The organism is Carboxydocella sp. ULO1 (assembly GCF_002049255.1).
Classification (GTDB): Bacteria; Bacillota.
On the sequence record NZ_BDLQ01000007.1, the window covers coordinates 112,097 to 167,072 of the forward strand.

Sequence of the window (54,976 nt, forward strand, 5' to 3'; positions counted from 1 at the left end):
AGGGAAGAGCTAATATCCGAGGCAAAACCATTTATGGGTTCAATTTTAAAAATCCGCCCGCCCATGGTGCGGATTATTTTTTTCCCCCCTGTAGCGGTACCCAGGGCCAGGGCACTGGCGCAGGCAACTACTACCCAGAAGGGAACATGAAAAGTATCAATCATACCGGCGCTGACGAGAGCCATAGTGATCAGGCCCATGGACTTCTGGGCATCATTGGAGCCATGGGAATAGGCAGTCAGCGCTGCTGAAAGGATCTGTAAGCGACGAAAAACATTATTGGTCTGATGGGGATGAGAAAAGCGGAAGAGCCAGAAAAAACCCACCATTACCAGATAGCCCACCACCAGACCCAGAATAGGGGATAAGATCAGGGACAGGATGATTTTACTCAGGCCTGTCCACTTGATGAGCGCAAAACCGTGCTGGGCAGCGGCAGCTCCTACCAGGCCGCCGATGAGGGCATGGGAAGAACTGCTGGGAATGCCATAGTACCAGGTAAACAGGTTCCAGAAAATAGCAGCTGAGAGGGCGCCGATTAAAACCGTCTGGGTTATGGCTGCTGGGTCCACAATTCCTTTTCCGATGGTAGCTGCCACAGCGGTATGGGTTACCGCTCCTAGAAAATCAAAAGCGGCAGCCAGGAGAATTGCCTGCCGGGGGCTGAGGGCCCGGGTGGCAATGGAAGTGGCAACAGCATTGGCGGTATCATGGAAGCCATTTAAGTAGTCAAACAACAAAGCAAGGATAACAACGATAATGACCAAAGCGGTGAGACTAAGCATATTTTAGCACTACTCCCTCTAATAAATCTGCCATATCATCACAGAAGTCCAGCATTTCTTCCATATATTCATACAGGTCTTTCCACTTGATGATTTCCAACGGACTGCAATCCAGGGCAAAAAGCTGGGCCAGGCCGGTGCGGTAGATATTATCTCCCTGGCTTTCCAGCTCATTGATAGTCTGACAGAGCTTCTGGATTGCTTCCGGCCGGGAAGTCAGTTCCGGCAAGAGCTTTATGGCTTTGGCTAGAGCCAGACTGGCTTCAAAGGCAACCCCGGCCAGCTCCTGACCGGTCCGGGTAGTCTGTTCCACTTTATAGAGTCCCAGTTTTACGCAGGTGCCGTGCAGGTAATCGACCACGTGCTCTAACCCCTGGGTGAGCCGGAAAAGCTCATCCCGGTCGATGGGAGTAATAAAAGTACGATTGATTTCTTTCTTTAATTCTTTGGCAATCTGATCGCTTTTTTCTTCAACTTGATCCAGCTGCCGCATTAGCTGCTCAGAGTGTTGCTGTTCTTGCATGATGGCGCGAAAATGACGGGCAGCTTCTTCCAGGCACTGGGCCAGCTCACCTAACAAGCGGTAGAAAATATCATTTTTTGGTTTTATACTAAACATCTCGGGGCCTCCTTTAACTGTACTAATAAAGATTGTAACTGTCCCCATCTGCTGCGTCAACAAGACTCGACAAAATAACAGTTGCTTACCCGGGGGCAGTATGCTATACTAATTGGTAGCGAATGCAAGAGAAAGTAGGTGCAAAAACATGCGGGAGAAACTGGCCAGTCTTGGAGCAGTTATCACCGGCTTTCTGGCCTGTATCGCCTGACTGGGTCCGGCAGTTTTTGCCGCCCTCGGTCTGGGGGGATTGGGCTTTGCCGCTGTTGGTTCGGTATCGAAATATAGCAATATATTTTACGGTATTACCATAGTTCTGCTGGGTTTTGCCCACTGGATGGGAACCAAAAATCACAAAAAAAGCAATCAGGTTATACTCTGGACATCTACTGTTCTGGTGCTGGCGATGTTTATCTACACCAAACGGGGCTGGTTCCTGGGATGGTTTAACTAAAGGGGGAGAAGGAAGTGAAAAAATGGTTGTTAATCACTCTGCTGAGTGGTCTTCTGATCGTTACCGGCTGTGCTAAACAGGAAACTACCCAATCCGGGGGAGAAACAGCAACCCAGCAGCAGGCCCAGGCTACTTATCAGGACATCAGTGGTGAAGAATTGCAGGCCATGCTGGCTAAAGGCGAAAAGGTAACGGTTATCGATGTGCGGGAACCCTTTGAGTATGAAGCCGGGCATATTAAAGAGGCTCGCCTCATTCCCATGGGGGAAATCCCTGGTAAACTGGGGGAACTGGATAAAAACCAGACTATCGTAGTGGTTTGCGCTTCTGGCAGCCGCAGTGCCCAGGTGGCCCAGTATCTGGTGGAACAGGGCTTCACCCGGGTCAAAAACCTGGCAGGAGGCATGATGGCCTGGCCGGGAGAAGTGGTGAAATAACAGGATTAGGTAATTTCTTAAAACCTCTGCTTGTGTTACAATGATACACAGGTGGAGGTTTTTGCATTTGGAGGTTTATTTATGTGGGAGGACTTGCTGGAACTCAATCAGGAGCTGCTCAGGCGTATGCAAAAGACACCTGACCGGGCCGCAGGCCGCCAGCTGCTGGCTGATAGCTTTGGTGAATTCAAACCCATTCCAGTTTTCCAGGACAAACCCTGGCAGGGCTGGCAGGTAGTAGGGATAGATGGCTCCCAGCAAACTATTGGGGCTAACTATCCTTACCAGCTGGCTTTATTACAGGCTCTGGCTCTGGCCAGCCAGGGCGGGGAACAACTGAAACAGCGGGTAATAACCCCCCTCCTGGCTGAGGGGGAAGAAGAAGTCAGGCAGCTGGTAAGGGAAAAAGGTTTGAGCCAGGAACTGGCATTTAGTCGCCTGCGGGACCGGCATCTGGCCCAACTGGAGCTGGAAACCTTGCTGGAACTCATCTTTCGACAAAAACCCCAAGCCATCATGCTGGATGGCGGTTTTTTACGGCTGGAGCAAGCCTGGGCAGAAGGCTGGCAGCAGCTCTATTCCTTTTGTCTGGAGGAGAATATTTTACTGATAGGTGTAATCGAGGAAGTAGGGACCAATGCCATTGCCCAGGAACTGGGGGAAAAGGCCCCCCCTCTCTGGCAAAGGGCTTATGACCGGGAGATTCTCTATGACTTGCTGCAGGAAGGAGAACTGCTGTTGCCCTATCGTCCCTTGGCTGTAAAAGACCGCTATTATACGGTTTTTTTGCGCCCGGGTACCTATCCGCAGGCCATTGCCCTGGATTTGCTGGCTGAACAGAAAAATAAGGCCCAGCTGGCAGCGGCTCTCGTAATTTCCCTTTGTCCTGCTGGTGGCCGGGGCATTCCCTGGTTGCTGGATCTAATCGATCAAAAGGTGAAATTAACCCGACAACAAACTGATGCTTTGCTGGACTATGTCCTGGATTTACAGGTTCGGGAAAAATTTTTGCGCTCCATGCGGGAGAGGAGGTAAAAGGGTGCAGGTAATCGGAACAACTACCCCTCAGGAGGTCTGGGTACTGGATCAGACCCGACCTTTTCGCACCAATGAGCTGTTGATTATTGAGGACCCACAGCTGGGTCTGTTAACCGGTGAGGTGGTGGAGTGCCAGTCCCACCATCCCCTCTTATCGGGAAGCAAAGGAGAAGGGGCGGTGCTGGATCGGCAGCTGTTGTCCAATCTATTGACCATTGGGCTGGACCCACGCCGGGAAGTAGTGCATCTGGCCCGGGTACGGCTGCTTACCGAGGCTCGCTGGCCGGTGGCTTTTGCTGCACCAGTACGCTTGCCCCGATTTGAGGAAGTTGCACCCCTGTTGTTAAAAACCGGCCCGGATACGGGGCTGACCCTGGGGGTAATCGCTGGAACGGAGGAACTGGGACAGGAGCTGCCAGCGGGTTTGCGAGAGATAGCGCCCCTGTGGAATGGCGAGGGTTTACAGGCTCAGGAAGGGGTGCCCTTTATTTTCAATTACCAGGCCATGAACCAGTATCCCCATTTAGGGATTTTCGGGGGCTCTGGTTCGGGTAAGTCCTTTGGTACCCGGGTGGTGCTGGAAGAGCTGATGCAGCAGGGGATTCCCACCATCGTGCTAGACCCGCACTGGGAAATGAGTTTTGAACAACAGGTAGCAGGCTGGCCACCAGGATTACAGCGGGAATGGACTCGTCGTGCTGTACTCTTTGCCATCGGCCAGGAAGTAGGGGTTAATTTCAGTGAATTGAATGGGGCTGAAGTAGCCAATCTGCTGGCAGCCGCCGGAGGCAGTTTAAGTGAGGCTATGGAAAATGCCGTCATCACTTTGCACCAGAGGCGGGATAGCCTTCAGACCTTTAAAACCCGCCTGGAAGAACTGCGCTGGGCCCTGGAGAATGAGAGCAAACTCAGGAAAAGCCCTGATCTCTTTACCCCGGAGAAAGTGCGCCAGGCTCAGGAGCTGCTGGAGGAATACAAGGACCGAATCAGCGGGCCGGGCACTCTGGCCGGTATTCAATGGCGGCTCAACCGTCTGGAACAGACCGGTATCTTTCACCGGGATATCCGTCCGGTAGAGGAGGAGCTTATCAAACGCAAACTGGTAATAATCCGCGGCACCGTTACTACCCTGAACATTTTTGCAGCTTATGTGCTGAAAAAATTCTATGATAAACGGCGGCAATACAGGGATTCCCTGCAACGGGGAGAGCGGTCGGGAGAGCCTTTCCCGCCTTTTGTTATCGTGGCTGATGAGGCTCATAATTTTGCCCCGGTTTCACCGGTGATTCCTGCCCCGGCTCGCTCCATTCTCAAGGAAATCGCCCAGGAGGGACGGAAATACGGAGTGTTTCTGATTCTGGCTACCCAGCGGCCGGCGTTGCTGGATGAAACCATTAATGCCCAGCTCAATACCAAATTCATATTCCGGACTACCCGCTCCCAGGATATTGACCTGATTCAGCGGGAATCAGACCTATCCCGGGAAGAAACCCGCCGGTTACCCTATTTACCGTCCGGGACCTGTTTTGTCTCATCGGCAATTTACGGGCGCTCCCTGCTGGTGCGCATTCGGGCAGCCAAAACTTGCAGTCCCCATAGCCATAACCCATTTACTGAGCTCAGCCGGGACTTTGCCAGTGAGGAAGATAAAATGAGTGAGATTTTACTGGGACTTTTACCACTAAATGAAGCCAGCCTGTTGTCCTATTTGCCGGAAATCGGGCAAAGGCTGGGCAGAGCAGTCACAATCGAGGAAGTGAAGGCGGCTCTGGCCGATCTGGCCTGTCAGGGACGTTGTCGGGAAATCTCAACACCTTTTGGCAAAAAATATGAGGTGATGCCATGAAACTGCTGTTTTTAACCGATACCCATATCCGGGGCACCAGTCCCGTTAACCGCCTGGATAATTTTCCTCAGACCCTTTTGGCCAAGTTAAAGGAAGTGGTGGAACTGGCCCATGACCTGGGAGTCAGTGCGGTCCTCCATGGTGGGGACCTCTTTGACCTGCCCAGTCCGGCCTTAGGGGTAGCCGGTGAATTCCTGGCGGTATTCCAGCAATTAAGGGTCCCGTTCTATGGCATTGCCGGCAATCACGATCTTTTCGGTCACAACCTGGCCACCCTGGATCGAACCATGCTGGGCCTGGCGGCCCGGCTGGGGCTGGTGCGACTGCTGGCCCCTGGTGAACGGGTCTATTTGCAGGATAAGGGGATCCGTTTACAGCTGACCGGTACCGGCTATCACGTGGACCTGGACCGGCGGGATCCCCGGCTGGACTATTGTGTCACTAAAGAAGAATGCGATGTGGCTGTGCACCTGGTCCATGGTATGTTGCTGGAGAAGCGCTGGATTGAAGGGATGGCCCATACCCTGGTGGACCAGATCACCAGCACAGAAGCGGATTTCACCCTCTGTGGCCATAATCATCTGGGAATAAAGGATATGCAAGCGGAGGGCAAATGGTTCCTCAATCCCGGCTCTCTGGTCCGTCTCAGCAATCACCCCCGGGAAATGGAGCGGCAGCCTCAGGTGCTTTTGCTGGATTTCAGTGGTGGTGCTCCCACTTACCGCAAAATTCCCCTGCAGACTGCCCGACCCGGTAGCGAGGTGCTGGACCGCAGCAAAGCAGAGGCCCAAGCGGTACGTGAAGCCAAACTGGCCGCTTTTGTCAGCGAAGTGCGGCAGGCAGGCCAGGTCAAGGCCTATGGCTTGCAGGAAATTGTTGAGGAAATCGCCCGCCGGGATGGCATACCGGAAAGAGTACGCCATTTGGCCCTGGCTAAACTGGCGGAGGCACAAAAGCGATTGGGGGCGGTGGAATGAGATATTTACGGGAAGTGATGATCGAAAATTTTCAGTCCCACCAGTATACCCGTCTGGAGCTCAGCCCGGAACTGAATGTTATCGTTGGGCCTTCTGACCAGGGAAAATCTGCTATTATGCGGGCTATCCGCTGGGTATTGTTTAATGAGCCCAGGGGCACTGATTTTATCCGGGTCGGGACCCAGGAGGCCAGAGTAACCTTAATCTGGTCAGATGGCAGCCGGGTCACCCGGGAACGTAGCCTGAGACGCAACCGCTATATTATCGAAAAAACAGGAGAAGAGCCGGTGATTCTGGAAGGCTTCGGGCAGGAGGTTCCGGTTGAAGTGCGGCAATTGTCCGGGGTTGAGCCCCTGCAAATAGATGAAAATACCTGCCTGTATTTGCATCTGGGCCAGCAATTGGAAGGCCCCTTCCTGCTGGAAGGCAGTGGCATAGGGCAGTTGCGGGCCAAAGCCATTGGCCGGCTCTCCGGAGTACATTTGCTGGATGCGGCTCAGCGCAGTCTGGTTTCAGATGTCAACCGCCTGCAGCAAACGGAACGGCGTCTGGGGGAGGAAAAAGAGCGGCTGGAAGAGCAATTACAGAGTTACTCCCATTTACCGGACCTGCTGGCCCGGTTGCAGGAGACTCAGACTCAGGCTTCCCGTTTGGATGAAATGGAAAAAGACAGAACCTATCTGGAACAATTAATAACAGAATTGCAGGATGTAGAACAGCGCCTGGCTACCGGGCGTACCTATATTGAGCAGATTAGCGCCGGGATAGATGCTAAGCCTCTGCTGGTAGAAGCAGAAAAGAAGGCGGAGGAATACCAGCGAGTAAGTCTCTTGCAACGGGAATGGGAAAGATTGCGGCAGGAACTGGCCGGACAGGAAAAGATCCTGCAGTCAACAGCTAAAACCGGTCAGCTCTTATCCCTCTGGGATCAGGGAATTAACTTGCAAAGTCAGTACCAGGAATTGCATCGGGTCTGGGAGGAATGGCAACGCCTGCAGGGAGCTCTGGGCCGCCTGGAAGGGGAATTGCGTCCCCTCAGCCAGGTAGAGGAGGCCCGGGCTCTATGGTCAGAGTTGCAACAAAAACAGGAGCGGGCCCGATTGCTGGAGGAATTACTCACCCACTGGCAGGAGCTGGTTCGACAGGAACAAACCCTGCTGACTGAGCTGAAACAGCAACAGGAAAAAATACAGAGTCTGGTGGGAGAATATGTTGCGAATCTAAAGAAACTGGGCAGCTGCCCCACCTGTTTACAGCCCTTGCCAGAGGCAGTTATGGAAAGCATTGCCGCTGAACTGAGTCGGGAGAAGGAGGTTATTTAAATGGAGGATTTAAAGAAACTAAAGGAAGCCATTGATAAATGTCAGAGTTTACGACAAATGGCTCTGGGGCGCAAAGCCGAGCTGGAAAAAAGACAGGAAGAGCTAAAAACCCGCTTTGCGGAACTGGGTTTAACTCCCGAAGCAGCTCCGGCACGCTTAGCGGAACTGCAGGAGGAAATTGCGGCTTTGACCCGGGAAATTGAAAGCAAAATCCCCTGGGAGCTGTTGAAAGGGCGGGGTTAAAATGTCCGACTGGCGGCAAGGATTAAAGGAGTGGGAGAGCTATTGCCAGAGCCGGCAGGCGGAATACAGGATGCTGGAGCGCCAGCTTCAGGAAGTTAAAGAAGAACTGGCTCAAACGGTGGTGGCTCTGGATGATGCCACGCAAGCCCGCCTTTTGCTGCAGGAGGTGGCGGAATTTGCCCGGGAACAGGCCCGCCAGCAGATTGAATCCCTGGTGACCAATGCCCTGCAATTTATTTTCGGGGGGGATACCCAGTTCCGGGTGGAGATCGAGGAAAAACACAAGCAGCCCAGCGCTGAATTTTACCTGACCTCTACCTATGAAGGGGGTTATCGGGTGGAAACCCGGCCCCAGGAGGCGCGGGGTGGAGGAGTGGTGGATGTAGTTTCTCTGGCCTTGCGCGTCGCTTTACTGGAAGCCTGTGGGCTGGAGGGTCCATTGCTTTTAGATGAACCGGGCAAACATGTTTCGGAAGAATATAGCCTGCAGGTAGCTACTTTTTTAAAACAATTGAGCCAGAGCTTTGGGCGTCAGGTAATCCTGGTCACCCATAATCAGCATCTGGCTCAAAGTGGAGACAAAGCTTTTCTGGTGGAACTGCAACAGGGGGTTTCCCGGGTAAGAGAATTATAGTCCGTTTCAGATTTCCGGACGATGGGCCTGGGCTTCAGCTTTTTCTATCCGCTGCTGTGCATTGCTGGCAGCGGTCTTTTCTTTAGCAGTTTTTTTCTTGTCCTTTTTCGCCATACTTTTCACCCTTTCCCGTTAGTTTGCTTTATCTTTCCCTGAATATGTCTTCTTATACAACAATTTGACGAAAGTTTTTGGTTGACTTGAGAACCTATGTTCTGCTATGCTGTTTTTGCGAACATATTTTCTGTTAGGGGGAAGGGCTATGGTGATGATGGAAGAGCTCAAAAAGGAAATGATGGTGTTGGGGGAAAAGCTGGTTGAAGTGGGAAAAAACCTGGAACAGCGTCTGGAACGGCTGGAATCCCGGTTCGACCTGGTGGAAGAGGGACTGGATGATGTTGAAGACTTTTTGCATTGTCTGGAAGAGCGCATAATGGAAATGGATGATCATACCATAGATTTACAGGAACAACTGGAACGCATTGAGAATAACTTCTGTAGCAAAATAGCTGAAATTCAGGACAGTATGGTGCAATTCGAGGAGAACTTTAGAGCGATGTTGTGTATTTGTGCTGATCAGGGACTAAAATTAGAAAAACTGGAGTACAAAGTCAAACTCAAGGATCTTACCCACCCAAAAAGCAGTTAACAGCTCTATTAGCTTAATGTTATAATATATGCAGGAGTGTGAGATAATTATGGAGGCGGCATTAAACCTTATTTTAGGTGAATTAAAACAGACTAATCTGTGGCTTGAAAAAATCCAGGAGCGCATGGATGTTATGGAAAAACGCATGGATAATCTGGAACAGCAAATTGAACAAAGACTGGACCGAATTGAACAAAGAGTGGATGCAATTGAGCAACGTCTGGACAAGCTGGAGACGAAAACTGATGCTATTATGATTCAGACTGCCGGTTTACTTGAGTTCAGAACTGAAACCGAACAGAAATGGAAGAAGCTAAGCCAGGCTTTAACATCCTGAATGACAAAAGGCGATGAAGTATGGTCTGCTTTCTATTTCATCGCCCTTTTTCTTATCCTAGTTTGTCTGGTTGGCAGCTATTAATAGCGGATCCCAGACTGGCCATTGTAAAGACTGTAATATACAGTTACACAGTCTCCGGCAGCATAAATAAAGGGTAGATTGGTGCGTTGCTGTTCATTGTGAGGATGGCTTGTTTTGGCCATAGATTAATGCCAGCAGTTTCTGCTATTTCGGAGTTGGGAGTAACACCGATAGCCAGTAAAACCAGATCAGCAGGTAAAGGGCCCTGGCGGTAATCACCGCGGTTACTCTCTCATTTCCTTCAAAACCAAGAACCTTTTGGCCAGTTCGGACCTCGACACCATGCTGGGTTAGTTCTTGTTCGATGATTTGTGCCAGCTCAGGATCCAGATTGGTGGTAATTTGTGGAGCCAGTTCGATGATAGTGGTTTTTAGTCCGAGCTGAATAAAGGCTTCTGCTACCTCTAAACCGACATAACCGATGCGGTGATCTTTAGCCGCTGCGCTCATGCCGGCGGCTACACCGCCTAAAATTACGCTACGTTTTTGCATTTTTACAGGTAAAGCTAATACAAACAGCTATCCTTTATCAGCAGTAGCACGGGCCGCAGACATCACCGGGGTAGAAAAAGTTATTGACGCCTATTGTGGTGTGGGAACTATTTCTTTGCTAATGGTAAGACAGGCTGCTGAGGTGCGAGAAGTGGAAATGGTGGCGGAAGCCATTAATGCGGCCCGGGTTAATGCCAGAATCAATGGTTTACTAACACTAGGTTCAGGGCATGGCTAGCAGCGAAGGTTTTGCCTGAGTGGGAGAGGGAGGGGGCCAGGTGGATTTTTTGTTCCCTACCTTTACCTTACTATTTCTGGAAAACTAAGCGATAAACTCTGGGGGGTCTTTGTCACTTTCCGTAATTGCCTATGATAACGTTGGTTGTATATATAATTCTCTGGATCTCATAGGGATACTTGAAGCAAGCAGAATGGCTTAAATCCCTTCCACTATCTTAGCTATCTCTTCGAAAAACTTCCTAACCTGGATACAAAAGACGAGAACGTCTTGGATAAGCTGCTTCCTGGACCGATTCGATACATTTTGTCTGCCGAGTCACAAAATAAACATACCAGTCTTTCTTAATCTTCTTCCATTCCTGGGGGAATTTACGTCGGAACGTTTCGCCGAAACCGAAGGCGTCGGAGCCCAATTCCTGTGCTTTGTTAATGGCAGCCATTACTTCATTACCGATAGCCGCGGCGTGCAAAGGTTCCAGTTCTTTAATTACTTCTGGTTTAGAGACATCAATGGGTCCTTTTACTTCAACAAGGTTACCTTCTTCCCGGATTTTTACCCAGACAAGCCTTGATGTAAAAAACAGGCGATGAAGTTATTGTTTACTTCATCGCCTCTCTCGCTTAATCAGCTTGATTAGCGGCGATTAAAAGGGGGTCCCAGACCGGGGCAAAAGGCGGGGCATAGGCTAAATCCAGCTGCCGGAATTCATCAACGGACATACCGGCACTGATCGCTGTAGCAATAACATCGATTCTTTTACCTGAGCCAGGGCCTCCGACAATTTGTCCCCCTATAAGACGCCTGTTTTCCTCTTGCCAGAGCAATTTAATGGTAATCGGGGTTGATTCCGGGTAGTAGGCAGCCCTTGTTCGCGATTTAATTACAGTTGTGTTAAAATCTAAGTTGAGCTGAGTAGCTTCGCGGGTGGAAAGACCGGTACGGGCTACTTCCAGGTTGAGGATTTTGGCAATGCCTGTCCCCAGTACACCGACGAATTGCAGTTGTCCGCCAGCCGCGTTGGTGCCAGCTACCCGGCCCTGTTTATTAGCGGTAGTACCTAATGGTATGTAAGCTGGTCCTTGATAGAGGCGATGATAAACAGTGGCACAGTCTCCCGCCGCAAAAATATAAGGTAAATTAGTACGCTGCTGGTTATCAGTGAGGATAGCCTGCTTAGGGCCAAGCTTAATTCCGGCCGTTTCGGCAATTTCTGAGTTAGGGGTCACGCCAATGGCTAGGAGGACCAAATCAGCGGGTAGAGGGCCCTGGTCGGTAATTACTCTGGTTACTCTTTCCTCTCCTTCGAAAGCTAGAACCTTATGGCCGGTTTTGACTTCAACACCATGTTGTAAAAGCTCTTGTTCGATTAGTTGAGCCAGGTCGGCATCCAGATTGGGAGCAACCTGGGGAGCCAGTTCAATGATGGTGGTTTTCAACCCCAGCTGAATAAAGGCTTCTGCTACCTCTAACCCGATATAGCCTCCCCCGACGATCACTGCATTCCTGGGCTGAAAGCGCCGAATATAATCTTTGATGCGCAGAGCATCAGGGATAGTTTTCAATGTAAAAATATTGGCTGCTTCAATGCCAGGGAGCGGGGGGATAATAGGACGGGCACCGGTAGCGATGACGAGAGCATCGAAGGATACTTTTTTTTCCAGGTTAGATTCATGATCGAGAACCTGTAAGGTTAGTTCCTGTGAGTTTATCGCCAGGCCCTTATGGTTCAAAAAAACTTGGATATTTTGCTGGGCAAAGAAGGGCGGGGTACGGGCGATCAGTTTTTCGTAAGAAGGGATAACCCCTGAGAGAAAGTAAGGGAGTCCACAGGCACCGTATGAAATAAATTCTTCGCTGGTGTACACTTCAATAATAGCATCAGAATCGGTACGCCGTGCTTTTGCCGCTGCGCTCATACCAGCGGCTACACCACCTAAAATGACGATCCGTTTTTTCATTATATCCCCTCCTTGGGAGATTTTACTTTTATTATAACAATTTTTTTATAGAAGCAGGTGAAAAAATTGACTGTTCTCGGATTAATTCCAGCGCGAGGAGGCTCTAAACGTTTACCCGGGAAAAATATAAAAAAGTTTGGCGATAAACCATTGATAGCCCATACTATTTGTGCCGGCCTGGCTTGTAAGGAAATTAGCCGGTTAATTGTTTCTACCGAAGATGAAGAAATAGCTGCTGTTGCGAGGGCCTGGGGGGCAGAGGTGCCATTTATCAGGCCGCCTCAGCTGGCAACAGATGAAGCCAGTTCTTTGGAAGTGGTTAAACATGCGCTTGAGTTCGTTGAGCAGGAACGTTTTTTTCCCGAGTACATAGTTTTATTGCAGCCAACCTCCCCTTTAAGGGAATCAGAGGATATCAGCCTGGCATTACAGGAAATGCGAAAAGGACAATGGGACCTGGTAATAAGCCTCTGTGCCTCAAATATCCATCCCTACTGGTACAAAACCATTGCTGTTACCGGGGAAGTAAAGCCTTTTTTTGATTACCAGGGCTCATTGCGCAGTCAGGATTTAGCCCCGGCTTTTCGTCCCAATGGAGCAATCTATATTTATCGCAGTGAATTTATCCGTCGAGGAAAAAGTCCGGTTCGGATAGGGGCATACATAATGGAGGATTGGAAGTCTATCGACATTGATACAGCCCTGGACTTTTTCCTGGCAGAAAAAATTTGGGAGCATAGAGGTATTTTTAAAGGCATGTCTAAGTCAGGAGGATAAAATGAAACTGATTATTACTGATATTAACCATCAAGGCGAAGGAGTAGGACGCCTGGCAGGCAAGGTTTATTTTGTACCAGGAGCCCTGCCAGGAGAGGAAGTAGAAATTGAAGTAACAGAAGAAAAAAAGAGCTGGGCCCGGGCTCGCATAATAAATCTTCATGTACCATCGGCTGAACGCTGCCAGCCCCATTGCCCTTACTTTGAACAGTGCGGGGGTTGTCAGTTGCAGCAACTGGCTTATTCAGCTCAGCTGGCAGTAAAAAGAGAACTGGTACAGAATACCCTGAAACGGATTGGTAAATTAGATCTGGGAAAAGTTGAGGTCAGGTCAGTACTGGGCATGGTAGAGCCCTGGCAGTATCGCAATAAGGTTGTCTGGCATGTAACTAAAGTAAATCGCAGGTTAAGGCTGGGTTTTTTCCAGCGCGGGGGCCAGCAAATAATTCCCATTGATTACTGTCTGCTATTACCACTCCGACTAAATCAGCTTAAGAATAAAATAGAGCATCTCCTGAATGAGATTAATATCCTGCCTTATGATTGGCGTAACCATACCGGGCAGCTGAGACATATTATTTTACGGCAAACAGTTACAGGGCAGGTTATGGTGGGCCTGGTAACTGTTCTTGAGGTTAGCTTGAAGCGAAGATTAATGGAACTGGCCTCCAAATTACTAGGGGAGGAGGGTGTCACTACTGTTGTTTGGAACATTAATCAGCAAAAAACGCGCGAGATATTAGGCAGAGAAAACCAAACACTGGCAGGACCTGGCTTTATTGAGGAAGAGATACTGGGTTTAAAATTTCAGGTTTCCCTAGCAGCTTTCCTGCAGGTAAACCCACGGCAGACAGAGGTCCTTTATCAGCACGCAGCCGGGGCAGCAGCTCTCAGCGGAGGAGAAAAAGTTATTGATGCTTATTGCGGTGTGGGATCTATTGCTCTGCTAATGGCCCGGCAGGCTGCCGAGGTTCGCGGAGTAGAGGTAGTGGCTGAAGCCATTGCTGCCGCCCGGGTGAATGCGACCATTAACAGGATAACCAATGCCAGTTTTAGAGTGGGACTGGCAGAGAAGATTTTACCGGAATGGGAGCGGGAAGGTTACAGGGCCCAGGTGATTGTGGTGGACCCCCCACGAGCCGGGGTGGAGCTTCCTGCTCTACAAGCCATGGCGGGTATGAAACCGGAAAGAATTGTTTATGTAGCCTGTGATGTGGCTACCCTGGCCCGGGATTTGGCCCGATTACAGGAACTGGGTTATGAACCGAAGTGGGTCCAACCAGTGGATATGTTTCCTCATACTGCACACATCGAGTGCGTAGTATCGCTCAAAAGGAAACACAGCCCATAAAGCCTTGCACAGCAAGGCTTTATGGGCTTTTGTTTTGGGCGGGCATTATCAAAATCCGCCTGAGAGATGGGGAGGCTGAAGAGTATGGAGCGGCCTATTTTTCAAAAGCAGCCAAAGAAGTGACCAGTGTTGAATTCGCTTTGGTGAAGTAAGTGATCCGTAAAACTTCGTTGATTTGCTCATCTGTCACACCCATTTGTCTCAATACATTGGCAATAGCCTTAACCCCGTCATTAGCTCCGACAGCGGCGTCGACGGCCAGGGAAATCATCATCTTGGTTTTTGCGTCCAGGCTGCTTTCCCCGTACACCAGTTCCTGCAGGTCCTTCATCAGTTTATAAAATTTTTCGTCTCTCGCCCTGATGGCTTCAATAAACGGCAGTGCACTCATAATCTCCCCCCTTTCTATAGGCTGCCGCGGTTGGCCTGGATAATATTGTGGGCCATCTGTTGCATCAGCCTTTTAATTAACACCTTTTCTTCCGGGGACATGCCCTCCAGGAGAATTTCCTGCACCTCTTTCACAATAGCCTCCAGCTCTGGTCTTACAGCTTTCCCCTTCTTCGTAAGAAAAATCCTGAATGAACGTTTGTCCTGCTCATCCGGCCTTCTTTCCACATAACCGGCAGCTTCCAGCTTTTTAATAGCCCGGACAGTTGCTGCCTTATCCACCAGCAACCGGTCGCTTAAAGCCTGCTGGGACTGGCCGTCCTTAAAGTATAAAGAAAAAAGGTAGGCATACTGGCCGGCGCCGATGTGCAGGGGCTCCATTTTCCTGGCCATAAAGGAAATCATGTTGCGCCAGGTAAATGATACATACTTGCCTACGTTATCATTCAAATCAATCATGTACTTCACCCCGGTCCACTTTTGCATTATAGTCTTTTAATGCATAGAGGGAAAAATACGCCAGGGGCACGAAAAGAATGAATGCGCTAAAAAAATACATGGTTCCGATGGAAGTCCGGTTAGCCAGCCAACCCAAAAAGATGGAACCTAAGCCGATACCCAGGTCCAACGCCGAGAAATAAGTCGAATTAGCCACGCCCCGGCGCTGGGGTTTGACCATGTTGATAACCATAGTCTGAATGCTGGGCCAGACCATCCCGTTGCCTGCCCCTATAATTACAGCGGCTGCCAGAAAACCGGTTAATTCCCTACTTAAGGAAAGAAGGATAAACCCGGCAGCCGTGCATAAGAAGCCGACAGTTATTACAGGAGCTGGTCCCCGGCGGTCCAATAGCTTCCCGGATGTAGGCCGGACCAGACTTAAAGCGGCGGCGTAGGCGAGAAAGAAGGTACCGCCGTTTTTGATGCCGATTTCCTTGCTGAAAAGAGTGATAAAGGATACTATCCCGCCGTATACCAGGGCTGAAAAAAACATCACCGTCGAAACCGGCAAAACCTTCTTTTCTATAAAGGCATCCCAGGATATAGAGCGTCTTGTCAAAGGCAGTTGGGGATACCTGATAAAATTAGCTATAATAAAAGCCAAAACCACTAGGCCCATAGCTGTAAAAAACAGCCTGCCGTATTGGTTTGTTTCCCCCATCAACTGCAGCCCGATAACCGGGCCTAAGGCCATGGCCAGGGTCATGGTCAGCCCGAAGTAGCCGATCCCTTCGCCCCTACGCTGCGGTGGCAGGATATCAGCCGCGATGGTGCTCCCGCCGACGGTAGTCACCCCCCAGCAAAAACCGTGCAGCAGGCGTAGCAGGAGGAGAAAAACCAGATTGGTGGCAAAATAATAGCTTCCCATAAAGAGGGCGAATAATGCCAATGCCCAAAGGAAGACCTTCCTCCGGCCCACGGAGTCCAGGGCATATCCACCAAAAGGCCTTATCGCCACAGCAGACAAAGTATATACTCCAATGACAAAACCCACCTGACTTTCATTGGCTCCCATAACTTTCATCGCATATACAGGCATGGTGGGAAGTAGAAAATAAAAACCCGCAGCCATCAGGAAGTTTGCTATCCATAGCAGCGTAAAATCCTTTGACCAGACTGTTTCATGGTGTTCTGCCATGTTCTCAGTCCCCTTTTGATTTTGGTTGACTCATCAACTAATTATACAATTGTATAATAATACATTTCAGATTAAATATCAACTCAATTTTCGCAGCTTATTGTGCTGTTGCGCTTATAATGGCTCTCGATAGAGCAGTTAGGCATCAGAAAAGAGGGTCTGTGTATGACAACAGAGGGATTCTTGTGCTATAGAATTTTTATTTGTTAATTTCCTCTATTTTTCGAACAACTCTCATAGTAGCATTTCCAACATATTTGTAAACAGTGGCTGATGTTACAAATTCAGCAGAGCAGGATTTTGGCATGTCTTTTTGCGTTTTGAGGGCTTCAGGTATAAATATTCTAAGTCCCTTCAACGTTGCTGTTATATTTTACGAAGAATATTGCTATAATAATAACAGCAAAAGGGAAAGGAGATTTATTATGCCTAACATTAAGCCGATTTCCGATTTAAGGAATTACAATGAAGTGTTGTGCAGCATAGAGGAGGGTTCACCAGTCTTTTTAACAAAAAATGGTCGTGGCCGCTATGTGGTTATGGATATGCAGGAATATGAAAAAATGCAGGCAAAATTAAAATTGCTTACTGAACTTGCTAAAGGTGAAAAGGCAGGGCAGGAAAATGGATGGCTAACCATTGATGAACTAGAAGCATCCCTGGGGGTAACGAATGGTTAAGCTTAAAATCTCGCCCAAAGCGCAAAAGGATATGCTGGAGATAAAAGAATATATCTCCGAGGAATTAGGTAATCCTACAGCAGCAACGAATGTGCTGGCCAAAATCACCAAACGATTCAGAGATCTTATGGAATTCCCGTTGATTGGAGCGCCCTTGTCCTCTGTTATTAAAATTGAAACAAGCTATCGTTACCTTGTGTGTGGGCTATACAGCTTTTTACCGTTATGAAAATGATACTGTATATGTGGACAGAGTGCTATATGGCAGACGAGATTTTATGCGAATCCTTTTTGGGGATGTTGCAGAGGAAGAAGACAACTGATTATCAAATATAAGATTTTGATTGGTAAGAGCATCGCTTAGACGGTGCTTTTTTTATGTCTTTTTTCAGGAGGAAGATCATCCGGGATGAGAAAACCAAGCAGCTGGTTTACAGGCATACAGAAGGTATGAAAACCACTGAGTACAAGCCTGAACAAATATTCCATATTCCGGGTTTAGGCTTTGACGGGGTGAAAGGTTTATCTCCAATTGCTATGGCGAGAGAAGCCATCGGGCTTGCGCTGGCGACTGAAGAATTCGGCGCGAGGTTTTTTGGCAACGGGGCGCGCCCGGGAGGAATCCTTGAGCATCCAGGGGTGGTAAAGGACCCGGAGAAGCTGAGAAAATCCTGGGAGGAGGTATATAAAGGGCTTCAGAACTCCCACAAGATAGCAGTGCTTGAGGAGGGCATGAAATACCATGAAATCGGCATACCGCCGGAGGATGCGCAGTTTTTGGAGATCAGGCAGTTCCAGCTAAACGAAATCTGCCGCATTTTCCGCGTTCCTCCGCACCTGGTGGGCGACTTGACCAGGGCGACCTTCTCCAACATAGAGCACCAATCAATAGAATTTGTCGTCCACACCATACGCCCCTGGCTGGTCCGCTGGGAGCAGGCCATAACAAAGTGCCTTTTTAGGGAAGGGGAGTTTGATGAGGATTTATTTACAGCACTGGTGGAGGAGATACGGGTAAAGTAGCTGGTGGAGGTGGTTTTTGTTTTGAAGGCGGGGGTTGAGGTTAGGGAGATACTATAATAACTCAAATTGCATGAAAAATATGGTATAATTTAGGTAGTGATACTAACCAATATTATACCGAAGTTATAGCTGAAGAATTGATAAAAAAAGGATTTTGTCAATAACTTGTGAAAATGTCACCCCAAAATAGGGTTAATTATCGTCACAAAATGTCACCCCCTGCTAAGAACCTAACCGGGCTTTGGCAATTGTAGTTATTACGTTCGGTTAAGTCAAGAGTAAAGTGAACGGGCTTCGCCCGCCCTTGACTTAACCTCACTTCATAACTTTTGGCAAATCAAGCCCGGTTAAGGTCTCCTTAAAATTAGATTCAGGCAAAGCTAAGCATACTTTCGGAGAAATATCTCTTCAAGCATTTTTAAAATATCCCTGTCACTGTCTTCGTAGGTAAGTCTTTTAACCAGATTGTGTCCATACTTAAAGTAATGCGTATCTGGAGGCATATAGGGCTTTCTCTCAGTAGCTTCAGTTTTTGGTTTTTGCGTCTTTTGCGGCTTAACATAGGGGAGAGTTTCAAATACAGTGTTTTTGTATTGCACTTTTACGCCAAAAACCGGACTTATTAATACATCTATCTTCGTACGTGGCGGAATAGGATTGGTTTCTTATAGATAACCTTAAAATGCCTGTTATAGAAAGAAAATACGCCCCCATTATCGATGGTTCTTTTTTGTTTAACACATAGTATATGGCCAATATCAATGTTTTGGTCAAGCACTCTATAAGCAGTTTCGGGCTCTAAAGCTTTCACCGCAAACTGACTGGGAGTTAAAGGAGATATTGAAATTATTATCCAGGAGATAATATTGACTCCGGCGCTTTTTGGTATTATGCGGCCCAAAATTCTGCTTCCGCCTTCCATTTTAAAGAGCTGTACTTGAAAGCTTCAACTCGCCGGGACTTGCTTCAAGGTTTATCGGAATCGTCGATGATAAAAATAATACTGAGAGAAGAATAAGGATGATAAAAATGGCAGAGTTTTTCCAGGGCAAAAAAAGAATATTCTTAGTGACCGGGGCCCTTAGTCTGGTTGTACTTTGTGGATTATTATTAACAAATCCTCTGACAAAACAAGTTTCTGTTGAGATAGGGGACTATACAATGCAAATTCCTTCTGAATGGAAAATAACAGTTGGTGAAGCTGAACTGATCTTTGAGAAAAACAACATTCCTATTGGCGGAGTACAAATTGTAGGTTATGAACCGACCAACCGCTCTTTTTGCCCAATCACTCAGAAACAAAGTGGCAAGAGAAAATTGAAGGATTATTCACAAAAGCGGTTTTAGTAAATCTTGATTTAACGCAACCTGCGGCATCTGGAGATACCTCTGTTAAGAACGAGAACCATTTGTATTTATTATTTCCAAATATAAAAATTGCTTATGACATATATGCACACACCAGGTATGTGATCAAGTCCGAACTTGTCAAAATAGCCAAAAGCTTTAAAAAGAGAGAAGAAACCCGAAAGCCGAAATCAATCGATAAAGCTGTAAGCATTGCAATTAAAAATCGAGGGAAGAATGGTTATCTTGAGGGAGAAGTAGCGACAGAAGGACATTTAATTCTTGATACCGAGGAAAGAAATGGCAAAATAATAGTATACACGATTTCAAGTTTTGGATATTTTGGCTTTGAAAACGGAATTTTTACCAAGATTAGCGGTAGTGGCGCCATTCCTACGGTTATTTCTTTTTCAAAAAACGAAAAGGGTGAAAGGCTAAGGTGACCGATTTCAACATTCCTGGTCTTCGGCGCTGATATTACCTACACCATCGGTAAAGACCCCGTCATTATGGATAGTAATTAACCCTTTGGCGTCCAGCTCGCTTAGGACTTCAAAAAGGTTGTCCCGTTTTTCAGCAGGGAGTTCGCGTATAAATGTGTTGATTTCGTGGGGCGAAACATTGGCGGTAAAATGAACACCGCCATGTCTGGCAAACAGGTCTCTGCGCATTGATTTCACCTCCGGTCAATTCAAAAATAGCATGGCCTGAAGGTAAGAAAGTTATACGTAACAATCTTTACCATTGCCCAGATGTTCAGGACCAGAATAGAGCGGGCTGATTACTCTCGGTTTTGCTGCCGGGAGTTTTTTATTGCCTGAAAAACGCTGACAATTGCCCCTGTGGGTGACCATCTTGTAGCCCACAGGGGCGACCAGCGGCTGTTTTGGATGATTAGACCAGTTTTACGGCACCACGAGGACAGAATTTAACGCACTCACCGCAGCCAGCACAGAGGTGAGCGTTTACTTGAGGTACCCCGGCCTTAAAAAACCATTTTTTCTCCTGGGTAATAGCTCCAAAGGGACAGGCCTTGCGAGCCGGGCAAGAAGGGGAACGGTCACATTTGCTGGCATCAATAAAGGCTTTCCTTTTATTTTTTTTCATGTTGAAATAACCTTCTTTCACTATATTTAATTACTTTATTCTATTATCTTATTTCTATTTTAGCAATTGTCAACGAATTTTTCACTATCATTATTCATAAATTTTTCTATAGATAATTTATGCCAAAATAATCTAAGGCGAAAGAAAAATTAATTTTAATAGTAGACAGACGTGCAAATATGTGTTAAATTTTAATTGAGGATACTTGTTAGCATTTTCACTTTCCGGGGGAAATGCCTTGGGTAAAATTTGAAAGGGGGATGTAAAATGCCTGCAGTCAGCGAAAAAGTGGAGCGAGAACTGAAAAGAATTTTCGGGGAAAACGGCTATCGAGTTGACCGGATTGAACGAAAGCTGTATTCCTACGATGTTGGTGCAATTCCGAAGTTGATCAAGCCGTTTCTTCCTACCGGTATCGCTGGTGCTGTGGTGAGACCCAAAAGTGAAACAGAAGTTGTGGAACTGGTAAAACTGGCCCGGCAGGAACGCCTGCAACTGGTTCCAAGGGGAGCCGCCACATCCGGCTTTGGCGGAGTATTGCCAGGTGAAGGTGCGGTGGTGGTGGACCTGACTGCAATGAACCGGATTTTGGAGATAGACACCGGCAAAAAAGCAGTCCGCGTCCAGCCGGGGGTTATCTGGCAGACCCTGCAGAAGGAAATCAACAAACAGGGGCTTGATTTGCGAATTTACCCCACATCTCTACCGGCTTCTACGGTTGGGGGCTGGTTGGCCCAGGGTGGTTCAGGCTTTGGTTCCTATGAATACGGCCCGATCAGAGATAACATAACTTCGGCCCGGGTGGTGCTGCCCACCGGTGAAGTCCGCACCTTTACCGGTAGGGAACTGGGTGACTATATTGCCGATGCAGAGGGGATTACCGGGATTATAACCGAAGTTACTGTTCTGCTCCGGGATCTTGAGCCGGAGGTGCATAGGGCAATCGCTTTCCGGGATGCCCGTTCAGCGGGTCAATTCTTGCAGGCAGTTTCTGCCCGCAAGCTGCAGGTCTGGTCATTAACTTTGCTTAATCCTGAATCTATTCGTTTGAAGAAAAAGCTGCCTCACCGGCATGGCCATCCCTATGAGGAAGCCAATCCGCATATCGAGCCGGAGCTGCCGGAAGCCTATATTGCAATGGTTGCTTATCCAGAGTCCCGGCGTGGGATTATTGACCAGGAATTAACTCAAATCATCAAGGCCAACAAGGGTGAAGAGCTAAGTCGGGAAGCAACTGAACATGAGTGGGAACAGCGGTTTTCGCCGATGAAGCTGAAGAGGATCGGCCCGTCAATTATCCCCACTGAGGCTTTGGTTCCCTTTGCTAGCTTTGCGGATGTAATGGAGGAAATTGACCGGAAGATCAAACATCCCTTTATTCTGGAGGGCATGGCGACTGCTGGTGATAAGATTGTCCTTCTGGGCTTCATTCCCCACGATGAACGGAAATTCGCTTTTAACCTGGCTTTTGGTCTGGCGTTGTCGGTAATCGAAATCGCCAAAAAGCATGGCGGTTCGGTCTACGCTACCGGCTTGTTCTTCCGCCATGAAGCCCGGAATGTACTGGGGAGCGAACGTTACCAGGCTCTGGTAAACTTCAAGAAAAAGATCGATCCGCAGGGGATTATGAATCCCAATAAAGTTATTGGTTCCGGGACAATTAATACTTTGATGAGTATTGCTTCTACATTTGAACCTCTGGTCAGGGTAGTAGCCAACGCTGCCAGAGTCAACTTCGGGGATGGGGCCGATCGGACCAAAGAGATCAACGGTATTCCTGGCAGTGTCGCCTTTTTTGCCACAGCCTGTGCCCGCTGCGGCTACTGTGTTCCTACTTGCGAGCAGTATCTGGGCCGGGGGTGGGAATCCCATTCGCCCCGCGGAAAATATGCCTTTATCCGGGAGGTACTGGCAGGACGGGAGAAATTTACCCAGGAGATGGTAGACAGGTTCCTGCTGTGTACCACCTGTGAACTTTGTAATATTCGTTGCCAGCTTAACCTGCCGGTAGAGCATAACTGGATGGAAATGCGAGGCAAGCTGGTTCACGAAGAAAAACGGATGACTTTCCCACCTTTCGAGATGATGGCTGCCTCCTTGCGGGGCGAGAAAAACATATGGGCCGGCAAAAGGGAACATCGTGCAGATTGGCTCCCGGCTGATATCAAAGCTAAGATCAAAGATAAAGCCGAAATCATGTATTTTGCCGGATGTACGGCCTCTTATGTCAACACCGATGTGGCTGAAGCGACCGTTCGCCTGCTGGACAAAGCAGGGATTGAATTCACCTATATGGGGACAGACGAGGCCTGTTGCGGGATTCCCATGAAAGTCTCCGGTAAATGGGATGTTTTCGAAGAAATCTTCCGGCACAATGTCGCTGAAGCCAGGAAGCGCGGTGTCAAGACGGTAGTTACTTCCTGCCCGGCCTGTGCCCTGGTTTGGAAGGAGCTTTATCCCAATCTGGCTGCTGAACTGGGTGTTCCATATGAATTTGAAGTAAAGCATTATTCCGAGGTTGCTGCCGAGGCCCTGGCAGCCGGCAAACTTAAATTCGATCATGAAGTCAAGGCCCGGGTGGCATTTCACGATTCCTGCCATATGGGGCGCGCGCAGGGGGTTTATGAGCCTCCACGGCAATTAATCCAGGCCATACCCGGGGTCGAGCTGGTGGAAATGGAACATAACCGGGAAAACGGTTATTGCTGCGGTTCGGTGTTAACCCTGATCGGTGAAATGCCGGTAGCGCCAAAGCTGGGCGGGATGCGGATCCAGGAAGCCATTGACGTTAACGCAGAGGCTTTGCTAGCTCTGTGCCCATGCTGCCAGGTTCAATTGCGGAACTCGGCCAAACATAACGATATGGATATTGCTATAACCGACCTGGCTCGCTTTGTGGCCAAAGGATTGGGATACGAGATCGAGGACAAAACCGGAGCTTCGCTGGAAGCCTGGGGTATATTTGAGAAGTTCATCATCCTGATGTATCCGGAAAACATGGCCAAGCTTATGGCCTCTTTGTTCCCGCAGATGTTTGCCAATATGCCGCCCGGTATGGTTCCGATGATGAAGCTCATGAAATTGATTCCAGGCGGATTGTCCTTAATGGCCAGGATGATGCCGGTCATGATGCCATTGCTGGTGCCTGGCGTCATGCCCAAGGTCATGCCGGATATGATCAAGGAGGTAGCCCGGAGAGTAGGGCCTTTGCCAAAAGATATGGAAGAACTGATGCCGGATTTGCTGCCGAAGACCATGGAAGCACTGATGCCGAATATTCTGCCGCAAATCGTGCCCTATGTAACCCCCATGATGATCGAATACATCAAGACCGGACAAATTCCCGATACCAGGATGTGTCTCGAATTGAGCGGGTTGCTTAAAGATCCTAAGGGATGTATGGAAGCGGCAAAAAGTCATAAAGCTTAAGAATAACTAAACAACCCTGCGGTTTTACTTGACTGCAGGGTTGTTTTTTTATGCGTATAGACAGCATAGGGCCCTTTTGTTACTGGCTGCAGGGGATAAATATTGAAAAAGTACTGCCCTGGCCGGGGGCGCTTTTTACTTGAATTTTGCCTCCCCATAGTTCTACCAGCTGGTAAGTGAGCATTAAGCCAAGACCATGACCATCGGGTTTGGTTGTGAAAAATGGGGTTCCCAGCTGGGCCAGGGTTTTTTCTGTCATTCCAAAACCGGTATCGCTAACTTTAACTTCGATCAGGTTGGCGTCTGGTAGCCATTGACTGGATATTTTCAGTTCGCCTCCAGCGGGCATGCTTTCCAGGGCGTTCTGGATAAGATTGAGGAAAACCTGTTTAACTTGTTCCGGGACCAATTCCACCAGGGGCAAGTTGTCTGCCAGTTCCCGCTGCAGGATGACTTTTTGCTGAAAGGCTCTGGGTTCGCAGAACATGAGTAAATCTTGCAGCAAGCTATTTAAATTGACAGATTCCTTTTTAACAGATTTGCTGATGTAAAGGAATTCGTTGATGATCCGTTCAATCCGTTCCACCTCATTAATTATCAGATGCAAATATTTGGGATTGATTTGATTGGTACTAGCATTTTGCTGGCTAAAAATTTGTAAAAAGCCTTTGATTGTAGTCAGGGGATTGCGGATTTCATGGGCCATACCGGCAGCCAGCTGACCAGCTGTTTTAAACTTTTCTGAGCGGATCAATTCTTTTTCCCGTTCTTCCAGTTGCCATACCATCTGATTAAAGGCCCGATTCAGCTTTCCGATTTCATCATCGGATTCCACTGGAAGAGGTTCAGGTTTTTTCCCTTCCCCATAAGAGGCAATGGCCGTCAACAGTTTAGTTAAAGGCTGGCCGAGAGAATGGGCTAGATATAAAGAAAAAAACAGAGAGACACAAAGAACAACGGCAAATAAGCTAACCAGGTCGCGAGTCAATTTATCCAGGGGGGCATAGAGAACCTGTTCTGGAATGGTAACCCCTACGACCCAGGCCCGGGTATTTGAGGAAAAAGGTTTGACCAGAGCGAAGGCTGCAACAGCCCTGTCCCGGGGCAGATTGATCAGCTTTTTTTCCCTGGCTGCTGTTAAAATCGTGTTTAACTGTAACTGGTGCTCAGTGAGAAAATTATCCTTGAGAATTTTTTGTCGGTCAGGATGGGCAATGAATTCACCTTTTTGGTTAATAATAAAGGCATAACCAGCCTGGCCAAAAGTCTGCTGGCGGCTGCTAAAAGCATCGACCATTTGCCATAAATTAGCAAGGTGAACTGAGGGGGAAACAACACCGACGATCTGGTTCTGGCTCTTTACAGGGGCGGCTAAAACAAGCAATGGACGTTGGACAATGGGAGAATAATAGATATCAGAAAAATAGTACTGACCCTGTAAAGCAGGTTTAAACCAGGGTCTGCTGCTGACATCTTTACCTTCAGCAGAGATATTGGAGTCAGCCAGGACTTGACCTGCAGGATTTACATAAATGGCACCGTCGTACTGGGGATAACTTTCATTAAAGTCTTGCAAGTACTTACGCAGGATGTACGGGCTGGAGGTCCAGGGGACGGACAGAGTCATGAATTTCAAGTCAGTCAAGCGCTCATTTACAAATTGATAAGTGCTTTCTGCCAGGTTGTTAGCCATAATCACCAGATGGTATTCCAGTTGTTGTTTTAAGGCTTCCCGCTCGGCTCGCCAGGAAAAATAAAAGAAAAAGGCAAAAGGAACAATGGTAATAATCAAAAACAATAATAGAATCCGCAGACGAAAATTTAGACGCATTTACTGGCTCCTCTCTGTTGATATTGAAGAGTGGCGAAGAAATTCCTGGTATTCTAAACCCCATTCATACATCTTGTTCAGCACCTCGAGAAACCGCTGACCCATATCTGTTAAAGAATATTCAACCCTGGGCGGCACAACCGGATAGACATGGCGATGTACGAGCTGATCCCGCTCTAACTCCCGCAGCTGCTGGGTAAGGTAGCCCTGACGGATACTGGGTAAAGCCCGCAATAACTCATTAAAGCGTTTGGGCCCATCCTTTAACATCCAGATAATCACCAGCTTCCATTTGCCGGCAACAATATTCTGGGCAATGGCAACCGGGCATTTAAGTTCCAGGAGTTCCTGGCGTATATCCATTTTACTTCCTCCTATTTACAGTACGTTTTTTGTACTATGTACAAAAAATTATCGTACTTGTTAATTTCTCACCGTTTGATATTATTATAATGCAGCTGAAACAGTTCAGCAATAAATTTAAGGAGGTTAACGCAATGGATGAGATTTTGCGATTTTTAAAGGAAGGTGCAATGGGAGCCTTTGCTACAGTGGACGGAGATAAACCCGATGTCAGACCCTGGCAGTTTCAATTTGCCCAGGATGGCAGGCTGTATTTCTGTACCGGCAATAACAAAGAGGTCTACCGGCAAATGCAAAAAAACCCTTATATCGCTTTTACCACTACTACTGATGATTTTATGACAGTCAGAATTTATGGTAAAGCTGTTTTCACTGATGACCGAACCATTAAGGAAAAAATTCTGGCTACACAGCCCGGTATTAAAAATATTTATCAATCTTCTGACAATCCGGTGTTTGAAATATTTTATCTGGAAGAAGGGGAAGCAGTCATTTCCGATTTTTCCGGAAATCCGCCGCGGCGGATCAAATTTTAGATTTTTCCCCCAAACCACTAACCAATCCTGTTTGCGTTCGTCTTAATTAATGAAAAAGCAAACAGGAGGCGATGGAGATGTCCAAAACTTTTACTCTGGAAGAACTAAAAAAATACAATGGCTTAAAAGGCCAGCCTGCCTATGTAGCTTATAAAGGGCGCGTTTATGATGTGAGCCAGGTGTTTCAAAACGGCGAACATGCCGGTGTGAAGGCAGGCACTGATCTAACCGAGCTTTTGGCTAAAAGTCCCCATGATGAATCAATTTTTAGCAAAGTCCCGCAAGTGGGGACATTGCAGGTTAAGAGCAGCTGTTGCCAGAAATTGCTGGCAGTTAGTGAGCAAAGGGCTGATTTGTTGTTACGCATAGGTTTGGGGACAGTCTTTTTTGCCCACGGGGCCCAGAAACTGCTGGGCTGGTTTGGCGGCTTTGGCTGGTCTGGCACGATGGGCTTTTTAACCCAGGCGCTGGGTATCCCGGCCTTTTTTGCCGGGCTGGCGATTTTGACGGAGTTTTTTGGCGGACTGGCCATTTTGCTGGGGCTGTTTACCCGCCTGGCTGGCCTGGGATTGGCCATTACGATGCTGGTGGCAATGTTTAAGGTTCACTGGGCCAATGGTTTCTTCCTGGACCTGAAAGGGCCAGCTGATGGGATTGAATACGTATTCGTGCTATTCTGGCTGGCAGCTTATTTTGCGGTAAAAGGAGCAGGCAGGATTTCCCTGGATTACCTGCTTGCCCGGAGATCTAAATAAGAAGCCCCTCAGCGGGCTTTTTTTCTACTGGTAGGAGGTGAAGGAGATGACGGTACTTCAGCCCCATGTCCGGGAAAATGATTTGTCCTTTGAAGAAGTTATTGCTGCCAATGAAAAAAAGATTTTGAACCTGCTCTATGGGATGACCGGGGACTATCATCTGGCCCAGGATCTGGCCCAGGAGACTTTTTTACGGGCCTTTAAAGCCTTTCACACCTTTGCCGGTAAAGCAGCAGTATCCACCTGGCTTTATCGCATTGCCGTGAACGTAGCTTTAGACTACCAGCGCAAAGGATTTGTTCGCAGTGAACAGCCGGTGGAGCAAATTGCTGAAGTTAGAGGGGAAGATACCTGTGCTCAGGATCCCGATAAATCATGTCAAAAAAGGGCAATCAGGGACATTCTCTTTGCCTCCATTGCCAGGCTGCCGGAACAGCAACGGGAAGTTTATATTTTGAGAGAAATTAATGGTTGTTCCACCAAAGAAGTGGCTGAAATTCTGGGGTGCTCATCAGCTATGGTGAAATGGCGACTTTACAAGGCCCGCCTGGCTTTAAAGAAAATTTTACAGCAGGAACATAGCTATAAAAAAGCCGGGGTATTTCGGCTGAGCAGTCATGGTATAGAATAAAACCTGAATCCGCTTTCGCAAGAGAGCGGATTTTTTCTTGACAAAAAGTCAAAAAAGGGATATATTTAAACAGTCTAAACATTAGATTGTCTAAACAAGTGAGGGATGCCGATGAATGAACGGGAATTTGAGGATTATTTAGAGCGCTGGCAGGCGGCATTTGGCCGGATCATGCGGAATTTTGGCAATCGGCTGGCCGCCGAGGAGCCTGATTTGACCGGGCCCCGGTTTTTTCTCCTGAACCTCCTGGACCAGCAGGGACAAGCCACCGTCAGCCAGCTGGCAGAGGCTTTGCATGTCAAGCCCAGTTCAGTTACAGTCATGCTGGATCGTCTGGAAAATAACGGCCTGATTGTCCGTTCCCGTGAAACCCGGGATCGCCGGGTAGTCTTGATAAGTTTGTCGGAGGCGGGAAAGGATAAACTGGCTGAGGCCAGACGAAAACGGCGGCTGGTTCTGAAGGGCTATTTGGAAAAACTGGATCAGGAGGAAAGGGAAGTTTTGCTTACCATTCTGGAAAAGATGGCCAAAATTGAGGAGTGATTTTAGTGCAAACACAGGAATGGGCTACCACTATTACGGCTGATGAGGCCATGGAAAAACGGGGTCTATTGATTTTTGGGTTACTGGTAGCGATGTTGTTTTCCGCGCTTGATAATACCATCGTGGGGACAGCCATGCCGCGAATAGTGGGGGAACTGGGCGGTCTGGGCATGATGACCTGGTTGACTACTGCCTATATGCTCAGTTCCACTGCGGTTGTGCCTATCGCCGGTAAACTGGCGGATTTGCTGGGGCGCAAGTCGGTATATGTTGCCGGGTTGTTGCTGTTTATGTTGGGCTCTGCTCTCTGTGGGCTGGCCCAGAGTATGGAACAACTCATTATCTTTCGGGCTCTGCAGGGCATCGGCGGAGGAGTAATGATGCCGATGGCTATGGTAGTAATCGGGGATATTTTTACTGGGGCAGAACGGGCCAGGTGGCAGGGAGTTTTTGGGGCTGTTTTTGCCCTGTCTTCCATCATCGGGCCCCAGGTGGGGGGCTGGATTGTAGATGCCTGGAACTGGCGCTGGGTGTTTTACATTAATTTACCTACCGGGCTACTGGCTACTTTTTTAATCGCCATTGCTCTCAAAAACAAGCGTCTGGAACGACGGGTCCAAATTGATTACCGGGGGATGTTTACCCTGATCGCTGGAGTAGTGAGTCTATTGCTGGCTTTGAGCCTGGGTGGCAAGGAGTATCCCTGGCAGTCCTGGCAAATTCTTTCCCTGTTCGGTTTGGCGGCTTTGCTGCTCAGTGCTTTTATACTGGTAGAGACCCGTGTCAGTGAACCGGTCTTCCCCCTGCACCTTTTCCAGAACCGGGTCTTCATCCTGTTAAGTGGCATTGGCTTTTTAATGTCAATCGGTATGTTTGGAGCCATTATGTTTGTGCCCTTGTTCATGCAAGGGATAATCGGCATCAGCCCGTCTGAATCGGGAACGGTAATGATGCCCATGATGCTGGCCATGATGGCGGCTAGTATTATTGGTGGCCGGCTGGTTCAATTTTTGGGGCTAAGAAAACAGATGCTGCTGGGTATGTTAACCATGGTGGGAGGGTTCTGGCTGTTATCTGCTATGGATATGAGTACCAGCAAGCAGCTGGCCATGGTGTATATGGGTGTTCTGGGGGTAGGAATAGGTCTGGTGATGCCATTGACGACTCTGGCCTTACAGGAATCCTTTAGCAAGCAGGAACTGGGAATCGTTACTTCCTCCAGCCAGTTTTTCCGGCAAATTGGCGGTACTTTTGGTATGACCATTCTGGGTGCGGTGATGAATTACCGTTCCAGCCATTTGCTGACTGAGAAAATGAAACCTTTTCTAATTCAGCTGCCGGCGCAGGCTCAATCCTGGGCCAGACAGTTGCAGGAACAGATCAGTCATAATGCCCAGGCCCTCTATTCTACCTTGCTAAACCCAGCTGCACTGCAAAAAATGCCTCTGGCCTTGCAACGGGTACTGGTACCCATTTTGAAAACTTCTCTTGTTGATACCTTGCAGCATGTTTTTCGCTATGGTATGGTGTTTGTCATCCTGGGAGCAGTGTTAACCCTGTTTTTGGGGGAAATTCAATTGACACAGGGACGCAAGTCGCAGGTTTAACCTGTGGCTTTTCTTTTTGTTTGACATTTTTTTGCTAAATGCATATAATCATAACAGAATATATGAATAAGTGTTCAAACAATCAAATAAAAACAGGGGGTGAGAGGATGGAGCGCTGTGATTGTACCATTATCCATGAGGAGGTCGTAAAACAGGTAAAGGAAAAAATGCCGGCGGAAGAGCAGTTATATGACCTGGCGGAGCTGTTCAAGGTGTTTGGTGATACTACCAGAATCAAAATTCTGTATGCCCTGTTTGCGGCAGAAATGTGTGTCTGTGATATTGCAGCCTTGCTTAATATGTCTCAATCGGCCATTTCCCACCAGCTCCGGGTATTGAAACAGGCACGGCTGGTCAAAAACCGTAAGGAAGGAAAGATAGTTTATTATTCCTTGGATGATGAACATATTAAACAGATTTTTGATCAGGGTTTCCTGCATATTACTGAAAAATAATGGCAAGAAGGGATAAAGATGAATAAAGGATTGCTAGCGAAACAGCATGCCAAAAAGGTCCTGCTGTTACAGGGCCTGTCCTGTGCCAATTGTGCTGCTAAAATCGAGGAAAAGGTGCGTAACCTGGATGGGGTGAGGGCAGCCACTCTGGATTTTGTTGCCCGGAGATTAACGATCGAGGTGGAGAACCAGGAGGAAACAGACCGGATTGTGACTGAAGCTGCGCGGATTGCACAGCAGATAGAGGCGGGACTGGAAGTCAGGGAAGAAGAGAAAGGATTACCAGAGGAGCAACTCCTGACAGCAGTAAAAAAAGGGGAATTGTTGCGTTTAGGAATAGGAGCGCTGGTTTACCTGCTGGCCCTGGTTTTGAAAATGCCGACAGGGCTGGAATTGCTGCTGTTCTTGCTGGCCTATGGCCTGGTGGGTGGGGAAATAGTACTCAAGGCTATGAAAAATATCGGCAGGGGGCAGGTGTTTGATGAAAATTTCCTCATGACCATTGCAACTCTGGGCGCTTTTGCCCTGCGGGAATATCCGGAAGCGGTAGCGGTGATGCTTTTTTACCAGGTGGGTGAGCTTTTGCAGGATATGGCTGTACAGCGTTCCCGCCGTTCCATTCAGGCGGTGCTGGCTATCCGTCCTGACTCGGCCAATTTGTTGCTGGGGCAGGAAGTAAAAAGGGTGAAGCCGGAGGAGGTGCCGGTGGGTGCTTTCATTCTGGTAAAAGCAGGGGAAAAAATACCCTTGGACGGGAGAATAGTGCTAGGCTCCTCAACGGTGGATACTTCGGCTTTAACCGGGGAAGCTTTGCCACGTACGGTACGGGAAGGAGATGAAGTGCTGGCGGGATTTATTAATCAGAATGGGCTGTTGACCATTGAAGTAACCAGGGCCTATGAGGAATCCGCTGTAGCCCGTATCCTGGAGCTGGTGCAATCTGCTGCTGCCCAGAAAGCGCCGACGGAAAACTTTATTACCACTTTTGCCCGCTATTATACCCCGGCGGTGGTGCTGGCGGCTGCAGCAATAGCCTTGATTCCACCTTTGACCTTTTCGACAGCGGGTTTTTCCCTCTGGCTTTACCGGGCCCTGGTCTTTCTGGTTGTCTCCTGCCCCTGTGCCCTGGTGGTTTCCATTCCCCTCGGTTTCTTTGGAGGTCTGGGAGCGGCAGCCCGCCGGGGGATCCTGGTCAAGGGGGGCAATTATCTGGAAGCCCTGAGTAAACTGGAAGCAGTAGTATTTGACAAAACCGGGACCCTGACTCAGGGGGTTTTTCAGGTGGTAGAGGTAGTACCGGCGGGAAAGTGGTCCAGAGAAGAGATACTGGCCTATGCGGCACTGGCGGAGAGTTTTTCTAATCATCCCCTGGCCCGTTCAGTGCTGGCAGCCTGGGGACAGCCGGTAGAGCAGGTTCTGGTCAGCGAGTATGAAGAAATCAGCGGCCAGGGTGTGAAGGCTGTGGTCCAGGGTACCAGGGTTATTGCTGGTAAACGGCAACTGCTGGAGACAGAAGGTATTGCCGTACCGGTAACAGAGGTGGAAGGCACGGTAATCTGGCTGGCCCTTGCCGGGGAATATGCCGGCTATATCCGGCTGGCAGACCAGCTGAAACCTGATGCAAAGCAAGCTATTAACAGTCTACGGCAGCTGGGCATCCGGCGGCTGGTGATGCTGACCGGGGATAGCCAGGCAGCGGCCCGGCAGGTAGCGGAACAGCTGGGTATTACTGAGGTTAAGGCGGAATTGTTGCCCCAGGACAAAGTAGTCTGGCTGGAAAAAATCGAACAGGAAAAAACTGCTCAAGGGAAAGTAGCTTTTGTGGGTGATGGCATCAATGATGCTCCTGTCTTGGCCCGGGCCGATATCGGAATCGCCATGGGGGGGCTGGGGGCAGATGCTGCCATTGAAGCTGCAGATGTGGTGCTGATGCGGGATGAACCGGTACAGCTGGTAGAAGCCGTGCAGATAGCCCGCCGCACCAAACAAATTGTCTGGCAGAATATTGCCCTGGCTTTTGGGGTAAAAGGGATGGTACTTCTGTTAGGAGCCGGAGGACTGGCCACCATGTGGGAAGCGGTTTTCGCTGATGTAGGAGTGGCTCTGCTGGCTGTTTTAAATGCTCTGCGGATCTTGCAGAGCCAGAGACTACCGGATAGAGACCCTTGCTGACAATCTGCCTCCCTTTGTGTTATTATTATTGTGAAAGGGGAGTGGGTTGGATGGTTCAGGTAGCACGGCGTATCGAACTGCTGACTACCGGGATTTTTTCCGTAATGGAGGCCAAAAAGCGGGAAGTGGAGGCCCGGGGCTTGCCAGTGATCAATCTGGGGATTGGCAGCCCGGACCGCCCTCCTGCTCCGCATATAAAAGCTGCCATGCGTGCCGGGATTGAAAAGGATGTTAATTATCGTTATCCGGTGTTTGAGGGCTGTTTGGAGTTACGGCAAGCTATTGCCCGCTGGTATCAGCGCCGTTTTGATGTGGAGCTGGATCCGGAGCGGGAAGTGCTGGTGTTGATGGGATCCCAGGACGGGCTGGCCCATCTGGCCTGGGCCTATATTGAGGCGGGAGACCTGGCTCTGGTACCTGATCCGGGCTATCCCATTTATAGTGCCAGTATCTTGCTGGCCGGAGGGGAATTATATCCTTTGCCGCTGAAGGAAGAAAACGGTTTTCTGCCCCGGCTGGAGGATATTCCGGCAGAGGTGGCCCGGCGGGCGAAACTGCTGACCCTCAATTACCCCAGCAATCCGGTGGCGGCGGTGGCGGACCGAGCCTTTTTCCGGCAGGCAGTGGAATTCGCCCGGCAGTATGATTTACTGGTTTGTCATGATGCGGCCTATTCCGAACTGGCTTTTGATGGTTTTAAGCCTATGAGTTTTCTGGAGGTACCCGGGGCGAGGGAGGTAGGGGTGGAGTTTCACTCCTGTTCCAAGTCCTTTAATATGGCGGGTTGCCGTATAGGCTTTGTAGTAGGCAATCAGGAGGTTATCGCCAACCTGAATAAAATCAAATCCAATATCGATTATGGAGTTTTTAGCGCGGTTCAGGAGGCAGCAATTGCGGCTTTAGAAGGTCCCCAGGATTTTGTTCGGGAAAATGCAGCTACTTATCAGAAACGGCGGGATGTGCTGGTAGAAGGACTGGCTGAAGCGGGCTGGCAGATTCCCAAACCGAAAGGCTCCATGTTTTTATGGGCCCGGATTCCGGCCGGTTTTTCCACTTCCATGGAGTTTGCCCTCACATTACTGGAAAAAGCCGGAGTGCTGGTGATTCCCGGTCATGCCTTTGGGGCGCAGGGGGAAGGATATGTACGCATCGCCCTGACCCAGGAAGTGCCGCTCTTACAGGAAGCAGTGGCCCGAATTAAAGCTAATTTTCATTTCTGAACAACTTACCTCCGCTGCCAGCGGGGGTTTTCTCACTTGTTGAAAAGAAAAGGCTGGTGACCAGATTGATTATCGGCTGTGGACGGATTACCCTTTACCTGGCAGATGGGCATTCCCTGAAGGATAAAAGACGGGTTTTACAGAGTATAATTAGCAGAATGCGCAGCAAATTCAATGTGGCGGTGGCAGAGATAGCCGATCAGGATTTGTGGCAGAAAATCACCCTGGGCATTGCTGTCATTGGCGGCAATTCAGCTCATGCGGGCAGCCAGCTCCAGGCTATTATCGACTGGCTGGAAGCGGAACCGCGCCTGCGGGTGGGTGAGGTGGAAACAGAAATACTGTAAATTGGAGGATGGAGAGTGAACTGGCAGGAGACATTATACAGAGGCTGGAAAAAGGGGATAAATACCACCTGGGTGCTGGCCAAAACCATGCTACCTATCTACATAGCAGTGAACTTACTTAAACTGACGCCCCTGTTTACCTGGTTGGCGGATATTTGTCGGCCCTTGATGGCCCTGTTCGGTTTACCGGGGGAAGCGGCTACCGCCCTGGTGATCGGCAATTTGCTCAATCTCTATGCTGCCATTGGGGCCATGGCGGCTATCACCTTAACGGGGAAACAGATTACCATTATCTCTTTAATGCTGTTGCTTTCCCATAATTTACTGGTAGAAACCGCTGTTTCCCGTCAGACTGGAATCGCTGGCTGGCCGCTGGTAGCAGTGCGATTGGGTTTTTCCTTTTTGGCGGGGATCATTTTGAATTTATTCTGGTAGGTGAGCAGGGGTGGAAACAATACTGTCCATCGGCATGGGGAGCCTGCGGCTGATCTGGGATGTGGCCGTTATCGTCATACCTATTATGCTGGTACTGGAGATTCTGAAAGATCTAAAATGGCTGGATATAGCGGCCGGCTGGCTGGCCCCGGCTCTGGGCAAAATCCATCTGTCCCGGGCAGCGGCTTTGCCCTTGCTGGTAGGTTTGGTTTTCGGTATTGCCTATGGGGCCGGGGTGATAATAGCGGCGGCCCGGGAGGGGGAACTGTCCCGCAAGGATTTGCATTTGCTCAGTATCTTTCTGGTACTCAATCATGCTATCATCGAAGATACCCTTTTGTTTGCCAGGATTGGTGCCAGTGGCTGGCTGTTGTTGACAGCCAGGACGGTGATGGCTATTATTGTTACCTGGATGGTGGGAAAATGGTTATTGAAGGAGGAGCAGTCATGGGAAAATTCATCGATGTAATGCAGGTGGAAGAACTGGAGGAAATTTTGCGTCAAGGCGGGAAAAAGCTGTTTTTTAAACACAGCGCTACCTGTCCTATCAGTGCCCGGGCTCACCAGGAAGTGGAACAATGGCTGGCTGAACAGGGGCCGGAGCAGGTAGTCTATCGCATTGTAGTGCAGGCAGCCCGACCGGTGAGTAACCGCCTGGCCGAAGTGAGTGGGGTAGCCCATGCCAGTCCCCAGGTTCTCTGGCTGGATGGGACCAGTCCCCTCTGGCATACCAGCCATGGCCAGATAACCAGGGCCAACCTGCAGGCTCATATTAACTAATCCAGGGACAGGAGCTGAATAACCGTGCGTTTAGCTTTGCCGAAAAAATATATTCGCCCTCTCTGGCGGGCTATTATCGAATTTGATTTGCTCAGTCCGGGGGACCGGGTGCTGGTAGGCTTTTCTGGCGGGAAGGACAGTTCTTTTTTGCTCTATGCCCTTTCGATATTACGCCAGCATGCGCCTTTCCCTTTTGAAGTAGGGGCCCTGACCATTGACCTGGGCTTTGAAACGGGTTTTCCCCGGCAGGAATTGGAGGCCTTTTGTCAGCGAGTAGATGTGCCTTTTTATACTGTTCATACTAAAATTAGCGAACTAGCCCTGGGGGAGGATCGGCAAAGTGCCTGTGCCCGCTGTTCTTTTTTTCGGCGCGGAACCTTCAATGCCTTTGCCAGAGCCCATGGTTTCAACAAGGTGGCTTATGCCCATCACTATGATGATGCCGTAGAAACCTTTTTGATGAGCATCCTTTACAGTGGCCAAATCCAGACTTTCCAGCCCAAAACCTGGCTGGATGAAAGCCAGCTCTGGGTAATCCGGCCGCTGGTCTATTTCCGGGAGAAGGAAATCCGGCGAGCTGGGAAGGAGCTGGGGATTCAACCCATCCCCAGCCCCTGTCCTTTAGATGGCTATACCAAAAGGGCAGAAGTGAAGGAGCTGTTACGCCAGCTTGGCCGGCAAAACCGCCAGGTCTTTGCCAATGTAGCCGCTGCCATGCGGGAAGGCACCCCGGTGGAGCGCTGGCCCCGGGAATTGAGCAAGAAAGAGATCTGGCAAAAGAGCCTGGACTTCTGGCGGAACAAGAGTTAAAGGGCAGGAAGCTGGTCCAGCCAGTCCAGGAGCTCGGCCAGGGTTCCTCGCCAGTGAGCGGGATAAGTGGGTTCACCCCGGTCGATGAGGCAATCAGTGACCAGACCGGTGGTGATACCCAGAGTGGTAGCCACCAGGTCCTCCTGCGCATCATTGCCGAACATGAAACAGGCTTCCGGGGGGCGGTTAATATTTTCACATACTTCAAGGAAATAACGGACTGCTGGTTTGGAACTGCGGTAGCTGTCATAATAGGTGACATGGAGCCAGGGCAGGTCGGCGATACCAGCCCAGTGCATGCGTTCCCGGGTAGCTTCCACAGGGAAGAGGGGATTGGTGGCCAGCACTACCTGGTAGCCTTTGGCCAGGGCTTTTTCTACCACCTGCCGGGCCAGGGGCGTAGGCTGACAGCACTTTTTCAGCTGCGGAAAAACTTCAAGATAGTATTTTTCAAAATGGGGCAGGAGTTCTTCCTGTCCCTTTTCTGTCAGACGGGTAAAGGTATGCCAGAAAGCTTCGGCATTGGTAAGGCGGCCATCATTGGCGATCATGGCCTCAGTAGCCTGCCAGAAGTGGCGTAAAAAGGTTTTGCGGTCTGCCAGCCAGTGGAAATGCTCAGCTACCGCCTGCAAATATTCCTGCATGAATAATTCCTGATCAATAGGCAGTAATGTACCGTCCAGGTCAAATAAAATCGTGTCCCGTTTCATATACCTTTACCTCCTCATGGTGTTATAGTGGTTGACGGCAACAGCAATTTATCATAAAATATACAATACAAGGGTATAGTATAAATCGAGACAGAAGTGATACTTTCAGGGGTTCGGTAGAATTGCTGGCGCTTAAACTATACTATCACACAGGGCAAGAAATTTCCAGCTGTCAATCCGCCTGTAAAGTGGATGGGAAAGAATATGGGAGGAAGAAGGAGGAAGAGCGGGATGCCTATCTACATCGACAAAAAGCTATGTGACCAGAACAAGGACTGTCCGGCAGCGACCTATTGTGTACCCCTGGCCCTGCGCTATGACAAAGAACGGGGTGAAATCGTCTATGATCGGGAGAAATGCATGAGCTGTGGCACCTGTGTGGTCCATTGCGGACCTGGGGCCATCTACTTCGCTCAGGATGACGAGGAACTGGCTCTGCTGGTAGAGGAGCTGAAACGGTTAGAAGAGGAAAACGGCTAAAGGCCGCTTTCCTCTTTTTCTATTTGTGGTAAAATGGAGAGGAAATGGAGGGTGAATGGATGCAACACGAATTTTACTGGAATCCCCCTGCTCCTACCGATTTACCGGGAATGCTGAAACGGATGCGTTCTGCCGGTCAGGATGTACTCTACCGGCTGGGGGAGAATGGTTTACAGAAGGCCCTGAGCTGGGATGGTCGCCCTGTTTTATTGACAGTACAGGAAGAAGGCACAGTAACCAAACCCTGCTGGCATATTGAGGTGGCTGGACCTGAGCTACCGCCTGACTGGCAGGAACGGGCTATTGCCTATTTAAGCCATGTCTTTTGCCTGAATTTTGATTTGCCTGCTTTTTATCAGTTTTGCCGCCAGCATCTTCCCCTGGCTGCTCTGGTGGAGCGTTTCTATGGTCAGCGCATGATCCTGGAGCCGACTCTTTATGAAGCGGCCATTAGCTCTATAATTGCCCAGCAGCTCAATCTCAGTTTTTGCGCCCAGTTGAAACGGAATTTGCTGGTCCGTTGTAATTGCCAGTGGCACTGGGAAGGGGTGGACTGGCTGTTGTTTCCTGAGCCACAACAACTGGTCAGGTTGACCGCGGAAGATTTACGTTTACTCAAGTTCAGCCGCAGTAAGGCAGAATATGTACTGGGAGTCGCCCAGGCTACAGCAACAGGCCAGCTGAACTGGAGCAAGGTTGAAACCATGCCGGAACAGGAGGCGATGAGCTATTTAATTTCCTGGCGGGGCATTGGGCGCTGGACAGCAGAGTGTATCCTGCTGTTTGGCCAGGGGCGGTCGGACTTGTTGCCGGCAGCGGATATCGGTTTACGTAATGCGGTTGGGCAGCTGTGGGGGCTGGGACGCCAGGCAACTGAAGCTGAAGTACGGGAAATCGGGGAAGGCTGGCGGCCCTACCGGAGCTGGGTAACCCATTATCTCTGGTTGAGTTTAACAGAAAATTCAGGCAAAGACTTGTAAAAATGACCATAATATGCTATGATAATTACTGTTAAAAAAGAATAACAGAGGCGCCTGGCCCTGAGGGGTCGGCTTAAACGGTATCCGGTGCGAATCCGAGCATTTACTGTGTTGGTGAGCGGGCTCATTGTGAGGGGCCAGCGATGAACCTCAGCCAGTAACCGGCCTGCTGAAACACACCTTTATGCAAATGGGAGGTGGTTTGCTTCAGGCTGTCCGTTAAGCTGAGCGCCTTGCCTTCCCTGGTCATAAGGCTGGGGATTTTTTATTTTACAATGCTGGGAGGGGAAGAGTAGATGAAAAAGTACAAGTCATTAGTTCTGATTGGTTTGGGTTTATTATGGTTTACTTTAAATGCCCCTGTTAATGCTTATGCCATGCACATAGCTGAAGGCTTCCTGCCGCCGGTTTGGGCGGGATTATGGTATTTGCTGTTCCTGCCCTTTTTGGCCTGGGGTTTGTACCGGATAAACCGGATAGTAAAAGCCAACCCCGGAGTAAAGATGCTCCTGGGTTTGGTGGGAGCTTTTGCCTTTGTACTATCCGCATTAAAAATACCTTCCGTAACCGGTAGCTGTTCCCATCCAACGGGAGTGGGGCTGGGAGCTATCCTGTTTGGTCCAGCTGCCATGATGGTGCTGGGCACGATTGTTCTCCTTTTTCAGGCTTTACTGCTGGCCCATGGCGGGGTAACTACTTTAGGAGCCAATGCCTTTTCTATGGCTATTACTGGCCCCCTGGTTTCCTATGGACTTTACAAGCTTTTGCAAAAAACCGGGGTGAACCGCAGTTTCAGCATTTTTCTGGCCGCTACCCTGGGGGACCTGGCTACCTATCTGGTGACATCGGTTCAGCTGGCCCTGGCATTTCCCACCGGTGGGCTCATTGCTGCCTTTCTCAAATTTGCCGGGATTTTTGCCCTTACCCAGATTCCGCTGGCCATCAGCGAAGGCTTGCTGACTGTAGTGGTCTTTAATACCATCAGCAATTATAACCGCCAGGAGTTAGTGGAACTGGCAGTTCTGACGGAGGAGGGATAAGATGAAAAAGCAAAATCTTATTTTATTGCTAATGGCCGTGGTTTTATCTTTAGGACCTCTTGTCCTGTTGCCCAATGCCCCTTTCGCTGGAGCTGATGGGCAGGCGGAAGAAGTGATCAGCCAGTTGCGTCCTGACTACAAGCCCTGGTTCCAGAATTTCTGGCAACCGCCCAGCGGGGAAGTGGAAAGCTTGCTCTTTGCCCTGCAAGCAGCCCTGGGCAGTGGTTTTATTGGCTATTATTTAGGCTATCTCCGCGGCAAAAAACAGGCAGAGGAGAAAAAAGGGCATGTTTAATATCGATCAATTTGCTTATAATAACCGGCTGCGTCATGTTCATCCTCTGGAAAAATTGCTATTGACCGGATTAACTATGGGGGCGGTCTTGAGCCGTCCCCAACCGGTGGTAACGGGCCTGGTGCTGCTAATAATGAATGGAATTTTATGGGGGCGGGCTGGTATACCCTTGCGCTATCTGGTGCGGCTGTTGCTTTTGCCTTTTTCCTTTTTGCTGCTCAGTGCCTGGACGATTTTGTTAAGCCTCAGTACCGAGCCGGTTAGTGGGATTATAACCTGGAAAATCGGGCCGCTGTTTGCAGGGATTGACTGGCGGCAGCTGGGGCTGGCCCTGCGGGTTATACTACAGGCTCTGGCTGCTGTCAGCTGCCTTTACTTTCTCATCCTGACTACACCGATGGTTGAGATCCTGGGAATTCTGCGCCGTTTGCAGATTCCGCCCCTGCTACTGGAACTGATGGGATTGGTTTATCGCTTTATCTTTGTGCTGGCGGAAACAGCAGTACAGATCCAGATTTCCCAGGCTTCCCGCTGGGGCTATGCCAGTTTGGGCAATTCCTACCGCTCCCTGGGCCAGTTGATAACCGCTCTGTTGTTCAAATCCCAGCAGCGTTCCCGCCAGCTTTATCAAGCTCTGGAGGCCAGGGGTTATCAGGGGGAGTTAAGGGTATTGGAACCGGAATATCACTGGTCCGGTGCCAATCTGGCCTTGATTGCTCTGGTACAAATGGTACTCTGGTTTATAGCATTAAACGGGGGAGGAGAAAAAATTGTCATCTTTCATTCTTGAGGCCTGTGCCGTGGAATTTGCCTATCCGGATGGGACGGTAGCATTGCAGGGTGTGAATATGGCGATTGAACGGGGAAAGAAAATTGCCGTGCTGGGGTCCAATGGGGCGGGCAAATCCACCCTGTTTTTGCACTTTAACGGAATTTTACGGCCCCGGCAGGGGGAAATCCGTTTTGCCGGGCATAAAGTCAGCTATAAACATAAAGATTTACTGGAGCTGCGCAAACGGGTGGGGATTGTTTTTCAGGACCCGGATAGCCAGCTATTTTCCGCCAGTGTCTATCAGGAGATTTCCTTTGGCCCTCTCAATCTAGGCTTGGCGGAAGCGGAGGTGCGGCGGAGGGTGGAACAGGCTCTGGCAGCCACGGAGATCAGCCATTTACGGGATAAACCGACCCATGCCTTGAGTTACGGGCAGAAAAAACGGGTTTCCCTGGCGGCCATTCTGGCCATGGAGCCGGAAGTGCTGATTTGTGATGAGCCTACAGCCTGGCTGGACCCGCGTCATTCCAGACAAGTAATGGAATTGCTGGATAATATTAGCGACAAGGGGACAACGGTCATCCTCTCCACCCATGATGTGGAACTGGCCTATGACTGGGCAGATTATGTCTATGTCATGCAACAGGGACGGGTAATCGGGCAGGGAACACCGGCGGAAATTTTCCTGGATGAAAAGCTTCTGCAACAGGCAGATCTGACTCAGCCCTGGCTGGTTGAGGTATATCAGGCCTTGAGGCAACGGGGGCTAACTAACCGGCCGCTGCCGCGCAATCGACAGGAGTTGCTGGCCCTGGTGCTGGCTCAATAAAAAAGCTGTCCGCAAGGACAGCTTTTATGCTTCACAGAAAACAAAACCTACCAGACCAGGGCCGGTATGGATGCCAAGAGCCGGGGAAATCTGTTCCAGAAAGCTTTCTACCACAGTGGGGAGCTCTTTCAGTTTTTTGTAAAGCTCCCGTGCCTCTGCCTCGGCGGCGCCATGCAGAACAGCCAGCCGGCAAGGGGTTTCTTTAGCCAGCTGTTCGCCTATTTTCAGCAATTCTTTTAACCCCAGTTTTTTTCCCCTTACTTTTGTGAAGGAAAAATACTTGCCTTCTTTATCAACAGAAATAATGGGTTTTAGATTGAGCATTTGCCCAAGAAAGGCGGAAACAGCACCAATACGACCGCCCCGGTGGAGATATTCCAGCGTATCGAGGATAAAAAAGACACGGCTAGTATCCCGCAGATGTACTAAGCGCTGCCAGATAGTATCCAGATCGGTTTGGCCGCTGCGCAGCATTCGGGCGGCTTCCAGAAGCAGAAAACCCTGACCGAAGGAAAGGGAACGGCTGTCAAATACCCGGATGTCCAGGCCTTCATACTGGCTGGCTATGGTCTGTACCATTTGCCAGGTACCAGAAAGACTGCTGGAGATATGGATAGCCAGTACCTGTTTGTAGCCTTCAGCCTTCAGTTGGTCCAGCAAAGCCAGAACTGCGCCGGGAGTAGGCATGGAAGTGGTGGGGATTTCAACCGGCAAGCGAGCATAGATATCCTCGGGCTGGATATCTACCCGGTCCAGGAACTGACCATCCTGATAATTGATGCCAAAGGGCAGGACGTGAATTTGCAGCGCTTCTAACAAGGTCGGGGGTAGATCGCAGGCGCTGTCTGTGATTAGTGCAATGGAAAACTGGGGCATTCTTTCTCCTCCAAATATTTAGATTTCTTTTATTTTAACATATTAACAACCATACTAAAAGCTATTTTAAAAAATTCCGAAAATCGGCAGGTAACGGAGCGCTAATTCCCTGTCCTGGCCAAACCAGGCGCTGGCAGTGGAGCAGAGGACGAGGGGCCAGGGGAGCGGCCGGACCGCCATAATATTTGTCCCCCAGAATAGGACAGCCCAGGTGGCTTAAATGTACTCGAATTTGATGGGTACGACCGGTAACCAGCTCCAGTTCCAGCAGGGACCATTCCTTCCCGGTTTGTAGAAGGCGGTAGCGGGTAAGGGCAGGCTGCCCCGCAGGAATGATGGCGCGTAACTGTGGATGATGGGGATGAGGGCCGATGGGAGCTGAAATTTCTCCCGTTTCAGCCGGAGGCTGGCCCAAAACGATGGCCTGGTAATAGCGGCTGATTTTGCCGCTGCGCAGTAGCTGGTCCAGTACATGATGGGCATGGCTGTGTTTGGCAAAGAGAACAACGCCACTGGTGTCCCGGTCCAGTCTGTGGACAGGATGGGCCACCGGGGCCAGACCTTTTTGCTGCAGGTAATAGGCTACACCATGGGCCAGAGTCGGTTTTTGCCCCTGGTGCGGTCCACCGGGATGAACAGCTATACCTGCCGGTTTGTTAAGAGCCAGGCACTGTTCATCTTCAAAAAGAATATCTAAAGCCATATGGATCGGGGTTAGACCGGGGGCCGGAGCAGCGGTTTCCAGCAGGACTTTCAGCTCATCTCCTGCTTTTACGGTATGGCCCAAAAAAGGGGCACGACCATTGAGCAAAATTCCCCGGCGGCGGGTCAGGCGCTGAATCGCCCGCCCTGATACCTGTAACTGCTGGCGCAGAATAGTTTCCACCGTCAAACCGGCTTGTTCGGGGGGAACAGAATAGGTCAGCCATTTGCGCAAGGAATTTGCTCCTTTCTGTGATATAATGGATAATAAAATTATATCCCGAATTGGGAGGAAGGGAAATGCTTGATTTGCGCCGCACCCTGGCTCTCCTGTTGCCGTTGTCTCTGATGGCAATTGGGGTAATGCTGGTGGACAGAGCCACAGCCGTGCGTTCCTGGCAGGATTATGGCAATTACCATGCCTATGGCTTACGGCAGGCCCAGTTCGCTCTCCTGGCCCTGCTGGCCTTCTTTCTGGCCTGGCGAACTACTGTGCCTTTCTGGCAAAACTGGGCCTGGAGTATGTGGGCAATTGCAGTAGTGCTAAACGGTTTTTTGCTGGTGCCTGGCTGGAGTATAGCGGCCGGCGGGGCAGTTCGTTGGCTCAAGCTGGGTGATCTGGTAATTGCCCCTGCTGGTTTGATGCTGCTTACTACCTGTTTGGTCTTACCCCTCTTACCCCGGCGGCGCTGGATGCTGGCCCTTTTAATGGGCGAGAGTTTGCTGCTGGCAGCTCAGCCCGATTTCAGCCAGATTCCTGTCCTCTGGGCAGCAGGCCTGACGGTGCTGGTCCTGAAGGGCAATTTCGGTCTGAGAGAAGGGTTGGCCGGGGCCCTGGGACTGTTGCTGTTTAGTGGTCTGGCCTGGTTACATCCCTATGTGCAGGGGCGTATTTACAATGTCCTCTGGCCCATACCAGGGCAGGGGGGTGAAGATTATCTGGGGCTGCGCCGCATGTGGGCAGAAGCAGGCTGGTGGGGCCAGGGTTTTACCTGGCGGCAGGAGAGTTATTATATCTCATCACCGGAAGATGATTATCTCTTTGCATTCCTGGCCCACAAACTGGGTTGGGTAGCAGCTGTACTGCTGGTTATTGCCTATCTGGCCTGGGTTTGGGCGGTCTGGCCGCGGCGCTGGGAAAAGTACTGGCAGGGGGATTACCCCCTGATGGTGCGAGGGGCTTTGCTGGCCTGGCTGGGAAGTGCAGCGGCCTTGCATTTTCTGACCAATAGCGGCTGGTTTCCTATAACTACCATTAACTTGCCCTGGATGAGCTGGGGAGGAACTGGTTTGATTACGACCGCCTGGGCGGCAGGTTTGGCGGCCGGGATGGTAGGAAAGGAAGAAGGAGAGTATGCAGGAGCGGGTTAGACCGCTCTTTTTTTCTTGGTCAGTGGCGACACCGGCAAACGGTGCATACAATTCAATGAGGTGATGCTAGATGGATGAGGTCAAGCTGGTGTATAAGGGCAAGGCCCTGCCCTTTTTTGGACGGCTGCAGGAAAACCAGACCTGGGTGCCTATCCGGCCTTTGCTGGAAAGCCTGGGTCATCGTCTGGTCTGGGATGGCAGTAATCGGATCGTTTATATTGATTCCCAGCCAGTGGTAGCAGTCAAACCCCTGGCCAACCGGATTATCTGTCTGGACGCCGGGCATGGCGGGCCTGACCCGGGAGCGGTAGGGCCCAGTGGCTTGAAGGAAAAGGATGTCACTCTGGATGTGGTTCTGAAGCTGAAACAGCTCTTACAAAATGACGGGGCCCAGGTGATTTTAACCCGGGATAGTGACCGGGTAGGGGAACCGGATAGCCGGGTAGCGGAATTATCCCGGCGGGTAAAGCTGGCCAATAGTCAGGGGGCCCATATCTTTGTTTCTGTTCATTGTAATTCTGCAACCAATAGGGAAGCCAGGGGCACTGAGATCTATTTCCATCATGCTACTGCCCGGTCGCTGGCACAGGCCTTAGAACCACCCCTGCAAAAACCCGGGTTACCCTGGCGGGGGATTAAACAGGGCAATTTTCTGGTCATTCGCAAAGCCCAGATGCCGGCAGTACTGGTGGAACTGGCCTTTATCAGTAACCCCATTGAAGAAAGACTGCTGGCCGATAACGCCTGGCGGCAACGCTGGGCTCAGGCCTTGCGTGATGGGATTATAAATTATTTTCAAAGCTAAACAATATACTTGTAAAGGTTCTGGTGCTGTGCTATATTAGACAGGGCAAATTTTAAATACTGACATACTAAGGAGGAGCAGCATTGGAACAACAGTTGCGCAAGGAATTGGGCTTATTCACAACAATGATGCTAGTAGTGGGTATGGTTATTGGAGCAGGGGTCTTTTTTAAACCGGCTGTGATCCTGAAAGCCACCGGTTCACCGACCTGGTCGTTGGGAGCCTGGATTCTAGGTGGAATCATCACTCTGGCGGCGGGTTTGACTATGGCGGAACTGGCGGTAGCAATTCCCCGTACAGGGGGTCTATATGCCTACCTGGAAGAACTGTATGGGCCAGTTGTTGGTTTTCTCTTTGGCTGGGTCCAAACGGTAATCTACGGACCGGCTATAGTAGCAGCTCTGGCTATTATCTTTTCTGCCCAGCTCGGGCAGCTGTTGCATTATTCTGGCTGGGTAGAAACTCTGGTTGCTATCGGCCTGGTATTGCTGGTAGCGTTGATTAACACAACTGGCACCAAACAGGGCGGTAGAGTGCAAACCATTTTTACCATTGGCAAACTCATACCCATCCTGACAATTATCGGTTTTGGTTTATGGCAGGGCCAGGAGCAACTGGGCTTGTTTACCGGTACAGCAACACGCATTACCATTAGCGGTCTGGGTGCGGCGATCCTGGCTACTCTCTGGGCCTATGACGGCTGGCTCAATGTCAGTTATGTAGCTGGAGAGATGAAAAATCCCAAACGGGACTTACCAATTGCTATTTCTTCCGGCCTGTTGCTGGTTATGGCTGTTTACCTGACAATCAATTATGCAATTTTCAAGGTAGTGCCTCTGACCCAGCTGGAACAGTCGGCTACACCAGCCACTGATGCGGCTCAGATGCTCTTTGGTACATTTGGAGCCAGTATTGTCGGTATCGGCATTCTGGTCTCTATCTTCGGAGCATTGAATGGTTATTTGTTGACTTCTGCCCGGGTGCCTTTTGCCATGGGACAAAAAGGTCAATTACCAGGCAGTGACTGGATCGGCAAAGTTCACCTGACCTTTGGCACCCCAGTAAACGCTATATTCTTGCAGGTGATAATTGCATGTTTCTTCATTCTCACCGGGAGCTTTGATCGCCTTACTGATCTGGCCATGTTTTCCGTCTGGATTTTCTTTGTTTTAGGCCTGGCCGGAATTTTTCTTTTGCGGCGAAGGGAGATAGGCCAGGATCAGTACCGGGTACCCCTTTATCCTTTTGTGCCGCTGGTAGCAATGATAGGGGGAACTTATATTTTACTCAATAATTTGGTTACTAATCCTCTGGATTCCTTGTTTAGCCTGGGCATTACCGCCCTGGGCTTACCGGTTTACTGGTGGACAGGTAAAAAAGAAGGGGCTATTTAGCCCCTTCTTTTTATAATTTTTCACTTACCACCTTGGCCTGGGTGAAGAGCAGGAGATAGTCGCGGCCACCGGCCTTGGAGTCGGTGCCGGACATGTTAAAACCACCAAAGGGATGGACGCCTACCAGGGCCCCGGTGCATTTACGGTTGAAGTAGAGGTTGCCGACATGGAAGTGGCGACGGGCTTTTTCCAGATGTTCGCGGTTGGTGGAATAGACGGCACCGGTCAGACCATAGATGGTATTGTTGGCAATTTCTAAGGCATGGTCGAAATCCCGGGCTTTGATAAAGGCTACTACAGGACCGAAGATTTCTTCCTGGGCAATGCGAGCCAGGGGGTCGACATCAGCGAAGACAGTGGGCTGGAGATAAAAGCCATTGCCTTCAGCTTTGCCGCCACCACACATCAAACGGCCTTCTTGTTTGCCGATTTCCATATACTCCAGGATTTTTTCATAGGCTTTCTGATCAACCACCGGACCCATGAAGTTGCCGGGATCTTGCGGAGGGCCGACCTTGATTTGTTTGGCCTTTTCCACTACTTTTTCCAGGACATAGTCATAGACATCTTGATGGATAATGGCACGGGAACAGGCGGAACATTTCTGGCCCTGGAAGCCAAAAGCTGAAGCAACTATCCCTTCAACAGCGGCTTCTAGATCAGCTTCCTTGTCGACGATGATAGCATCCTTACCGCCCATCTCCGCTACTACTCGTTTCAGCCAGATCTGGCCAGGGGCAAGTTTGGCTGCCCGCTCATAGATGCGCAGTCCCACTTCCATGGAACCGGTAAAGGAGATGAAACGGGTACGGGGATGATCCACCAGGAAGTCGCCAATGGCACCACCGCTGCCCGGCAGGAAATTGATTACCCCGGGAGGCAGGCCGACGCTTTCCATCAGCTCCACGAATTTGGCGGCGATTACCGGGGAAGCGGAAGCGGGCTTTAGCACCACAGTATTGCCGGATACGATGGCAGCTGTGGTCATCCCCACCAGGATAGCCAGGGGGAAGTTCCAGGGCGGGATGATTACCCCTACGCCCAGGGGAATATAGTACAGTTCATTGTCTTCACCGGGAATGCGGGTCAGGGGCTGGGGTTCGGCCAGACGCAGCATTTCCCGGCCGTAAAATTCCATGAAATCAATGGCTTCAGCGGTATCAGCATCGGCTTCAGCCCAGTTTTTACCGACTTCATAAACCAGCCAGGCGGAGAATTCATGTTTGCGGCGCCGCATTTCGGCTGCTGCTTTGAACAGATAACGGGCCCGTACGGCAGGACCTACCTGGGACCAGGTGCTAAAGGTTTCTTCTGCAGTTTTGATGGCTTTTTCAGCCAGTTCCAGGTTGGCTTTGGCTACATAGCCCACCACCTGGTCCTTGTTGCCCGGGTTAATGGAAACCAGTTTTTCCTCGGTCATGATTTTCTCTTTGCCAATCACCAGAGGATAGCTCTGGCCCAGCTGGCTTTCTACCAGGGCCAGGGCCCGGGTCATGGCTTCCCGGTTAGCCGGCTGGCTAAAATCTGTAAAAGGTTCGTTACGGTACTCTTGCAGCATGGAAATTTTACCTCCCTTGAATTTTTTATGGTTTAAGCATATTTTTCAGGATAAAGAAGAGGTTAGCGGGCCTTTCGGCCAGACGGCGGGAGAAGTAGGGATACCAGTCTTTACCGTAGGGTACATAGACCCGCATCCGCCAGCCTTTTTTGACCAGCTCTTCTTGCAAATCCCGGCGAATACCATAGAGCATCTGGAATTCAAACTGGTCTTTACGCAGGCCTTCCTTTTCTACGAATTCCATGAGCTCCCGAATGATTTTTTCGTCGTGGGTGGCGGCCCCAAAATAGACGCCGGAACGGAGATAAGTTTTGGCCAGTTTCAGATAGTTAGCATCAACATCCTTTTTGCTGGGATATGCCACCTCCGCAGGTTCCTTATAGGCTCCTTTGCAGAGGCGAATGGTGGATTTCCGCTTGATCAATTCCTCCACATCCCCGGCGGTACGGTAGAGATAGGCCTGTACTACTATGCCTACCCGTTCCGGACCATATTCATTCAACAAGGTATAAAACAAATCAAAAGTGATCTGACAGTGGTCGGAATCTTCCATATCGATGCGGACAAAATTATTGTACTTTTGCGCCCGCTCCAGAATTTCCCGCATGTTGTTGAGACAGAAATCATAATCAATGTCCAGGCCGATCTGGGTCAGTTTCAGGGAGAGATTAGCCCGCAGCTTTTCCTGATGGATGGCATCAAGGATAGCCAGACAGGCTTCCACCGCTTCCCTGGCCTGTTCCTTACTGGTGATGCTTTCCCCCAGGTGGTCCAGGGTGACATCAATGCCTCTGCTGTTCAGTTCTTTAACTCTCTGAACAGCTTCGGCCAGAGTGCTACCAGCCACGAAGCGGGCGGCACCCCATTTCATCCCATGTTTACTGACCAGGTTGACTACTGTTTTGTTGGCGGCAATGGTAAGAATTATTTTGCGCGCCAGCAGGTTCATATCCATTATGCCTTCCCCCTATTTTTTATTGCCGCAATTTTACGCCAATTTAATTTAGCAATTTTCGTGCCATTTATTGGCCGGGAGCAAACTGGCGCCCAATACAGGGAAAAAGCACTTCCTCGCCCAATTTGTGTCAAAAAACTGACGCCAGTGTCAGTTATCTGGCGTCAGACCCAGGACCTTCATTTTATAGTAGAGGCTGCTGCGGGGGATGCCCAGCAAACGGGCGGCTTCGGCCTTGTTGTAGTTGGCCTTTTTCAGGGCCTCGGCAATCAGCCTTTTTTCTGTAGCTATGGTTACTTCCGGCAGTGGGCCGCTGGTATCATTGTCAGGCAAACGCAATTCTTTCAGTTTCTCCAGGCGAAGATGGGCAGGCAGGGTATCCTGACGCAAAATGCCATCATCGGAGAGAATAACCATCCGCTCCAGGGTGTTGCGCAGTTCCCGTACATTGCCGGGCCAGTGGTAATTCATAAAAGCCACCATTACTTCTGGCTCAATTTCCTGAATGCGTTTTTGATGGATGCTGGCCAGCTCCTGGACCAGCAAGTAGGCCAGTTCGGGCAAATCTTCCTTGTGCTCCCTGAGCGGAGGCAGGGTTAGGGTAAGGACATTCAGGCGATAATAGAGGTCCTCCCGGAAAGTACCTTCCCGGATCATTTTTTCCAGATCCCGGTTAGTTGCAGCGATGATGCGGACATTCACCTTGATGGGTTTAGTACCACCTACCCGGTAAAAGACCTTTTCCTGCAAGGCCCGCAGCAGTTTGGCCTGCAGGCTCAATTCCAGCTCACCGATTTCATCCAGAAAGAGGGTACCTCCTTCGGCCAGCTCGAATTTACCGGGTTTGCCGCCACGCTCAGCCCCCGTAAAGGCACCGCTTTCATAGCCAAACAGTTCACTTTCAAAAAGCAGGGAGGGCAGGGCGCCGCAATTAACAGCAATAAAGGGCTGATTGTAGCGTTTGCTTTCTTCATGGATGGCGCGGGCAAACAGTTCTTTACCGGTGCCGCTTTCCCCCCGGATAAGCAGGGAAGCATCGGTAGCAGCAAATTTTTTGGCTAAATTAATGGTTTCCTTTATAATGGTACTGTGGCCATAAATAGTGGCAAAGGCGTTCTTCTGACTGAGACGGTTGATTTCCTTGCGCAGTTTTTTGACGGTAGTGCTGGTGCGGGTCAGCTCCTGATTCAAGTAAACGATATCTCCGATATCCCGTTCCAGGGAGAGGCTCCCTATCACCCGGTTTTCGCACTGAATGGGAGCGGCGGTAATCAGTACATGGGCGTCTTCCCGGGGCTGGTGGTAGCTTTCTCGAATCACTTTGTTTTCCTTCAGGGAGTGGGAAACCAGAACATTGGGGAAAAACTTGCTGACCGGCTGGCCGAGGATTTCCCTTGCCTTAATGCCATAGAGGATTTCGGCCCGGGGATTCCAGTATTCCACTTCTTCCCGTTCGTTGATGATACAAATAGCCTCACTGGCATGGTTAAGGAGTGTGTCCAGGATAGCCTGACTTTTGAGCCAGCCCCGGATAATGCCAGTGGTGAGGATTTCCCAGGTGATTACCCCCAGGGGATTCTGGTTTTCATCCACTACTACCAGTCCGGGATGCTGCTGGTTGAAAAAAGCCAGAATTTTGGCCAGGGAGAAGTCCGGGCCAATGGTTACAGGCCTGGACAGGGAAAAGACTTTGCTGATAGGCAGAGGCTGTTCTGAACGGGCGGCCAGGATTCGTTCACGGCTGAGTAAGCCCCGGATCTGGCCTTTTTTGCCCAGGATCAGCACTGCTTCTGCTCTGGTAGAGGTCAGCTGAGCCTGTAAATGGGATAAAGGGATGTGGGCTTCCCGGCGCAGAAAAGCTGTGGACATTACTGCTGCAGCTGTAAGAGATGACATACCGATTCCTCCTGGGTGTCAAAAAATTGACGCTTTTATATAACAGTATTCGCCTGTTCAGGCAAAATTCCTGCTGGGAGGGAGAGAAAATGGCCCATCCATTCAGTGGAGTGGATTGGGGTCTGGAGGAGAAGAAAATTACCAAACCGGACCCCCGTTTGTTAACGCGAATAGCAGGGTATCTGTGGCCCTACTGGCGGCAATGGTTGCTGGTGCTGCTCTGTATTCTAGGGGGAGCGGCTATGGGGGCATTACAGCCCTATCTGATTAAACTGATTCTGGACCAGGCAATCCCCCAGGGGAAACTGGGGTTATTAAACCTGCTGGTGGCTGGGATAATTGCAGCAGCTTTGCTGGGGGGATTGCTGGGGGTGGCTCAGTTTTATCTGGCTACTCTGATTGGACAGAAGCTGATGTATACTTTGCGCCAGCAAATGTATGAACATTTGCAGCAACTCAGTCTCAGTTTTTTTGTCCGCCACAAGACAGGGGAGATCATTTCCCGGTTAACCAATGATGTGGGGGGCTTACAGAATGTGGTGGGGGATACCATTACCGGGCTTTTCAATAATGGCCTGGTTTTTCTGGTTACTCTGGGCTCCATGTTCTGGCTGGACTGGCGTTTGACCCTGGTGGCCCTGGTGGTTTTGCCGGCTCTGGTTTTACCCACCCGCCAGGTAGGCCGCATGAATTACCGGGCCCGTAAAATGGCCCAACAGAAACTGGCGGACTTGTCCAGTCTGATGCAGGAAACCCTCAACATTTCCGGGGCCATGCTGATCCGGGCCTTTGGCCGCCAGTGGGAAGAAAACAGCAGGTTTGCCCGGGAGAACCGGGAGCTGCTGGAGTTAGAGCTAAAACAGAAAATGATCGGCCGCTGGTTTTTTATGTTGCTGGGGGTAATCACCGCCGCCGGCCCTGCTTTTATCTACTGGTTTGGGGGCTGGCAGGCTATCAAAGGGGAGCTCAGCATAGGGACAGTAGTTGCATTTACTGCCTATCTCAGCCGGCTCTATATGCCGGTTTCAGCCCTGGCCAACCTGGTGGTGAACATCCAGGGTTCCCTGGCCCTGTTTGAGCGTTTGTTTGCCTTTCTGGATGAAGTGCCTGAGGTGCAGGAAAAAGGGGAATCGGTTACTCTGACGGAAATTAAAGGGAGGCTGGAATTCCGGGATGTCTGGTTTGGCTATGAAAAAGACCGGCCTATCCTGCAAGGGGTGAGTTTTGCCATTGAACCCGGACAGACAGTGGCGATTGTGGGGCCCAGTGGGGCAGGGAAGAGCACTATCAGCTACCTGGTACCACGATTTTTTGACCCCTGGCAGGGGGAAGTGCGATTAGATGGAATTGACATCAGGGATTTAAGCCTGGCTACCCTGAGCCGGCATATCGGGCTGGTGACCCAGGAGACCATTCTCTTTCATGCTACTGTGCGGGAAAACCTCCTCTACGGCAAGCCTGAAGCGATGGAAGCGGAAATGGTGGCAGCGGCCAGGGCAGCTCATATCCATGACCTGATTATGTCTTTGCCGGAAGGGTATGATACGGTAGTAGGGGAGCGGGGCTATCGGCTTTCCGGTGGAGAGAAACAGCGGCTGGCCCTGGCCCGGGTGATTTTAAAAAACCCCCGCATCTTTATTCTCGATGAGGCTACTTCCAACCTGGATTCCCATTCGGAGCAGCTGATTCAGCAGGCTTTAGAACCTTTACTAAAAACTCGGACATCCCTGGTGATTGCCCATCGGCTTTCCACTATTCTCTCGGCAGACCGCATCCTGGTGCTGGCCGGGGGGAAAATTGTGGAGGAAGGAACCCATCAGGAGCTGCTGGCACTAAATGGCCGCTACGCCCGGTTATACCGGGAGCAATTTGGACAAACAGCAGAGCCGGCCGGATAAACCGGTCGGCTCTGTAAATACTTAATGCTGGGCGACATCATCCCGGTTAACCATTTTAATGATCAAATGGGCCAGAACCTTGCGCTCTTCTTCATTACCAGCATCCCATAGTTCTTTGAGCAGGCGCTGTTCGCGGTTTTTGGGGTCCACTTTATCAGCCAGGAAGTTACCCAGTTTATAGGCGGCCTTGCTGATAGTTTCCTCCTCCAGGCCTACCCGTTCACCTAGATCTACCAAAGAATGCAGGGTTTGTTTCCATTGTTCCCAGTCACTGGTCATCTGCGGGGTCATAAATATCACCTCCGCTTGTTAGTATGTGTGAACAGAGGGTGTTAATATACATTACCAGTGCTGTTGTAACCAGGTCAGGGTTTCGGTGAGATTCACCAGTTCTGCCCAGCGGCGGAGCCGGGGGATTTCCTGCCAGGCATCAAGAATAACCGGGCGAGGCAGGAGCGGATTTAAGCGAAAATAGCGATGACCGAGCAGGCTGGAGGCGATACGGGCATCAGCCTCCACATCTCCTTCCGTCAGGACAGTAAGCAGGGGAAATTCAACCTGACAGCCTGAGGTAAGGATAAATGTCCATTGTAAAATCCCCCAGTGTTCGGTGTGTTCTGGCAGCCGATGAGGTCCTAAGCCTGTACCGATAGACAGTAAAACTATTTCTTTTAGTTCCCGACTGGCTCCAGCGGGATCGACTGCCAGGCCCAGAGCGACCAGACTGGGGTTGTTGGCAATTACCCCGCCGTCAATGTGGCCACGATGAGCGGGGAAAAAAGTAGGGGCGGCGCTGGAGGCCAGCGCCACATCAAGAACCCGTAAATTCAGATAAGGTGAATCGGGAAAATTGTGATAAAAGATGGGTTGCCAGCAGGGGGCTCGCATCTGAGCTACCTGAAAGGTGGGGATCACCACTTTTTTCCTTAAATCTTTGAGGCACAAATCAGGAGGAAAAATCTGCTCCAGGACTTTTTTCAGCTGACGCTGCTGATAACGTGGCCGCCAGAGATTAAAATAACGGGGACGGAAAATTTGTTTTGCCGTATCGACTGAGAAAAATTCCAGTAAGCGTTCCGGGGTAAGGCCGGCTGCCAGGGCCAGGGCAATAAAAGAACCACTGGAGGTACCGGCCAGCAGATCTGCTTGGGCGAGAAGGGCGGGATGGAGGGTACTCAGGCGCTGCAAGAGGAGCGAAGCATAAATCCCCCGCACACCGCCACCGTCAAAACAGAGAATGCAGTAACTCATGGTTTGCCTCCAAACCCGAGGATTTACCACATATATATGCCTGTTCCCGGGTAAAGAATAACCCCTCTGTATTAGACAGAGGGGCTGGTAGAAGCTTTATTTTACCTGAAAATATTTGCTGCCAGGGGCGCCACAGATGGGGCATTTGTCAGGTGCATTCCCTTCGGCAATATGACCACAGACTTCACACACAAAATATTCGGCATCGAACTTGCTTTCCAGATTGGCCAGAGCTTTGGAGAACAGTTGTTCATGGACTTTTTCCGCTTCATTGGCCATGTGGAAGGACCTTTCAGCCTGCTTATTGCCTTCCTGCTGGGCTGTGGCAATGAACCCGGGATACATTTTTTCAAACTCGTAGGTTTCACCCTGGATGGCAGCCTGCAGGTTTTCAGCTGTGCTCTTGATTTCTCCCAAAACCCGCAGATGGGCATGAGCGTGAATAGTTTCCGCTTCGGCAGCAGCGCGGAACAGTTTGGCTACACCGGGATAACCTTCTTTTTCAGCCTGCTTGGCAAAGGCCAGATATTTGCGGTTGGCCTGGGATTCGCCGGCAAAAGCGGCTTTCAGATTGTCAGTAGTACTCATCATTATCTTCCCCCTTATTAGTAATCATTATTGTTACGATTATATTATGGCAAAAAGTTTTCTGTCTGTCAAGGATTTTCTGGAAAAAAATTTAGTGATGGTGATGGTGTTTTCCCTGACAACCACAGGAACAGGAGAATTCCATTTCTGGCAGTTCCTCAACAAATTCGATGCTTTCCAGAGTTTGTTTAACCTGGGCTTTGATATTCTCAATGTACTGTCGGCGCAGGAT

The 54,976-nt window shown here is 49.9% G+C and carries 63 protein-coding genes and 1 pseudogene (2 of these 64 cut by a window edge); 42 read left to right on the top strand and 22 right to left on the bottom strand.

Annotated features, from left to right (window positions below; all coding sequences use genetic code 11):
- Positions 1-785, bottom strand: partial view of an inorganic phosphate transporter gene (locus ULO1_RS01355; RefSeq protein ID WP_078665851.1) — the 5' portion only. 208 nt of this gene lie to the left of the window's left edge; only the first 785 of its 993 coding nucleotides appear in the window; it begins with the start codon at positions 783-785; its stop codon lies beyond the left edge, outside the window.
- Positions 778-1,404 carry a DUF47 domain-containing protein gene (locus tag ULO1_RS01360; RefSeq protein WP_159071972.1) on the bottom strand — a complete coding sequence of 209 codons (627 nt, stop codon included), beginning with the start codon at positions 1,402-1,404 and terminating at the stop codon, positions 778-780. The genes ULO1_RS01355 and ULO1_RS01360 overlap by 8 nt, the downstream gene beginning before the upstream one ends.
- Positions 1,405-1,654: 250 nt before the next feature.
- Between ULO1_RS01360 and ULO1_RS01365 the strand changes: the two genes are divergently transcribed.
- The 10 genes from ULO1_RS01365 to ULO1_RS01410 all read left to right on the top strand — a co-directional run bounded on the left by ULO1_RS01365 (position 1,655) and on the right by ULO1_RS01410 (position 9,341).
- Entirely contained in the window at positions 1,655-1,858 is a 204-nt protein-coding gene (locus tag ULO1_RS01365; RefSeq protein WP_079907208.1) for a hypothetical protein, read from the top strand.
- Between the two features lie 14 nt (positions 1,859-1,872).
- Positions 1,873-2,295: a rhodanese-like domain-containing protein gene (locus tag ULO1_RS14890; RefSeq protein WP_107754126.1), complete on the top strand. Its 423-nt coding sequence runs from the start codon at positions 1,873-1,875 to the stop codon at positions 2,293-2,295.
- A gap of 81 nt (positions 2,296-2,376) precedes the next feature.
- Positions 2,377-3,330 carry a DNA double-strand break repair nuclease NurA gene (locus ULO1_RS01375; RefSeq protein WP_079907209.1) on the top strand — a complete coding sequence of 318 codons (954 nt, stop codon included), beginning with the start codon at positions 2,377-2,379 and terminating at the stop codon, positions 3,328-3,330.
- Between the two features lie 4 nt (positions 3,331-3,334).
- Positions 3,335-5,179 (top strand): ATP-binding protein, encoded by a 1,845-nt coding sequence (locus ULO1_RS01380; RefSeq protein ID WP_159071971.1) that lies wholly within the window; start codon positions 3,335-3,337, stop codon positions 5,177-5,179.
- A complete protein-coding gene (locus ULO1_RS01385) occupies positions 5,176-6,156 on the top strand; it encodes a metallophosphoesterase family protein (protein ID WP_079932799.1) in 981 nt (326 codons plus the stop codon). The genes ULO1_RS01380 and ULO1_RS01385 overlap by 4 nt, the downstream gene beginning before the upstream one ends.
- Positions 6,153-7,478: an AAA family ATPase gene (locus ULO1_RS01390; RefSeq protein WP_079932801.1), complete on the top strand. Its 1,326-nt coding sequence runs from the start codon at positions 6,153-6,155 to the stop codon at positions 7,476-7,478. Before ULO1_RS01385 ends, ULO1_RS01390 begins: the two co-directional genes overlap by 4 nt.
- Entirely contained in the window at positions 7,479-7,721 is a 243-nt protein-coding gene (locus tag ULO1_RS01395; RefSeq protein WP_078665843.1) for a hypothetical protein, read from the top strand.
- 1 nt (position 7,722) lies between these two features.
- Positions 7,723-8,355: an ATPase gene (locus ULO1_RS01400; protein ID WP_079907212.1), complete on the top strand. Its 633-nt coding sequence runs from the start codon at positions 7,723-7,725 to the stop codon at positions 8,353-8,355.
- A 262-nt stretch (positions 8,356-8,617) separates the two neighbouring features.
- Complete coding sequence (locus ULO1_RS01405; protein ID WP_079907214.1) at positions 8,618-9,004, top strand: hypothetical protein; 387 nt, start codon at positions 8,618-8,620, stop codon at positions 9,002-9,004.
- A gap of 49 nt (positions 9,005-9,053) precedes the next feature.
- Complete coding sequence (locus tag ULO1_RS01410; RefSeq protein ID WP_079907216.1) at positions 9,054-9,341, top strand: hypothetical protein; 288 nt, start codon at positions 9,054-9,056, stop codon at positions 9,339-9,341.
- 228 nt (positions 9,342-9,569) lie between these two features.
- On the opposite strand, the gene ULO1_RS01415 is transcribed toward ULO1_RS01410, so the two are convergent.
- The gene (locus ULO1_RS01415) at positions 9,570-9,875 is read right to left on the bottom strand and encodes an FAD/NAD(P)-binding oxidoreductase (protein WP_159446596.1); all 306 of its coding nucleotides are present in this window, start codon (positions 9,873-9,875) and stop codon (positions 9,570-9,572) included.
- Between ULO1_RS01415 and ULO1_RS14650 the strand changes: the two genes are divergently transcribed.
- Positions 9,874-10,155 (top strand): hypothetical protein, encoded by a 282-nt coding sequence (locus tag ULO1_RS14650; RefSeq protein WP_159446809.1) that lies wholly within the window; start codon positions 9,874-9,876, stop codon positions 10,153-10,155. The two genes, ULO1_RS01415 and ULO1_RS14650, sit on opposite strands and share 2 nt — an antisense overlap.
- Before the next feature lie 241 nt (positions 10,156-10,396).
- Here ULO1_RS14650 and ULO1_RS01425 read toward each other — a convergent pair whose 3' ends face one another.
- On the bottom strand, positions 10,397-10,741 hold the full coding sequence (locus ULO1_RS01425; RefSeq protein ID WP_079932804.1) for a Ger(x)C family spore germination C-terminal domain-containing protein: 345 nt from the start codon (positions 10,739-10,741) through the stop codon (positions 10,397-10,399).
- A gap of 37 nt (positions 10,742-10,778) precedes the next feature.
- Positions 10,779-12,116: a CoA-disulfide reductase gene (locus tag ULO1_RS01430; RefSeq protein WP_079932806.1), complete on the bottom strand. Its 1,338-nt coding sequence runs from the start codon at positions 12,114-12,116 to the stop codon at positions 10,779-10,781.
- 66 nt (positions 12,117-12,182) lie between these two features.
- Here ULO1_RS01430 and ULO1_RS01435 point away from each other — a divergent pair, with 66 nt between their 5' ends.
- On the top strand, positions 12,183-12,893 hold the full coding sequence (locus ULO1_RS01435; protein WP_159446810.1) for a cytidylyltransferase domain-containing protein: 711 nt from the start codon (positions 12,183-12,185) through the stop codon (positions 12,891-12,893).
- Position 12,894: 1 nt separating this feature from the next.
- Positions 12,895-14,244, top strand: coding sequence for a 23S rRNA (uracil(1939)-C(5))-methyltransferase RlmD (gene rlmD, locus ULO1_RS01440; protein ID WP_079932811.1), 1,350 nt, complete (start codon positions 12,895-12,897; stop codon positions 14,242-14,244).
- A 94-nt stretch (positions 14,245-14,338) separates the two neighbouring features.
- On the opposite strand, the gene ULO1_RS01445 is transcribed toward rlmD, so the two are convergent.
- The 3 genes from ULO1_RS01445 to ULO1_RS01455 are packed head-to-tail and all read right to left on the bottom strand — an operon-like array spanning position 14,339 to position 16,273.
- Entirely contained in the window at positions 14,339-14,635 is a 297-nt protein-coding gene (locus ULO1_RS01445; protein WP_079907227.1) for a carboxymuconolactone decarboxylase family protein, read from the bottom strand.
- Between the two features lie 14 nt (positions 14,636-14,649).
- Positions 14,650-15,093, bottom strand: a complete 444-nt coding sequence (locus tag ULO1_RS01450; protein WP_159071962.1) for a MarR family winged helix-turn-helix transcriptional regulator — start codon at positions 15,091-15,093, stop codon at positions 14,650-14,652.
- Complete coding sequence (locus ULO1_RS01455) at positions 15,086-16,273, bottom strand: MFS transporter (RefSeq protein WP_079932813.1); 1,188 nt, start codon at positions 16,271-16,273, stop codon at positions 15,086-15,088. The genes ULO1_RS01450 and ULO1_RS01455 overlap by 8 nt, the downstream gene beginning before the upstream one ends.
- A 425-nt stretch (positions 16,274-16,698) precedes the next feature.
- Here ULO1_RS01455 and ULO1_RS01460 point away from each other — a divergent pair, with 425 nt between their 5' ends.
- The 5 genes and pseudogenes from ULO1_RS01460 to ULO1_RS15090 all read left to right on the top strand — a co-directional run bounded on the left by ULO1_RS01460 (position 16,699) and on the right by ULO1_RS15090 (position 19,766).
- A complete protein-coding gene (locus ULO1_RS01460) occupies positions 16,699-16,953 on the top strand; it encodes a type II toxin-antitoxin system prevent-host-death family antitoxin (protein WP_078666673.1) in 255 nt (84 codons plus the stop codon).
- Positions 16,946-17,182: a type II toxin-antitoxin system RelE/ParE family toxin gene (locus tag ULO1_RS01465; RefSeq protein WP_376738155.1), complete on the top strand. Its 237-nt coding sequence runs from the start codon at positions 16,946-16,948 to the stop codon at positions 17,180-17,182. The genes ULO1_RS01460 and ULO1_RS01465 overlap by 8 nt, the downstream gene beginning before the upstream one ends.
- A gap of 149 nt (positions 17,183-17,331) precedes the next feature.
- Positions 17,332-17,925: pseudogene (locus tag ULO1_RS01470) on the top strand (phage portal protein); the annotation flags it as partial.
- Positions 17,926-19,005: 1,080 nt separating this feature from the next.
- Positions 19,006-19,323 carry a hypothetical protein gene (locus ULO1_RS01480; protein ID WP_079932818.1) on the top strand — a complete coding sequence of 106 codons (318 nt, stop codon included), beginning with the start codon at positions 19,006-19,008 and terminating at the stop codon, positions 19,321-19,323.
- 62 nt (positions 19,324-19,385) lie between these two features.
- Entirely contained in the window at positions 19,386-19,766 is a 381-nt protein-coding gene (locus tag ULO1_RS15090) for a hypothetical protein (RefSeq protein WP_242947887.1), read from the top strand.
- 6 nt (positions 19,767-19,772) lie between these two features.
- Here ULO1_RS15090 and ULO1_RS01490 read toward each other — a convergent pair whose 3' ends face one another.
- Together ULO1_RS01490 and ULO1_RS01495 are read right to left on the bottom strand one after the other, a co-directional pair.
- Positions 19,773-19,994: a hypothetical protein gene (locus tag ULO1_RS01490; protein ID WP_078665766.1), complete on the bottom strand. Its 222-nt coding sequence runs from the start codon at positions 19,992-19,994 to the stop codon at positions 19,773-19,775.
- Positions 19,995-20,217: 223 nt separating this feature from the next.
- Complete coding sequence (locus tag ULO1_RS01495) at positions 20,218-20,430, bottom strand: 4Fe-4S binding protein (RefSeq protein ID WP_079932821.1); 213 nt, start codon at positions 20,428-20,430, stop codon at positions 20,218-20,220.
- Between the two features lie 267 nt (positions 20,431-20,697).
- On the opposite strand from ULO1_RS01495, the gene ULO1_RS01500 reads away from it, so the two are divergent.
- Positions 20,698-23,859 carry an FAD-binding and (Fe-S)-binding domain-containing protein gene (locus ULO1_RS01500; protein ID WP_079932823.1) on the top strand — a complete coding sequence of 1,054 codons (3,162 nt, stop codon included), beginning with the start codon at positions 20,698-20,700 and terminating at the stop codon, positions 23,857-23,859.
- A gap of 79 nt (positions 23,860-23,938) precedes the next feature.
- On the opposite strand, the gene ULO1_RS01505 is transcribed toward ULO1_RS01500, so the two are convergent.
- On the bottom strand, positions 23,939-25,690 hold the full coding sequence (locus ULO1_RS01505) for an ATP-binding protein (protein ID WP_079932826.1): 1,752 nt from the start codon (positions 25,688-25,690) through the stop codon (positions 23,939-23,941).
- Complete coding sequence (locus tag ULO1_RS01510) at positions 25,691-26,053, bottom strand: helix-turn-helix domain-containing protein (protein WP_078665770.1); 363 nt, start codon at positions 26,051-26,053, stop codon at positions 25,691-25,693.
- A gap of 134 nt (positions 26,054-26,187) precedes the next feature.
- Here ULO1_RS01510 and ULO1_RS01515 point away from each other — a divergent pair, with 134 nt between their 5' ends.
- The 13 genes from ULO1_RS01515 to ULO1_RS01575 all read left to right on the top strand — a co-directional run bounded on the left by ULO1_RS01515 (position 26,188) and on the right by ULO1_RS01575 (position 36,344).
- Positions 26,188-26,589, top strand: a complete 402-nt coding sequence (locus ULO1_RS01515) for a pyridoxamine 5'-phosphate oxidase family protein (protein ID WP_079932828.1) — start codon at positions 26,188-26,190, stop codon at positions 26,587-26,589.
- Between the two features lie 77 nt (positions 26,590-26,666).
- The gene (locus tag ULO1_RS15095) at positions 26,667-27,344 is read left to right on the top strand and encodes a DoxX family membrane protein (RefSeq protein ID WP_159446811.1); all 678 of its coding nucleotides are present in this window, start codon (positions 26,667-26,669) and stop codon (positions 27,342-27,344) included.
- Between the two features lie 46 nt (positions 27,345-27,390).
- Positions 27,391-27,975, top strand: a complete 585-nt coding sequence (locus ULO1_RS01525; protein WP_079932832.1) for an RNA polymerase sigma factor — start codon at positions 27,391-27,393, stop codon at positions 27,973-27,975.
- A gap of 111 nt (positions 27,976-28,086) precedes the next feature.
- Positions 28,087-28,518, top strand: coding sequence for a MarR family winged helix-turn-helix transcriptional regulator (locus ULO1_RS01530; RefSeq protein WP_159446598.1), 432 nt, complete (start codon positions 28,087-28,089; stop codon positions 28,516-28,518).
- Between the two features lie 5 nt (positions 28,519-28,523).
- On the top strand, positions 28,524-30,125 hold the full coding sequence (locus ULO1_RS01535; RefSeq protein ID WP_278308203.1) for an MDR family MFS transporter: 1,602 nt from the start codon (positions 28,524-28,526) through the stop codon (positions 30,123-30,125).
- Positions 30,126-30,232: 107 nt separating this feature from the next.
- Positions 30,233-30,580: a metalloregulator ArsR/SmtB family transcription factor gene (locus ULO1_RS01540; protein WP_143311978.1), complete on the top strand. Its 348-nt coding sequence runs from the start codon at positions 30,233-30,235 to the stop codon at positions 30,578-30,580.
- An 18-nt stretch (positions 30,581-30,598) separates the two neighbouring features.
- Positions 30,599-32,752 carry a heavy metal translocating P-type ATPase gene (locus ULO1_RS01545; protein ID WP_079932835.1) on the top strand — a complete coding sequence of 718 codons (2,154 nt, stop codon included), beginning with the start codon at positions 30,599-30,601 and terminating at the stop codon, positions 32,750-32,752.
- Positions 32,753-32,802: 50 nt separating this feature from the next.
- Positions 32,803-33,972, top strand: a complete 1,170-nt coding sequence (locus tag ULO1_RS01550; protein ID WP_079932838.1) for an LL-diaminopimelate aminotransferase — start codon at positions 32,803-32,805, stop codon at positions 33,970-33,972.
- A gap of 56 nt (positions 33,973-34,028) precedes the next feature.
- Positions 34,029-34,319 carry a DUF503 domain-containing protein gene (locus ULO1_RS01555; protein WP_107754109.1) on the top strand — a complete coding sequence of 97 codons (291 nt, stop codon included), beginning with the start codon at positions 34,029-34,031 and terminating at the stop codon, positions 34,317-34,319.
- Between the two features lie 15 nt (positions 34,320-34,334).
- Entirely contained in the window at positions 34,335-34,754 is a 420-nt protein-coding gene (locus ULO1_RS01560) for a nucleoside recognition domain-containing protein (RefSeq protein ID WP_078665778.1), read from the top strand.
- A 10-nt stretch (positions 34,755-34,764) separates the two neighbouring features.
- Entirely contained in the window at positions 34,765-35,223 is a 459-nt protein-coding gene (locus tag ULO1_RS01565; RefSeq protein WP_078665779.1) for a nucleoside recognition domain-containing protein, read from the top strand.
- Entirely contained in the window at positions 35,202-35,534 is a 333-nt protein-coding gene (gene ytxJ / locus ULO1_RS01570) for a bacillithiol system redox-active protein YtxJ (protein WP_159446599.1), read from the top strand. Before ULO1_RS01565 ends, ytxJ begins: the two co-directional genes overlap by 22 nt.
- Before the next feature lie 24 nt (positions 35,535-35,558).
- Positions 35,559-36,344, top strand: coding sequence for a tRNA 2-thiocytidine biosynthesis TtcA family protein (locus ULO1_RS01575; RefSeq protein WP_079932840.1), 786 nt, complete (start codon positions 35,559-35,561; stop codon positions 36,342-36,344).
- Here ULO1_RS01575 and ULO1_RS01580 read toward each other — a convergent pair.
- Entirely contained in the window at positions 36,341-37,054 is a 714-nt protein-coding gene (locus ULO1_RS01580; protein WP_078665782.1) for an HAD family hydrolase, read from the bottom strand. The genes ULO1_RS01575 and ULO1_RS01580 overlap by 4 nt on opposite strands.
- Positions 37,055-37,285: 231 nt before the next feature.
- Here ULO1_RS01580 and ULO1_RS01585 point away from each other — a divergent pair, with 231 nt between their 5' ends.
- The 6 genes from ULO1_RS01585 (at position 37,286) to ULO1_RS01610 (ending at position 41,450) form a co-directional block, all read left to right on the top strand.
- Complete coding sequence (locus ULO1_RS01585) at positions 37,286-37,534, top strand: 4Fe-4S binding protein (RefSeq protein ID WP_159071958.1); 249 nt, start codon at positions 37,286-37,288, stop codon at positions 37,532-37,534.
- 59 nt (positions 37,535-37,593) lie between these two features.
- Positions 37,594-38,514: a DNA-3-methyladenine glycosylase gene (locus tag ULO1_RS01590; RefSeq protein ID WP_078665784.1), complete on the top strand. Its 921-nt coding sequence runs from the start codon at positions 37,594-37,596 to the stop codon at positions 38,512-38,514.
- Positions 38,515-38,810: 296 nt separating this feature from the next.
- On the top strand, positions 38,811-39,554 hold the full coding sequence (locus ULO1_RS01595) for an energy-coupling factor ABC transporter permease (protein ID WP_078665785.1): 744 nt from the start codon (positions 38,811-38,813) through the stop codon (positions 39,552-39,554).
- Between the two features lies 1 nt (position 39,555).
- Complete coding sequence (locus ULO1_RS01600; protein WP_078665786.1) at positions 39,556-39,849, top strand: energy-coupling factor ABC transporter substrate-binding protein; 294 nt, start codon at positions 39,556-39,558, stop codon at positions 39,847-39,849.
- Positions 39,842-40,639, top strand: a complete 798-nt coding sequence (gene cbiQ / locus ULO1_RS01605; protein WP_079932844.1) for a cobalt ECF transporter T component CbiQ — start codon at positions 39,842-39,844, stop codon at positions 40,637-40,639. Before ULO1_RS01600 ends, cbiQ begins: the two co-directional genes overlap by 8 nt.
- Positions 40,620-41,450, top strand: coding sequence for an energy-coupling factor ABC transporter ATP-binding protein (locus ULO1_RS01610; RefSeq protein WP_078665788.1), 831 nt, complete (start codon positions 40,620-40,622; stop codon positions 41,448-41,450). Before cbiQ ends, ULO1_RS01610 begins: the two co-directional genes overlap by 20 nt.
- Positions 41,451-41,474: 24 nt before the next feature.
- Here ULO1_RS01610 and ULO1_RS01615 read toward each other — a convergent pair whose 3' ends face one another.
- Both ULO1_RS01615 and ULO1_RS01620 read right to left on the bottom strand, forming a co-directional pair.
- Complete coding sequence (locus ULO1_RS01615) at positions 41,475-42,326, bottom strand: DegV family protein (RefSeq protein ID WP_078665789.1); 852 nt, start codon at positions 42,324-42,326, stop codon at positions 41,475-41,477.
- A 61-nt stretch (positions 42,327-42,387) separates the two neighbouring features.
- Positions 42,388-43,263, bottom strand: coding sequence for an RluA family pseudouridine synthase (locus ULO1_RS01620; protein WP_159071957.1), 876 nt, complete (start codon positions 43,261-43,263; stop codon positions 42,388-42,390).
- A 65-nt stretch (positions 43,264-43,328) separates the two neighbouring features.
- Between ULO1_RS01620 and ULO1_RS01625 the strand changes: the two genes are divergently transcribed.
- The 3 genes from ULO1_RS01625 (at position 43,329) to ULO1_RS01635 (ending at position 46,598) form a co-directional block, all read left to right on the top strand.
- On the top strand, positions 43,329-44,399 hold the full coding sequence (locus ULO1_RS01625; protein WP_079932846.1) for an FtsW/RodA/SpoVE family cell cycle protein: 1,071 nt from the start codon (positions 43,329-43,331) through the stop codon (positions 44,397-44,399).
- A 70-nt stretch (positions 44,400-44,469) separates the two neighbouring features.
- Complete coding sequence (locus tag ULO1_RS01630) at positions 44,470-45,204, top strand: N-acetylmuramoyl-L-alanine amidase (protein WP_078665791.1); 735 nt, start codon at positions 44,470-44,472, stop codon at positions 45,202-45,204.
- An 83-nt stretch (positions 45,205-45,287) separates the two neighbouring features.
- Entirely contained in the window at positions 45,288-46,598 is a 1,311-nt protein-coding gene (locus ULO1_RS01635) for an APC family permease (RefSeq protein ID WP_078665792.1), read from the top strand.
- 10 nt (positions 46,599-46,608) lie between these two features.
- Here the strand turns inward: ULO1_RS01635 and pruA are convergent, their stop codons facing one another.
- From pruA to ULO1_RS01650, 3 genes are all read right to left on the bottom strand, one after another.
- Positions 46,609-48,156, bottom strand: a complete 1,548-nt coding sequence (gene pruA / locus ULO1_RS01640; protein WP_079907253.1) for an L-glutamate gamma-semialdehyde dehydrogenase — start codon at positions 48,154-48,156, stop codon at positions 46,609-46,611.
- 25 nt (positions 48,157-48,181) lie between these two features.
- Positions 48,182-49,111, bottom strand: a complete 930-nt coding sequence (locus tag ULO1_RS01645; RefSeq protein WP_242946637.1) for a proline dehydrogenase family protein — start codon at positions 49,109-49,111, stop codon at positions 48,182-48,184.
- Positions 49,112-49,261: 150 nt separating this feature from the next.
- Complete coding sequence (locus ULO1_RS01650) at positions 49,262-51,007, bottom strand: sigma 54-interacting transcriptional regulator (RefSeq protein ID WP_078665794.1); 1,746 nt, start codon at positions 51,005-51,007, stop codon at positions 49,262-49,264.
- 89 nt (positions 51,008-51,096) lie between these two features.
- Between ULO1_RS01650 and ULO1_RS01655 the strand changes: the two genes are divergently transcribed.
- The gene (locus ULO1_RS01655) at positions 51,097-52,905 is read left to right on the top strand and encodes an ABC transporter ATP-binding protein (RefSeq protein ID WP_079932847.1); all 1,809 of its coding nucleotides are present in this window, start codon (positions 51,097-51,099) and stop codon (positions 52,903-52,905) included.
- Positions 52,906-52,926: 21 nt separating this feature from the next.
- Here ULO1_RS01655 and ULO1_RS01660 read toward each other — a convergent pair whose 3' ends face one another.
- From ULO1_RS01660 to ULO1_RS01675, 4 genes are all read right to left on the bottom strand, one after another.
- Positions 52,927-53,196 (bottom strand): DUF3243 domain-containing protein, encoded by a 270-nt coding sequence (locus ULO1_RS01660; protein ID WP_079932849.1) that lies wholly within the window; start codon positions 53,194-53,196, stop codon positions 52,927-52,929.
- Between the two features lie 51 nt (positions 53,197-53,247).
- Positions 53,248-54,156 carry a patatin-like phospholipase family protein gene (locus ULO1_RS01665; RefSeq protein WP_079932850.1) on the bottom strand — a complete coding sequence of 303 codons (909 nt, stop codon included), beginning with the start codon at positions 54,154-54,156 and terminating at the stop codon, positions 53,248-53,250.
- A 96-nt stretch (positions 54,157-54,252) separates the two neighbouring features.
- The gene (locus ULO1_RS01670; protein WP_078665798.1) at positions 54,253-54,744 is read right to left on the bottom strand and encodes a rubrerythrin family protein; all 492 of its coding nucleotides are present in this window, start codon (positions 54,742-54,744) and stop codon (positions 54,253-54,255) included.
- A 91-nt stretch (positions 54,745-54,835) separates the two neighbouring features.
- Positions 54,836-54,976, bottom strand: the 3' portion of a protein-coding gene (locus ULO1_RS01675; RefSeq protein WP_078665799.1) for a DUF896 domain-containing protein. Its footprint extends 93 nt past the window's final position; only the last 141 of its 234 coding nucleotides appear in the window; its start codon lies off the right edge, out of view; it ends in the stop codon at positions 54,836-54,838.

Bases quoted from the DNA above. Each gene is read 5' to 3' on its own strand.
- rlmD (WP_079932811.1), top strand. From the start codon at position 12,895: ATGAAACTGATTATTACTGATATTAACCATCAAGGCGAAGGAGTAGGA.
- ULO1_RS01550 (WP_079932838.1), top strand. From the start codon at position 32,803: ATGGTTCAGGTAGCACGGCGTATCGAACTGCTGACTACCGGGATTTTT.
- ULO1_RS01650 (WP_078665794.1), bottom strand. From the start codon at position 51,007: ATGTCATCTCTTACAGCTGCAGCAGTAATGTCCACAGCTTTTCTGCGC.
- ULO1_RS14650 (WP_159446809.1), top strand. From the start codon at position 9,874: ATGCCGGCGGCTACACCGCCTAAAATTACGCTACGTTTTTGCATTTTT.
- ULO1_RS01490 (WP_078665766.1), bottom strand. From the start codon at position 19,994: ATGCGCAGAGACCTGTTTGCCAGACATGGCGGTGTTCATTTTACCGCC.
- ULO1_RS01450 (WP_159071962.1), bottom strand. From the start codon at position 15,093: ATGATTGATTTGAATGATAACGTAGGCAAGTATGTATCATTTACCTGG.
- ytxJ (WP_159446599.1), top strand. From the start codon at position 35,202: ATGGGAAAATTCATCGATGTAATGCAGGTGGAAGAACTGGAGGAAATT.
- ULO1_RS01415 (WP_159446596.1), bottom strand. From the start codon at position 9,875: ATGAGCGCAGCGGCTAAAGATCACCGCATCGGTTATGTCGGTTTAGAG.
- ULO1_RS01645 (WP_242946637.1), bottom strand. From the start codon at position 49,111: ATGGATATGAACCTGCTGGCGCGCAAAATAATTCTTACCATTGCCGCC.
- ULO1_RS01505 (WP_079932826.1), bottom strand. From the start codon at position 25,690: ATGCGTCTAAATTTTCGTCTGCGGATTCTATTATTGTTTTTGATTATT.
- ULO1_RS01625 (WP_079932846.1), top strand. From the start codon at position 43,329: ATGCTTGATTTGCGCCGCACCCTGGCTCTCCTGTTGCCGTTGTCTCTG.
- ULO1_RS01655 (WP_079932847.1), top strand. From the start codon at position 51,097: ATGGCCCATCCATTCAGTGGAGTGGATTGGGGTCTGGAGGAGAAGAAA.
- pruA (WP_079907253.1), bottom strand. From the start codon at position 48,156: ATGCTGCAAGAGTACCGTAACGAACCTTTTACAGATTTTAGCCAGCCG.
- cbiQ (WP_079932844.1), top strand. From the start codon at position 39,842: ATGTTTAATATCGATCAATTTGCTTATAATAACCGGCTGCGTCATGTT.
- ULO1_RS01510 (WP_078665770.1), bottom strand. From the start codon at position 26,053: ATGGATATACGCCAGGAACTCCTGGAACTTAAATGCCCGGTTGCCATT.
- ULO1_RS01430 (WP_079932806.1), bottom strand. From the start codon at position 12,116: ATGAAAAAACGGATCGTCATTTTAGGTGGTGTAGCCGCTGGTATGAGC.
- ULO1_RS01360 (WP_159071972.1), bottom strand. From the start codon at position 1,404: ATGTTTAGTATAAAACCAAAAAATGATATTTTCTACCGCTTGTTAGGT.
- ULO1_RS01585 (WP_159071958.1), top strand. From the start codon at position 37,286: ATGCCTATCTACATCGACAAAAAGCTATGTGACCAGAACAAGGACTGT.
- ULO1_RS01395 (WP_078665843.1), top strand. From the start codon at position 7,479: ATGGAGGATTTAAAGAAACTAAAGGAAGCCATTGATAAATGTCAGAGT.
- ULO1_RS01385 (WP_079932799.1), top strand. From the start codon at position 5,176: ATGAAACTGCTGTTTTTAACCGATACCCATATCCGGGGCACCAGTCCC.
- ULO1_RS15095 (WP_159446811.1), top strand. From the start codon at position 26,667: ATGTCCAAAACTTTTACTCTGGAAGAACTAAAAAAATACAATGGCTTA.
- ULO1_RS01495 (WP_079932821.1), bottom strand. From the start codon at position 20,430: ATGAAAAAAAATAAAAGGAAAGCCTTTATTGATGCCAGCAAATGTGAC.
- ULO1_RS01670 (WP_078665798.1), bottom strand. From the start codon at position 54,744: ATGAGTACTACTGACAATCTGAAAGCCGCTTTTGCCGGCGAATCCCAG.
- ULO1_RS01665 (WP_079932850.1), bottom strand. From the start codon at position 54,156: ATGAGTTACTGCATTCTCTGTTTTGACGGTGGCGGTGTGCGGGGGATT.
- ULO1_RS01660 (WP_079932849.1), bottom strand. From the start codon at position 53,196: ATGACCCCGCAGATGACCAGTGACTGGGAACAATGGAAACAAACCCTG.
- ULO1_RS01405 (WP_079907214.1), top strand. From the start codon at position 8,618: ATGGTGATGATGGAAGAGCTCAAAAAGGAAATGATGGTGTTGGGGGAA.
- ULO1_RS01500 (WP_079932823.1), top strand. From the start codon at position 20,698: ATGCCTGCAGTCAGCGAAAAAGTGGAGCGAGAACTGAAAAGAATTTTC.
- ULO1_RS01615 (WP_078665789.1), bottom strand. From the start codon at position 42,326: ATGCCCCAGTTTTCCATTGCACTAATCACAGACAGCGCCTGCGATCTA.
- ULO1_RS01390 (WP_079932801.1), top strand. From the start codon at position 6,153: ATGAGATATTTACGGGAAGTGATGATCGAAAATTTTCAGTCCCACCAG.
- ULO1_RS01400 (WP_079907212.1), top strand. From the start codon at position 7,723: ATGTCCGACTGGCGGCAAGGATTAAAGGAGTGGGAGAGCTATTGCCAG.
- ULO1_RS01540 (WP_143311978.1), top strand. From the start codon at position 30,233: ATGGAGCGCTGTGATTGTACCATTATCCATGAGGAGGTCGTAAAACAG.
- ULO1_RS01530 (WP_159446598.1), top strand. From the start codon at position 28,087: ATGAATGAACGGGAATTTGAGGATTATTTAGAGCGCTGGCAGGCGGCA.
- ULO1_RS01600 (WP_078665786.1), top strand. From the start codon at position 39,556: ATGAAAAAGCAAAATCTTATTTTATTGCTAATGGCCGTGGTTTTATCT.
- ULO1_RS01595 (WP_078665785.1), top strand. From the start codon at position 38,811: ATGAAAAAGTACAAGTCATTAGTTCTGATTGGTTTGGGTTTATTATGG.
- ULO1_RS01590 (WP_078665784.1), top strand. From the start codon at position 37,594: ATGCAACACGAATTTTACTGGAATCCCCCTGCTCCTACCGATTTACCG.
- ULO1_RS01515 (WP_079932828.1), top strand. From the start codon at position 26,188: ATGGATGAGATTTTGCGATTTTTAAAGGAAGGTGCAATGGGAGCCTTT.
- ULO1_RS01460 (WP_078666673.1), top strand. From the start codon at position 16,699: ATGCCTAACATTAAGCCGATTTCCGATTTAAGGAATTACAATGAAGTG.
- ULO1_RS01525 (WP_079932832.1), top strand. From the start codon at position 27,391: ATGACGGTACTTCAGCCCCATGTCCGGGAAAATGATTTGTCCTTTGAA.
- ULO1_RS01410 (WP_079907216.1), top strand. From the start codon at position 9,054: ATGGAGGCGGCATTAAACCTTATTTTAGGTGAATTAAAACAGACTAAT.
- ULO1_RS01445 (WP_079907227.1), bottom strand. From the start codon at position 14,635: ATGAGTGCACTGCCGTTTATTGAAGCCATCAGGGCGAGAGACGAAAAA.
- ULO1_RS01480 (WP_079932818.1), top strand. From the start codon at position 19,006: ATGGCAGAGTTTTTCCAGGGCAAAAAAAGAATATTCTTAGTGACCGGG.
- ULO1_RS01630 (WP_078665791.1), top strand. From the start codon at position 44,470: ATGGATGAGGTCAAGCTGGTGTATAAGGGCAAGGCCCTGCCCTTTTTT.
- ULO1_RS01580 (WP_078665782.1), bottom strand. From the start codon at position 37,054: ATGAAACGGGACACGATTTTATTTGACCTGGACGGTACATTACTGCCT.
- ULO1_RS01545 (WP_079932835.1), top strand. From the start codon at position 30,599: ATGAATAAAGGATTGCTAGCGAAACAGCATGCCAAAAAGGTCCTGCTG.
- ULO1_RS01455 (WP_079932813.1), bottom strand. From the start codon at position 16,273: ATGGCAGAACACCATGAAACAGTCTGGTCAAAGGATTTTACGCTGCTA.
- ULO1_RS01465 (WP_376738155.1), top strand. From the start codon at position 16,946: ATGGTTAAGCTTAAAATCTCGCCCAAAGCGCAAAAGGATATGCTGGAG.
- ULO1_RS01375 (WP_079907209.1), top strand. From the start codon at position 2,377: ATGTGGGAGGACTTGCTGGAACTCAATCAGGAGCTGCTCAGGCGTATG.